Genomic DNA, 57,671 nt, shown 5'->3' with positions numbered 1-57,671 from the left:
TTTAGTTAGTATTATAATTGACTCTTAAGTTCGTTTTGGTTTAGCGTATCATTTGGTAAAAGCATTAACCCAAAACTTTGGGCAAAGTTAACAAACTCTGTATTCTGTTTAGAATTTATAAGTCTAAAAATCTGAAATTTATGTAGGTTTGCCAAAACATAATAGCTTATGAATGTTTTCGATATTGTTTTAATTGCTTTTATCGGTCTTGGTTTGGTGCGCGGCCTGATGAAAGGCTTTTTTGTGGAAATTGCTTCGGTCATCGCTCTGATTGCGGGCGTGTATGGTGCTATACATTTCAGCAATTTTGCCGAAACCTTTATCGATGAAAATTCGCAATGGGATGAGAAGACGGTCAATATAGTAGCCTTTGCCGTAACCTTCCTTATTATTGTCTTAGCTATAGCGTTGGCTGGCAAAGCCTTGACAAAGCTTGCAGACTTTGCCGCCTTGGGGATTGTCAATAAACTCCTTGGAGGCCTTTTTGGGGCTTTAAAGATAGCACTCATATTGAGCGTAGTACTCAACATTTTTGATAGTATGAATCGTGCTATTCCTATGACAGATGAAAAGACTGTTGAAGACTCTGCACTGTATTCTCCTGTAAAATCCTTGGTGCCAATGATTTTTCCATTGATCTTGGAAAAGAAAAAGGAATTGGAGGAGAATTTAGAGACGGAGGCTATTGAAACCGAACAAACGGACCAATAATAAGTCCTTGTCATTTCGTATTTGATACAGGCATTGCGTATATATTGAGTACAGCTCTTAAACCTCTTGATTATTCTAAGTGATAAATCTCCATAATTTTACTGAGATATTTATCAAAATCAATTTTTAAGTCGATCAGTTTCCCCGTTTTTACATCAAATACCCAACCGTGTACTTTTAAACCTCTATCTCTATTGGCTTTTTGAACAGCGGCGGTTTTTATCAGATTGACACATTGTTCCTGAACGTTGAGTTCTACCAATCGGTCGTATCTTTTTTCTTCATCTGAAATTGCATTCAATTCAGAGCGATGGATGCGATAGACATCCCGTATATTACGTAGCCACGGATTTAAAATCCCCAAATCAGCCGACTGCATGGCTGCCTTGACGCCACCACAAGCATAATGCCCACAGACAATTACATCCTTAACCTGTAACTGATTGACTGCATAGTTAACCACAGACATCACATTAAGATCTATACTAATAACCATGTTGGCAATGTTGCGGTGTACAAAAACCTCGCCTGGCCCCAGACCCATGAGTTCTTCTGCAGCAACACGACTGTCAGAACATCCAATAAAAAGTAATTCGGGTTTTTGTCCTTTGCCTAAGCTTTCAAAGAAATTTGGATCTGTAGCCAACCTTTCTTTGATCCAATTTTTATTGTTTGCAAATACCTTATTTAAATCCATAGTCTACCAATTTAATTTATAATGTCGTGTTTATGTCTATTAAGTATAATGCCGATTTCGATTTTAAGGAATGTTTATGTGCTATTGTAATTCCTAATCAGTATTATTTAAATCTATTTTATACGTCCTTTTTATGTCCTAATTAAAGGTTTAAAAGTAATAATAAAATGACTTTTTTACTCGAATCTGAAACAATAAATAGATATTAGTGAGCTATGGTAATCACCAATAAGCTTTCTGCCTTCTGGATCCGCTGTGAAATAAAGGCGTAAATCTGTGATTAATCAGGCTTTAAGGTGAATAAAAATTTGCTTTAAAAATTTATTGAAACTAAAGTATTTGGGAAATGCTCAGTCGCGAGATCAAGCCCATAGCGACTAAAAGGCCATTTTTGAAAGTGTTTTGTGAGCTTTTGAAGTCTATAGCGCTTTTATGGCCTCTGTAGCGATCCAACCAGTTTTACCATCGGCAAGTTTAATTTTTTTCCAATTGTTGACCGTATCTAAAATCTGAACTTTGGTGCCTTCATGAAGCTTAAAAGATTCAGGACTTCTAAGGTTGGGTTCACTTTTTACCTGGCTTTCTTTCGCAAAAACAATGGCAGGCTGATCGTTTTCTACAAGATGGTAATTATTAAAAGCTAAGGCCACCGAGCCACAGGCAAGAATTAAAAAAGTCATGGCAGCAATGAATGCCAAACGTTTTTTAGTAGCACCATAATTAAAATAATAAACGAGATAAAATACCACGAAAAGCACCATGAGTAGAACAGATAATTTTGCCCAATTATCAAAGGTGAGCCAATTGGTGACACGCTTTGAAAATTTTGCAAATCCAAATTCCGGTGTTTGGTCAATGGCGTCAATGGTCATATTGCGGGCAAAGGCAATATTATTTTGGATCTCTTTATCATTTGGTGCTAATTTCAAAGCCTTCTCATAATAATAAATACTTGGCGCAATATGATTGAGCTTATAATGCGCATTGGCCAAATTAAAATACAAGGACGCCGAATGCTCGCCGGACTCAATAATATTTTGGTATTTAGAAATAGCTTCTTCAAAATCGCCTTTGTTGTACAAGTCATTGGCTTGTTGAAAAAGCTGTTCGTTTTGACTAAATCCTAAGCTGCTAATTAAAATGGCCAGTATGTAAATAAAATGCTTCATTTTATCGAATCTGTTTATCAATTATGGAAATAGTTTTGGCGGCCTTATCATAATCATGTTGCATGGTAACTTCAGAGAAAGGTGTATATCGTGCCAGTTCACAACTGTCTAAAATAGTGACAAAATCGTTTATTACGGACTCTTCCACTTGACGTTTTAAGAGTAATTCTTTAATACGATCCTTGCTGAAATCGCTGGTCTCAATATGTAATTTAGCTTTGAGATAATTGTGAAGGGCCTTTTCAAGAGCAATATAAAACGCTTCTTTTTGACCCAATGATTTTCGAGCTTCACTCAAGTATCTTCTTGCAAGTTTATCTGCCTTGCGTATTCTATTTCCTTGGACGTCAGCGCGACGTTCTGCTTTTTTCTTACGGAAAACCATAGCCAATGGAATGGCCAAAAGAGGTAGTAATAATGAGCTCCAATACCATGAGGAATTGAAGAAGGGTTTGGATGTAATTGGTTTCAGATTGGCGTCACTTTTTACAAATGCAAACTGATCATTATTCATAATCACACGCTGTTTTCCTTCTCCAACGGTAGCGATATTGCTATCGGTAGGCGTGCTGTTGGTGGGACCTTCAAGAACATCAATTACCAAATCGCCTGAAGAAATGGTTTTATACGACTCTGTTTTTAAATCGAAATACGAAAACTCCACGTTCGGAATAGGGTATTTACCCTTAAACTGAGGGACAATTGTATAGCTGTCTGCAATACCACCTTGCATGCCGTCGATAGTGGTTCTTATATTTTGAGTATGTTCGGGTTCATAAACCTCTAAAGCACTTGGTAAGGTTAATTTTGGCAATTGAAATAATTTGAGATTACCATTACCTTTAACTTCCAATCGAGCTTGTAATGATTCGGTGGCATTTAATTCGGTTTTGGAAGTGGTCATCTTAAAATCGAAATTACCCACTGCTCCGGCAAAGTTTTCTGGTTTTCCATGTTCTGGAAGCGGTTTTACTTGAAGTGATTTACTTCCTGCAGATACCGTTTTATGCACTTGAGACATCATCCGTCCACCAAAAAAGTCACGTCTATTAGAGGGAACTTCAACGGTAACATCCAAGCTTAATGGTTCAATTTCCAGTTTCCCTGTTTTTTGAGGGTATAAAACCACTTGTTTTATCACTAAATAGCGGTAGGGACGGCCATTAAATTGAGTGTTTTGAATTTTATTGCCCTTCAGATTAATGTTCTGGCTCCAAAAATCATTATACTTAGGGCTGTCAATCTCTCTAAAGGTACTCACCCCAATATCTTCAGAAACATATAATTTGTATACTACAGTAACAGCTTCGTTAAGATATGGATTTCCTTTTGATATTTCTGCAATGAGATGGAGGTTGTCATCTGCAACACTTTCAGCATTATCAGGGTCATTTGGTCTGCTGACTGCAGAGGTAATTTGAACGGTTACTGGCGAGGTTTTATAAATTTCATCTTCAATTTCAATGGTTGCTTGATTAATTGTAATTGACCCTGTCTTTTTTGGTGCTAAGAAATAACTGTAGGTTTTTGTGAACGAGCGAACACCATTCACCCATGAATGACTAACAGATTGGTTTGGTCCACCAACCACTGTAAAGTCGCTAAACGATGGCGGACTAAAATTGTCACCATCCGTGTTCATTTCAAAATCTATGCGTAAACGCTCATTGATGCCAAGTTTGGTTTTACTGACTTTAGCCTCAAACTTTACTTGGGCGGCAACAAAACTCGTACTTACTACAATTAAAAATAATGATATGTATGCTTTTAATTTCATTTAATTACCTAAAAATTAACAAACAACGATTTGCGATTCTTGAATTGTTGTTTTTAGAGGTTTTAATACTTGCGACAAAAATTGAAATAAGTTAATTATTCTCATCTAAAACATTTAAGATATTTTGCTTATTAACACTACAAAATCAATAACGCGTGTTTCTAAATCATTTGTCGTCTTATCAATCTTACATCATAATTCGTTACTCGTAATTCAAAAATCAGAAATTTATTTACCAGTCTTTGTCCGTTTTGACTTTAACGCCCTTTTGTTTATCGGCATTTACTTTTTCTTGAACTTTTTGTTCCTGCATATTCATAGCTTCCAATAAGTTCTTTATTTGTTGAGGAGATAGTTGACCGGGTTGTGGCTTCTTTTCCTGATTCTTTTGATCGTTTTCATCTTTTGGCTTGTCCTCATCTTTTTTATCGTCGCCATCCTTCTTGTCCTGATCACCTGGATCATCTTTATTTTCTTTATTATCCTGATTATCCTGATCTTGGTCCTGATTGTCCTTGTCTTGATCGTCTTGATCTTGGTTTTCGTCTTGTTTGTCCTTATCCTTATCTTGATTTTCGTCAGGTTGATCGTCTTTCTGCTGTTCAGCACATTCTTTGGCTAAACCAAGATTATACCGTGTTTCGTCGTCCGTAGGATCATTTCTTAAGGCACTCTTATAAGCTTCCACCGCTTCTTTACATTGTTTATTCTGCATTAGGATATTACCAATATTATGGAAGGCCTTATGCTTCTGAGATTTTTCAGTAGCGTTTTTAGCGGCTTGTTGCTGTCTGTAAAGTGCTTCTTCGTAGTTGCCTTTTTTATAATAAGAATTACCTAAATTATAAGTTCCTGCTACTGAAGATGGTTGTTTGGAAATGGCTTTTCGATATTCCTTCTCGGCAGAAATGAAATTATTATCATCCATAAGGGCATTGGCTTCGTAAACTAAATCGTTCGATTTCCTTTCCGCCAATAATTGTTCCTTCTCATTCTCTTTGTTTTGAGAAAAAGCGAAACATGTAAAAAATACTATTAGAAGTGTAAGGTTTTTCATTTTTCTAATTCATTATGAACTCTTTTAAAAACTGACGTGATGTGCATCAGGAGTCCAATTCAAACAAAATCACAATTTATCTTCCTCATTTTTAAACAGTTCATAAATCTAAATAAACTATTAGTAGCACAATGATAATTTTTTCTTAAAGTTATGTAGCGTTTTCGTTAAATAAATTTAAACGTTTTAACCATGAGGTCCGTCTTTCAAGCAACAAAACATCAATTATCAGAAAGAAAAGTGCCGCACCTAAAAACCATTGGAATTGCGATTCAAAATCGGCAAATTGCTTGGCTTCAAACTCCGTTTTGTCCATCTTGTTTAAAATATCCCGGATGTGATCAACCACTTCCGTTGTATTTCTTCCGTTGATATAAGAGCCATGAGCTTCTTGGGCAATACTCTTTAACGTACTTTCGTCCATTCGAGTAATGACGGTTTCACCCTGTCTATCTTTTTTATAGTTGACAATGATGCCATTCCGTTTCTCTGGGATGGGGCCACCCTTGGCATCTCCAACACCAATGGTGAAAATTCTGATACCCTCTTCATAAGCTTCCCGTGCTACTTGTGTTGCCAAATTACCATGGTCTTCGCCGTCAGAAATGATGATGAGAATACGGTTTGTGTCTTGGTCATCGTCATAATAATCTTTGGCCAGTTCAATGGCTTCATGGATTGCAGTGCCTTGAGATGAAAGCATGTCTGTGTTCATGCTTTGGAGGAACATTTTTGCTGATCCATAATCGGTTGTAATCGGCAATTGAGGGAATGCCTTTCCGGCATAAGCGATAATACCCACACGGTCACTCGCCAAATTATTGATGATTTGTGTGACCAATTGCTTTGATTTTTCCAATCGGTTTGGTGCGATATCCTCAGCCAACATACTTTTTGAAACGTCAATAGCAAATACAATATCAACACCTTCGCGCTTTACGGTCTCAAGCTTTGTGCCAATTTTAGGATTCACCAGAGCTAACACCAAGCAGGCAAAAGCAAGACATAGCACAACAATTTTCAAAATGGATTTAAAGATGGATGTGTTTGGACTTAGTCTCTTTAATAAAGGTTTTCTGGCAAATTTACGCTGCATACGGTGTTTCCACCACTGCAATAGCAAAAATATAAGCACAATTAATGGGATGACCATTAATCCCCAAAACCATATTTTCTCTTCTAATTGCATGTTTTTAATTCTGTATTCCTGCCTCCGCAAACACTGTGGAGGTCCTGATGGTATTTTGTTGGCACTGATGTGCCGCAAATACTTTAATGTGTTCTATTTAGTATCTTATATTAATTAAAACTTCTGAATAAGGTGGATCGCAATAAAAACTCAAATAACAATAATCCAAACGCGATTAAAATTAACGGGCGATATTTTTCTTCATATTTTGAATATTTAAATTCCTCCACTTCAGTTCGTTCCAATTTGTTGATTTCGTCATAAATAGCTTCTAACTTTTTGTTGTTATCCGCTCTAAAATACTTGCCACCGGTAGCTTTTGCAATGTCCTTCATTAATTCTTCGTCAATTTCAACCAATTGACGTTCATATTGAAAATTGCCATTGGGTAAAATACCAACCGGAGACAAGGCCATGCCGTTGGTTCCAATGCCTATAGTGTACACTTTAATATCGTATGCTACTGCAAGTTCACTGGCCGTTTTTGGGTCTATAAAGCCACTATTGTTGACCCCATCTGTCAATAAAATAATAACTTTACTTTTTGCCCTGCTATCCTTGATTCTATTAACAGCGGTTGCCAATCCTGAACCTATAGCTGTTCCGCCTTCAATAACGGTATTGTACCTAATATCATTAAGAGCGCGCAATACAATGGCCTTGTCACTGGTAATAGGTGTTTTGGTATAGGCTTCTCCTGCATATTCCACAATGCCGATACGGTCATTCGGCCTGCTTTTTATAAATTCTGAGGCCACAACTTTTAGCGCTTCCAATCGGTTGGGCGATAAATCCTTGGCCAACATACTGGCCGAAACATCAATAGCGATGACAATATCGATACCTCTTGTGGTTTTTGTCCTTGTGGAAACATCTACCGTTCTTGGTCGTGCCAAGGCGACTATCACCAAAGATAAGGCTAACAATCTCATGACAAATAGCGCATGTTTTGTTTTTGGCAACCATGACTTGGTTAGCTTAAACCCTTTAATTGTTGAAATATGGAGTTCTGCCGTTTGCTTTTTGTGTTTTACCACATACCATAAAATAAGCAGCGGTAGCAGTAGAAACAGCCAAAAAAACTCTTTGTTTACAAATTCAATTCCTCCCAGCATCATTCTACTTTTTTAAGTTCAACGGAGTTTAAAACGCGCTCCATAATCTCTTCAGCGTACTGATCGTCCGCATCCCAAACCAAAATAATCTGTTGTAATATATTTTGGGCAGTGAAGGCCAGAAAAACATACTTCCCTTTTCGATATTGGTCAGGTATGAGACCCGGAAACGAGGCCGTTCCAAAAACTTTCAAGCCTTCTGCAGCATTAGGAGTCACAAATTTTTCTCGCTTGGTAATGATGTCCTTCACATTGTTTTGTTCCAGCATTTGCAGACTTCCTTCAATGGCTTGGTTCAAATTGACTGTTGTTGTATCGGGAATATTCAGCCTTGAAGTGCTGACTGCTATATTTAATGAACTCAATAGGGTGCCATAACTAAACATGGTTGTTTTGGCACCGGAAATGGTGTCAATAGCTTTAGGCTCTACACGTTCTAAGACAGCAGGAGTGGAAATGTAAATTGGTGGCACACCGTAATCGCTTGTCACCCAGACCCCTTCCAATAAGGCTTTGCTCTCATGACCGATAATGGTGTCTTTAACATAATTAAACCCGTATTTTACGGAAAAACCAATAAAGGTTGCTAAAATCAAAAACAAGGAAGCAGCCACGGTGATAATCACTTTACGACGTTTCTTTTTACGTTCTTGCTGTTCTTTATATTGTTGATCGAGCAGTTTTTCTTCTTCTGTAGGTTCTGGCAGGGCCTGTTTGACATTGTCAATTTCGAGATCAATGGTATTTCTGTCAATTTTAGCCAATTCAATATCTGGGGTCACTTTAGCAAATTTCACCAAATCGGCACGTTTTAATATCGTTTCGATATTTCTGATATCGTTTTTGCTCAACTCAATCTGATTGCCATCCTTAAGCAAATTTAGGCGATTGACCAATTCGTCTGTGGTGCTTTCCAGGGCACGATCATAAACTTGTTCATCTAAGTAGCGCCGGATAATGAATGTCAATTCCGAATAATAACCCTTAAGCTCGGCTTGCTGTAAATAATCTGATTCGTCCAGCTTTTTTAAGGCTTTTTTAGCACGTTCATAAGGAGGTAGCAAGGCGATTTCTTCTGCCTCGGTCAGCGGTTTTTTACGCCAAATAAACCAGTACATTAAGAAGGCCACCAACGCAAGAATGGCAATGATAATGAGCGCTGTCTTCCACCAGTCGCTACGGCTTTTCTCAACTTTTATAAAAGGTTTAATATCGTATAGTCCCTGTTTTGTAGAATCTACAAGAACGTTATTCACCTCCACTTTTAAAGAATCAGTAAAATATTCTTTGGTGCCAATAAGAATCTTTTGCCGTGGAATGGTATAACTGCCTGAGTCAAATTGGGTCAGACCATATTTTTTGATCAGGTTGTATTTGGCGTTGTTTATGGTAGTATCCGCTTTGTAGGATTCAATCATTTCCAAAGGCATAAAGGTTTGACCTTCTGGAAATATAACTAAATCAGTAGTGTCCGCTTCAACTTCAATCTTATAGGTGATCTGTTCTCCAATCTTGATCTGTGTTGAATCGATGGACGATTTGACTTGGGCGAAGGAGAAAATAGAAAAAAGAAAAAAGAAAACAGACAGAACGCTCGAAGCACGGAGCTCAAAGCGTGAAGTTTTATTAGAAAAATGTCGTAAATCGTAATTCATAATTCGTAAATCCTAAAAACCGTTACCCTCTGCGTTTAAAATAACCCAATAATTTTGTGACATAGCTCTCGTCAACACGGCAGTCAATTGCACCAGCCCCTGATTTTGTAAATGTTTCCTTGAAATAGTTGACGCGCTCGTTATAATATTTACCATAATCGGTCCGCATTCTTTTGGAGCCCGTATGCACTAACATATTTTCACCAGTTTCTGCATCTTTCATTTGTACCATGCCTAAATTAGGTATGGTTTCTTCCCTTTTATCGTAAACCCTTATTCCGGTGACGTCATGTTTATTGGCCGCAATTTTTAACGTCTGCTTGTAGCCATCGGCAATAAAATCAGAAAGTATAAAAACAATAACCTTCTTCTTCATTACGCTCGATAAAAACTTTATGGCCTGGGTAATATCTGTTTTTGTGCTTTTAGGCTTAAACTCTATCAGCTCACGAATGATGCGCAACACGTGAAACCGTCCTTTTTTAGGGGGGATATATAATTCAATGGCATCCGTAAAAAGGATCAAACCAATTTTATCATTATTTTGGGTGGCAGAAAACGCTAAGGTAGCCGCAATTTCGGTAATCACTTCATTTTTAAACTGGGTGTCCGTTCCAAACCATTCCGAACCAGAGACATCTACCATCAACATCATGGTAAGCTCCCGTTCTTCTTCAAATATTTTTATATGAGGTTCATTGTAACGCGCGGTAACATTCCAATCTATATTCCGCACATCATCGCCATATTGGTATTGGCGCACTTCGCTAAAGGTCATACCACGCCCCTTGAAGGCAGAATGGTATTCTCCTCCAAAGATATGATTAGACAAGCGCCGTGTCTTAATCTCAATTTTTCGTACTTTTTTTAAAAGTTCTTTTGTATCCATTTATTTTTGAGTCTGCAGTTGGCAGTCTTCAGTTTTCAGTCGTTAAAATTCAGAAATGAGCTGTCATATTACTGCCGACTGCATACTGAATACTGCGGACTAATTTATGGTACTTCAATTTGATTTACGATTTTATTGATAATGTCCACAGACGTGACATTTTCTGCCTCGGCTTCGTAAGTGATGCCTATTCTATGTCTGAGCACATCATGTACAACGGCGCGGACATCTTCAGGAATAACATAGCCACGTCGTTTGATAAAGGCATAGCATTTGGCAGCTACCGCCAAATTGATACTACCACGTGGTGAAGCTCCGAATGAAATCAACGGTTTAAGATCGGCAAGTTTATATTTTTCAGGATATCGTGTGGCGAAGATGATATCGAGAATGTATTTTTCAATTTTTTCATCCATATATACCTCACGAACAGACTCTTGGGCCCTTAAAATTTGATCGGTAGAAACAACGGCATTCACTTTGTCAAAAGCACCTTTAAGATTGGCGCGAACAATAAGTTGTTCTTCGTCAATTTTTGGATAGTCGATAACTGTTTTTAGCATAAAACGGTCAACTTGTGCCTCAGGCAATGGATAGGTTCCTTCTTGCTCAATCGGGTTTTGAGTGGCCATGACCAGAAACGGTCGGTCAAGTTTAAAGGTTTCTTCCCCAATGGTCACTTGCTTTTCCTGCATGGCTTCCAATAATGCCGATTGTACTTTGGCTGGAGCTCTGTTGATCTCATCAGCGAGTACGAAATTTGCAAAAATCGGCCCCTTTTTGATGGTAAAGTCATTGACTTTCATATTGTAGATCAGGGTTCCAATAACATCTGCCGGCAATAGATCTGGTGTAAATTGAATCCTGCTAAAACTTGATTCGATAGCTTGAGACAAGGTGTTAATGGCTAAGGTTTTTGCCAAACCAGGTACCCCTTCCAATAAAATATGACCTTGACCAAGCAAGCCAATCAGCAAGCGTTCTACCATGTATTTTTGGCCAACAATGACCTTGTTCATTTCAAAAGTAAGTAAGTCAACAAAGGCACTTTCTCTTTCAATTTTCTCGTTAATGCTTTTGATATCAACAGTATCTTCCATCATATTTAGAATTTAATTTAGGCTCAAAATAAGGTCTGAATTTTTAAGTAGTGCAAATTGTTAAAATTTTTATTGGATTGCTGTTAAGGATTGGTTAAAAAATGAGTCGTACTCGCATACCGCTGCAGTTTTAGTATTAATTTAAGACATGAAAAAGCCTTTTGCTTAGAATTTAATTTATACCATGGAAACTTCACCATTGTGGGTGCTGAGATAGTAATATCAATTTAAGACCTCTAATAGGCCTATTAAAGCTCTTTAATTTTAATTAAAATATAGAAATACGGGGCTGGCCGTGAGGTCTAAATCGGGAAAATGCATTTTGATAGAAGCAAGCTTCGGGGTATTAAAACCCACTGGTGGGAATAAAATGTGATCATTATTGGACGATGCCTTTAAAAATGCTCTGTTTTAAGTACTTTTAGGGGATAGTTTCTGCGGACAGTTAAGTTATAAATAATATGCAACGGCTTAACCGCAAGAAACCCCAGGTTAAAAAAACAAAACTTTAATATTAACCAAACAATAAGGTTCCTGTTTTCACGGGACTATAGGATATGAGAAAAACAGCTTTAATAACCGGTGCCACCAGCGGTATTGGACGAGCCATAGCGCACGAATTCGCAAAGCATGACATTAATTTAATCTTATGCGGCAGACGTCAGGAGCGTCTGGATACCATTAAAAAAGCGTTCGGAAGGACGACGGATGTCTATACCTTGAACTTTGATGTTCGAGATAAGTCGGCCACATTTGAAGCCTTGGCATCGCTTCCTGAGGAGTTCAGTAAAATAGATATTTTAATTAATAACGCCGGGAATGCACATGGATTGGACCCTATCCAAGATGGTAACCCTGACGATTGGGATGCCATGATGGATATTAATGTGAAAGGTTTGTTGTACGTCAGTAAAGCAATCATTCCGCAGATGACTGAGCGGCAATCAGGCCACATTATCAACATCGGGTCTTCCGCAGGCAAGGAAGTCTATCCGAAAGGCAACGTATACTGCGCCAGTAAGCATGCCGTCTTGGCCATTACTGAAGGCATGCGGATTGATTTGAATCCATTTGGTATAAAAGTAAGTGCCATTAATCCAGGATTGGTAGAAACCGAATTTTCTCAAGTACGTTTTAAAGGTGATAACTCCGTTGCCGATAAGGTGTATGAAGGTTATAAGGCATTACAACCAGAAGATGTTGCCGAAATTATTTATTTTGCAGTTTCCAGACCTGCACACGTTAACATTGCGGATTTGCTGGTGTTTCCGACAGCCCAGGCGTCGTCTACAATTGTCAAAAAATAATATAAGAACTATCTCTTGTTCTGTCGATTTTGTATATTCTATTTAATTTTAAGAATCTTGCTTTCGCAGGAATAGGGCCATGATCAATAAACGCCTTCTCATAAAAAACCTTTTGGCTCACAACGATGAGAACAGCTTCTATGATAAAAAGCGTCAGGTGGATATTGGCGAAAAAGAAGGGAAGGCCAAGTTTTTAAAACATATTTGTGCCTTATCCAATAGCAATCCAAAGAACAATTCATATATCGTTATTGGTGTTGAAGATGAAGATAATAGCATCAGTGGAGTGGATTTTTTTGATGATAGTAAAATACAAAATCTTATTAATGCCTATTTGACGAACCCACCGATTGTGCAATATGAAAATATTCCGTTTCCACATTTGCCGGATGATAAGGTGGTGGGTTTGGTAACCATCAGGCCCATTGATGGCTTGACGTCATTAAGGAAGAATATTTGGAAATATTATGGGGGATCCGTTTTTTTTAGAGATGGGAGTATAAGTATGCCTAAGGTTTTTAATAGCGCGATCAAAGATGTCAATTCAAAAATTGTTGCGGCAATTGAAAATCACTCACAAAATAACATTCAGCATACGCTTGATGGTGTGTATGATTTTTTAAATAAACGAAAGGATTTTCATCCACAATACATCGTTTTTAAAGAGTATTTTGTGCTTTGCTGGGCGGGTCAGAAAAAAGTAATCAATGAAGAAATCTTCTATAGCAGGGTAGATATTGAACTTATCAATGAGCAGGTAAGATTGTTTTTTTCAACCTTGGATGATGTGACTGTCAGTTATGACGAAGACTCATTTAAGATTGTTGAGTATGTAACTCTTGGGCTGCAAAATGCCTATCAATATTATCCATTGGAGGAAACACGGATTACTTTTGGAAATAACGCCAACTATCAGATCGAAACCAAATTACTTTTCCATGCGCCACAGTACGATAAGAAAGTATTACATCATATTTACAATACAAACAATACCATTTTAGAAAAACTAAAAAAAGGATTGCGTTTGAACGCGAGCGAAGAAAAGGATCTAAAAAATCTTCCCGCGACCTATCTCATTTGCTACTTCAACTTATTTCACGATGCTGTTGATAAACTTACTGAGGCCAAACCCTACTTAAAAGCGTATAGCGATGAAGTCTATAAAAGTTATAAGGAAACCTTGCGTATTTTAAGAAAGGTGAAATATAATTAAGGAAAATGGTTTATTGGAACAGTGCATTTCATCGACTTTTTTTGAACCTACCTACCATTCATACAGATTTATTGACCAATTGTAGTTTTTTGTCAGAGCTTTCAGAAAAAATTAGCATCTTTACAGTGCTATTAATCATTGACATATAATCCTGCCTCTCCCGATATTAGTTCGGCATTGAGGCAGGATTTTTTTATGGTACCGTTTATCGATGTTTTTCAAAAGACTCGAATTTTACAAATAGTCTTAGAAATTTCGTAGGAATTTGGACAGCCCAAACAGGGATCAAGACTTTGGATTCTAACAAATAAGATATATTTGTCTTATGGGATTTGGTGCGTATGTTTTTTAAGATGCTTTTGGCAACTCCACAAATGTTATTTTATTATTGTTTGATAGCTTCATTGGAATTTGATACATCCATAATTGGAGTTTCTATTGGGCATTTCGCATAAACTCCTCACATTTCTCCACCATGTTTTTACTACCACAAATAAATGGTACCCGTTCATGAAGTTCAGTAGGATGAATATCTAAAATACGCTGAAAACCATTACTAGCTTTCCCATTGGCTTGTTCTGCTAGGAATGCCATAGGATTGCATTCATACAACAACCGTAATTTTCCATTAGAATTTAGTGAGCTTTTTGGGTAAATGTAAATACCGCCCTTGATCATATTTCTGTGAAAATCGGAGACTAAAGAACCAATATATCGAGAAGTATAAGGTCGGTCCCCTTCCTCCATTTGGCAGTATTTGATATAGTTTTTTACCCCTTGCGGGAAATGAATATAGTTGCCTTCGTTGACGGAATAGATGCGGCCGTCCTCGGGAAATTTCATATTGGGATGCGACAAATAAAACGTGCCAATGGCAGGGTTAAGTGTAAATCCGTTAACACCATCTCCAGTGGTATAGACCAACATGGTTGAGGTGCCATAAACTACATATCCAGCAGCAACTTGTAAATGCCCCGGTTGTAAGAAATCATCAAGTGTGACGGGTGTCCCAATTGGGGTGACACGTCTGTAAATTGAGAAAATAGTTCCTACAGATACGTTAACATCAATGTTTGACGAGCCGTCCAATGGATCAATCAGTACCACGTATTTATTTTGATTATTCTCATCCTGACTGTTAATGGCAATAAAATGATCCTCCTCTTCACTGGCAATCCCACAAACAATATTCCGGTTGGTCATGGTTTGGATGAATTTTTCATTGGCGTAGACATCTAATTTTTGTTGGTCCTCACCCTGTACGTTGGTATCGCCTGCCGCACCAAGAATATCAACCAAGCCAGCTTTGTTGACCTCATAGTTAACTACTTTTGCCGCAAGCCGTATAGAATTGATAAGACTGGACAGTTCGCCTGAAGAGTATTTAAATGAAGCTTGATTTTCAATAATAAATTCACCTAAAGTTTGATGTTTTCGAAGCATGGAATTTTTTTGGATTTGTTTTTGCAAATATCGCATATTTTACCAAACTACAACGTTTTCGTTGAGACTTAATGATTTTAATTTTCTTGGTTTGGGTTATATTTGAACCCAATTATTAAATAATGGATTTCAAAATAAGAAAGGCAGTCCCTCAGGATATGCCACGAGTACTCGAATTAATTACAGAATTAGCCATTTTTGAAGAAGAACCGGATGCCGTTGAAATTACAGTTTCAGATCTGCAAACGGATGGCTTTGGACAATATTCGGCGTTTGACTGTTTTGTTGCAGAAGTTAAAGGTCGTATTGAAGGCATTGCCTTGTTTTATGGCCGCTATTCTACATGGAAAGGCAAGGTTTTACATTTAGAAGATTTGATTGTGAGCCAAAAAATGCGTGGCAGTGGACTCGGGACGGCGTTGTTGGATGAGGTCGTGGTTTATGGACATCAATTGGGAGTGAAGCGTATTTGTTGGGAAGTCATTGACTGGAATGAGCCGGCAATAAAATTTTATGAAAAGAAAGGTGCTGACGTCAAGCGCGATTGGGATGTGGTACATCTCAATGAAGCAGGAATTAAAAATTATATAGCAAAACTAGAAGATGCACGTATTTAAATTTGGAGGTGCCTCTGTCAAAGATGCCCAAGGTGTAAAGAACCTGGAGGCCGTACTGCGAAAAGTTGGTTTTGAAAATACCTTAATCGTGGTTTCTGCCATGGGAAAAACGACCAACGCCTTGGAAATGGTTCTTGATCATTACTTTCATAATAAAAATGAATTGCAAAGTTCACTTCAGGAGGTCAAAAAATACCATAATGCTATTCTATTAGACCTTTTCGATTCCAATAATGAAGAGACCCATCCAATCTTCAATAAAGTGACGTCTTTATTTGATGAGTTGCGCAGCTTTTTGGATCGAAATAAATCACCTGATTATAATTTTGTTTACGATCAGGTAATTAGCTATGGAGAGTTGGTATCTACAATGATAATTAGTGCATATCTCAATCAGGTCAGTATCAAAAACAAGTGGCTGGACGTCAGAGAATATATCAAAACTGATAACTACTACCGCCGTGCAAACGTCAATTGGAATGCTACCCAAGCCATTATTACCAATAAATTTGATTCTTCTGTTTTAAATATTACCCAAGGGTTCTTAGGAAGTGACGACAACAATTTTACCACCACTTTAGGAAGGGAGGGCAGTGACTACTCTGCCGCCATTTTTGCCTATTGTCTGAATGCTAAAGATGTGACAATATGGAAGGATGTTCCGGGTGTCTTAAATGCTGATCCGCGTTATTTTGAAAATCCGCAATTGCTCCGAAAGATTTCGTATCGTGAAGCTATAGAACTGGCGTTTTACGGTGCTTCCGTAATCCATCCTAAAACCTTGCAGCCCTTACAACAAAAGGAGATTCCGCTTTTTGTTAAATCGTTTATGGATCCCGAACAACCGGGAACCATGGTTGGCAAAGAGCCTGGTATTGACCCGATGATCCCATGTTTTATCGTTAAGAAAAAACAGGTGTTAATCAGCTTATCGTCCTTAGATTTTTCATACATTGTAGAAGAAAACATCAGTGAGATTTTCAAACTCTTGCATTTGTATAAAATGAAGGTGGATGTGATTCAGAATTCAGCCATTAGCTTTTCTGTATGTGTAGATAATCTTTACAACAATCTGCCTAACTTATTGCTTCATTTAAAGGCGAAATTTAAAATCACCTGCCATGAAAACGTATCTTTATATACGATACGGCATTATAATTACGATTCGATAGCGCAGTTGGAGCTAGATAAAACCATACTTTTAAAGCAGTTGACACAGGAAACAGTGCAATTGGTAGCGCAATAGTTTTAGGAGTATTATTGTTCTTTAAGTTGTGGCTTTGAGAGAAATCATCAAAGTGATTTATTAAAAAAAATGATTAGGTTTGTAACCATGACCAAACAGCAGGAAACAGGATTAGTAAATGCAAAAGAAGTCGCTAAGGCTATACACTTAGACAAGTATGGTGCCTTTGGTACATTTACTGGTTGGCTGCTCATGAAGTTGCTTAAGATATCTACGCTTAACAAAATTTATGATCGCAACAAGCATTTGAAAAATGTCGAGTTTTTGGATGCTATTTTAGAAGATTTCCAAATCCGATTTGAGATTCCTGAAGACGACCTGAAACGTTTGCCAAAAGATGGTGCCTATATAACCTTGTCCAACCATCCGCTGGGTGGTATTGATGGTATTTTATTGTTGAAATTGATGTTGGAGCAGCGTGAAGATTTCAAGATTATTGCCAATTTCCTTTTACACCGGATCGAGCCGATGAAACCTTTTATCATGCCCGTTAATCCGTTTGAGGATAGGAAGGATGTTAAATCGAGTATTGCTGGGTTTAAAAACGCTATTTCACATTTGCGTGATGGTCATCCGTTGGGCATTTTTCCTGCAGGTGAAGTATCGACCTATAAAGACGGTAAATTGGTCATTGACCGTCCTTGGGAAGAAGCTGCCATGAAACTTGTTCAGAAAGCTGAAGTTCCTGTAGTTCCGATTTATTTTCATGCCAAGAACAGCAAACTTTTTTATAAGTTATCCAAGATCAGTGATACGTTCAGGACCGCTAAGTTACCATCAGAATTGCTGACCCAAAAGCGGCGCGTTATAAAGGTGCGAATTGGGCGGCCAATTTCTGTTGCCGACCAAAAGGAACATACGACCTTGAAAGAGTTTTCAGAATTTCTGAGAAAGAAAACCTATATGTTATCCAATTCTTTTGATCAGAAAGGGAACATTCTCAGCAATATCTCATCGACCTTAAAAGTTCGAAAATCAATCAAGAATATTGTGACCCCAGTATGTTTGGAAAGTATGCAGAAGGAGGTCGATTTTTTACGTGATAATGACGGGCGACTATTGGAAAGCAAAAATTACGAAGTGTTTTTTGCTGATGCGCAAAGCATTCCCAATATTCTGCGTGAAATAGGCCGTCTGCGCGAAATTACCTTTAGAGAAGTAGGCGAGGGCACCAATGAGGCTATAGATTTAGACCAGTTTGATAACTATTACCACCACATGTTCTTATGGGACAATACTACCAATATGGTAGCAGGGGCCTATAGGATGGGTTTGGGTTCCAAGATTTTTGCCGAACATGGGATTGACGGCTTTTACCTTCAGGACTTATTCCGATTTGAACCCGAACTTTATAAAATGATGAGCGAGTCCATTGAAATGGGCCGTGCTTTTATCATTAAAGATTACCAACTCAAACCGATGCCGTTGTTTCTGTTGTGGAAAGGTATTGTCCACACCACTTTGCGCTATCCAGAACACAAGTATTTAATTGGCGGCGTGACCATAAGCGATAAATTCACCAGTTTTTCTAAATCGCTGATGATTGAGTTCATGAAATCCAATTATTACGATCCCTATATCGCGCAATATGTGCATCCTAAAAAAGAGTTTAAAGTCAAATTAAAAGATGCCGACAAAGATTTTGTATTTGACGAAACAGAAGCTGACTTGGTGAAATTTGATAGAATTATTGATGAACTTGAGCCAGGGACCTTGCGTCTACCGATTCTTATAAAAAAGTATATTAAACAAAATGCAAAAGTAGTGGCCTTTAACGTCGATCCACTATTTAATAACGCAGTGGATGGCTTAATGTATATCCGGATAGCCGATTTGCCCGAAAGCACCGTCAAACCTGTGATGGAAGAATTCCAAGCCGAGATGGAGCGGAAATTTGCGGAGAATGGGGATGCGTCTGAGGATTAAAGATAATGCTGACTGACTGCTTAAAATCACCTTTCTTAATTGATAATAAAAAGTTAAAACTTTCTTGTGAAGCTTAATTTAGTTACGGATTTCCCGTACTATTCAAGTATAGCACAGCCTTCGGATTCTTTGGTTTAGACGGTGAATTTCGCTCTTTCTTATCTAGAAGTTTAGATATCTGTTTTTCTTTATTGTAAATTTATAGCGTTTAGCTGTGTCTTGATAACGTGTACATTGAAATATTCTTAATGATGTCACCACGTTTGATTATGTCAATTCCGGCTATAGCTTTTTTTTAATATTATTAATATGAAGAACAAATTTCTATCCATATTATTTGGTTTAATAATAGCTCCAATTTTCGGTCAATATTTATATGTTGAGTATGAGCATACCGTTAATGTAGTCAAGGAAACGGGTTCTTTTAAAATGAATGCCATTTTGGTTGCTGAAGACAATTTATCTCATTACACCGTTTTTTTCAACAATGATAAGTTCAAGAATATTTCTAAGGTTGTAAAAAATCAAAATGATGAATCTTCATTTCACGTATTTACTTCTGTGGATGTTGGGGATTCAAGCACACTTATTTATAATAAGATTGACAATCGTATTTCTCTAAATTTGTTGGACAATGGGAAGCCTATCGTTATTGAAGATAATGGTGTAAAATTTGATTGGAAACTTTCCGATGAAACTAAAACCATCCAAAATTTTAAATGTACAAAAGCCACAGTGGACTTCCGAGGTAGACAGTATATTGTTTGGTTTACTACGGATATTCCAGTTTCATTTGGACCGTGGAAATTTCATGACTTGCCAGGGTTAATTTTGCAAGTACATGATGTGGACAATTTATTTGAATGGAGCGCAACAAAAATTCAATACCCTATTCAAATTGACAAAACCTTAGATGCAGTACATTCGGGTGCTAATTTTAAAGTCATGTCTTTAAGAGACTATCTCAAAAGACAATCTGAGAAAAGAACTGAAGATGAAAAGATGAGACTCTCTAAGTTGCCAAAAGGAACACGTATTGTTGAGAGCAAAAATGAAAATAAAGGTATTGAATTGGTTTATGAATGGGAACTTGACGAGGATAAGAAAAATTAATGAAGATACTCTTGTTAAAATCACAAAAATTCTATTGCCTAATAGTTCTCTTGCTATTAGGCAATTTTATGTATGCCCAAACAATAAAAGGACAAGTCTCCGATACATTAAAAAACCCCATTGTCTATGTCAATGTCATTCTTAGAGATTCATTGAACAAACAAATCATTAACTACACTACTACCGATGAACAGGGAAGATATGAGATTACAGTAAAAGAAGCTGGGGAATATGTCATAAGTTTTAACGCGTTATCGTATCAACCGAAGTCTGAAAAAATCATATTCGAAAATTATAACCTAACATGGAATGTCACGCTACAAGAGCAAGCTACTGAACTCAATGAAGTTATAATTCAGACCGAAAAGGCTATAGTCGTCAAAAAGGACACTGTTATTTTAACTGTTGGTGCATTTCTTAAAGGAAACGAAACCACAGTTGAAGATTTACTCAAGAATCTTCCAGGCTTTAATGTCGCAGCTGATGGTACGGTAAAAATTGGCAATCAAGAAATTGAAAAGGTTATGGTTGATGGCGATGACTTTTTTAAAAAACGATATCAGCTATTGACCAAAAACCTAAATGCAGATCTGGTTGAGAAAGTTGAAATCTATCAAAAGTATTCCAATAACAGACTTTTAAAGGATATTGAAGAGAGTCATAAAGTTGCTGTCAACTTGAAACTTAAAAAAGATAGAAAGATTGATTGGTTTGGCAACGCGAGTCTCGCTTACGGGCTTACAACGGCAAACAGATACCAAGTAAGAGCAAACGCCATGCGCTTTGGAGAGGTAGGGAAACACTACTTCCTAACCAATTTGAACAATATTGGAGAGTCCTCCGGAGGAGAGTCTTCAATATACATTTCAGCGTCGGATCTCAATGAGGTTGGTGCCATTGGTAATAGGGAAATGGCGCGTAGTCTTATTTGTTTGGATGCTTATGAGTTGTCTTTAAAGAAAAGTCGATTCAATCTGAATAATCAAGAGCTGTTGTCTCTTAATTCCATCTTTAAAATTAATGAAAAGATAAAAATTATAACCAATGGTCTATTTAATTGGGACGAGAAGGCTTTTGTACAGCAAAGTATTCAAAATTATAGCACTTCATCCGTAAGTTTTACAAATAGAGAATCAAATCAGGTCAATAAAACTATGTTTTCTGGCTCTGGTGCCATTGATTTTGATTACGATATCTCACAAAAAGAATTGTTGGAAATAGATGCTACCTACAAACGTGGAGATGAAAACTCAAATAGTCAACTCGAATTTAATAGCGTTCCAATACATCAATTTTTGTCTGACCATAATGAGCGTTTTACGTACAAAACAATTTATACTAATAAGTTAGCTGCCAAAAAAGTTTTAGCTTTATCTGGAGTTTATATTTATGAAAAAAAACCTCAAAACTATACATTAGACACAGTTGTTTTTGGTGATTTATTTCCTGATGTCGATGTAACCTCAGCAAGTCAGTTTAGCAATAACCAAATGTACTTTACAGGATTTGAAGCGCATTTATTGGATCGAAAGAAAAAAGATGACTTGTTGGAACTGAAAATTGGTTTTACAAATAGAATCGATTTTTTGAAATCTCATTTAGATTTGATTGATTTCTATGGAGATGAGGTCACTTCAGATTTCAAAAATGACTTAAAATATACTGTTGGTAAATTGTATGCTAATGCCAAATACAAGATTAAATTTGGGAACTATGCCCTAAATGCTAAATTGGACTTTAATCAATTGTTCAATAACTTTGAAAGTTATGGAAATGAAGAATCACAATCTCCACTGTTTGTGAGCCCCTCTCTTTCTTTGAGTTATGAAATTAATGAGAACAACAAATTGAGTTTGAGTTATAATAATAATTTTACAAATGCTTCGCTGCTTCAGGTGTTTGATGATTATGTGCTGACAAATAACAAAGATTTTTTAAGAGGAGGCGCAGGGTTAAATCAAGTTAATTCGAGTGGATTAACTTTAGGCTATAGTTTGGGAAGGTGGACCAAAAGCTTTTTTGCAACTGCCAGAGTTTCCTATCTTAAGAGTCATGATTTTTTCTCAACTAATACTATAATTGATCCCGATTATACGTTGACTAATATCATTCGTATTAATGACTCTGAAACTTTAATAGGCGATGTAAATATTGATAGATATTTAAAGTTTATGACCAGCAACTTAAAATTGAAATTTAGTTTTTTCAAGTCTGATTTTAAAAACAGTGTGAATAATTCAGAGCTGAGGTTAGTACAAAACACAAGTTATGAATATGGATTTGAGCTGCGTTCAGCTTTTGATGGATTATTTAATTATAATCTAGGCACCAAATGGAATAGCAGCGTTGTAAAGACAACTTCCAAGTTTTCTAATACCAACAATACAAGTTTTCTTGATCTAAACTTTAATTTCAATCAGAACTTCAATGCGGAAATTCAATCTGAAAGGTATTATTTTGGGAATTTTAATACAGACAAATCCTATTATTTTTTAGACTTTGAGACGAAATATAAAATAAAGAAAAGGAATGTAACCTTTACATTGACCGGAAAGAACTTGTTAAACGTTAAAACATTCAGGGAGCGTTTTATATCAGATATTGGTACGTTTAGCACATCCTATAGATTAATGCCAAGAATCCTTCTTTTAGGAATTGACTTTAGTTTTTAGGTGTGGATAAAGTCTGTTTGACGTTGGAGTTTCTGAATATCAATAGGTTTGAATAATCAAGAAGATGTATTCTATGGTAACATAAAAAAAGAGCCAAATTATCTTCAATTTAGCTCTTTTAGATTATTTTAAATTAGAATCCTATAAGGACTTAAACCAGTCCTGAAAATACTCTCCCAAGACAGGCGTTAATTTCTTCTCACCATTAAGTGCGCCAATAAGGCTCATGATCCAAAGAACTAAAATCAATAAGCTAACAATCCATCCCAAAAGTGGTATGAAACTTAGTACAAGTCCGCAGAGACCCAATCCCAAAACCTGTCGGATATAAAATGAACCAAATTCACTTTTCGTGTTATTGTTCATCACGAAGGCAATGATCCAACCAATTAAAGTAAGATGCGCAATGAGGGCAATGTTCTTGCCATCTTTCGACACCGCGTTCACATCGCTTTCAATATCATGGGCGGATCGTTTTGCATCTTCAGAAAATGCATCAGTTTTTTGTTGAGTACTGTCGGTGAAATCTGTAGTGTTATTTTTGGTGTCGTCTATCATATTGTTTAGATCGTCGCCTAAGTTTTTATTATCAGCCATTTTGTTGTAATGTTTTTAAAGTTAGAAGTTTAAAGATAATAAAAAAACCTTTGATTCGACAATAAAGATAAGTTCATCGTTGTGACGTAAAAATCTCACGTTAATATGGTAAATTGATCACTACGCCTTGGCTCAACATTGAGGTAAATTTGTGTTAAATCATGGGGTGTTGTTGGGCCACCGACTTTGACAATGCTTCTATCTTATCAACAATTGTCTGCGCCAATTTCTCTTTGCTTTCAACCGTCCAGCCGGCAACATGTGGTGTGAGAAGCACATTCTCCGCATTGATGAGATATTGGAAGGCTTCTGGAATTTCAGAGGTAAATAAGGCTTCAAAAGATGATTTTTCATATTCTAAGACGTCCAAACCAGCGCCAAGAACTTTACCTGATTTTAAAGCTACTACCAAATCTTTAGTGACGACACTTTTCCCGCGAGCGGTATTGATCAACCAAAATGGTTTTGAAAAGGCATCGATAAAATCAGTGTTGACCATGCCTAAAGTCAGTGGGGTTTGTGGCGTGTGCAGACTTACGACATCCGTTGATTCCTGAAATTCTTTGAGTGATACTTGACGTGCATTCTCATCTCCCACATTGGTCTTAATGTCGTAGCATAAAACTTCCGTATCAAATCCGCGCAATTTTTTGGCAAAGGCTTTCCCCATATTCCCATAACCAATAAGGCCAACGGTTTTTCCATCCAGTTCAATCCCTCTGTTGGCCTCACGAAACCATTGTCCCGAGCGCACTTCCTGATCGGCTTTATTAAGTTTGTTAAATAAAGACAGCAACATGCCTAATGCGTGTTCTCCCACGGCATTCCTATTGCCTTCTGGTGCTGCAATGAGATGGACGCCTTTTTTTTGTGCATAATCACCATCAATATTTTCCAATCCTGCGCCCACACGCCCTATAAATATAAGTTTTTTGGCGGCGTCCAAGAATTGACGGTCAATACTAAACCGGCTTCTTATGATGATCCCATCATAGTGGTGGATTTTAGTTTCAATAGCTTCTTTTGAAGAGGTGTAATCTTCATCGTTGTCAAAACCCAAAACACTGAGTTGATTGATAAGGAGTGGGTGATTGGTATCGAGATGGAGGATTTTCATGTTTACTTCCTGCGAAAGCAGGAATCTCAATTTTAAAGGTTCATAATCTCAAAATTAAGGAAATAGAGTTAAACATATAAATAGAGAGAAACATTTCTAATATAAAACCCTTCCGCCTGCCTGTCGACAGTGCTTTAAACCCTTTTCTGAGTTTAAATCCAGCTTCCCTTGGTAAAAGGGACGGGATTTTGAAACTTGAATTTTTAAGACTAAAGGCGGATATGCAAATTATGAAATATTGGGATGTGTTAGAAATTCACAGTTTTAAGAAATTGGAATAGAAAACGTAATTTAAAACGGAAGCCTCGATGCTATAAAATCCTAAAACCCTAAAATCAATTTCGCAACGATAAAATAGGTCAGAATTCCAAAAATATCATTGCTTGTAGTTATAAATGGTCCGGTAGCTACGGCGGCATCTATGCCGCGTCTGTCTAAGAATATTGGAATAAAAGTGCCAATTAGTGCAGCCATGATAATAACCGTGACCAAGGCAACACATATGGTAAGCGATTCCATATAGGTTGTATTGAATCCAAAATGGCTAATGATAAGCACCACAAATGCGATAGCAAGTCCGTTGACCAAACCCAACAGCATTTCTTTAAATAGCCTTCCTACAATATTGCCATCAATAGTGTTGTTTGCTAATCCTTTTACCACAATAGCTGAGGACTGTACTCCAACATTTCCTGCAGTTGCCTGAACCAATGGAATAAACAGCAATAGGGCCGGAAATTGTAGCATGGCATCACTAAAACCATTAATAATACTTGCTGCCCCAATGCCACCAAACATACCAATAAAAAGCCAAGGCAAACGTGCCACTGTGAGTTGCCAGATGCTATCATCGGCTTCAACATCGGTAGTAATACCAGCAGCCAACTGATAATCTTTGTCGGCTTCCTCAATCAAAACATCCACAATATCGTCAATCGTAATTCGACCTAACAAGACCATGTCATCATCAACCACCGGAATAGCTTCCAAATCATACTTAGCCATGATTTTGGCCACCTCTTCAGGGTCTTCGTCTACTTTAACATAATCGACATTCTTAATATAGATGTCCGCAATTTTCTCTTCACTTTTGGCAACAATCAGGTCTTTTAAAGACAGCCGACCAATGAGTTTATTTTGTTTGTTGACTACATAAATAGAGTGGACTCTCGTTACATCTTTAGCCTGTCCTCTGATTCGGCGCAAACACCCTGCAACAGTCCACGTTTCATAGACTTTGACCAACTCTTTGGCCATAAGACCTCCTGCAGTATCTTCGTCGTATGCTAATAATTCGGTAATTTCAGCGCGGTGCCCTTTATCCTCAATATGATGGATGACCTCACGTTGCCGTTCTATAGAGAGTTCTGCAATAATATCGGCTGCATCATCAGTATCGAGCTCTTCAACTTCATCTGCAATTTCCTTAGACGAAAGATTTTGTAAGACTTTTTGACGATTGTCTTCATCCAACTCCATCAACACTTCTGATGTGGTCTCAGAATCCAAAAGTTTGATCACATACATGGCCTCTTCCAGATTGACTTCATCTAGAATTTCGGCAATATCAGCATAATGGAATTCATTTAGAAGTCGGTTGAGCTCTTTATCATTTTTAGCGCTGATAAGGTGCTGGACTTGTTCAATAAGTTCGTCAGTAAGCTCAAATTGTATGTTCTCTCTTTTGTCTTGCAAATGGGACGTTTTTAATAATTAATTGTCGTTTTCTATAAGTTGGGTCAGTGCTATAAACTCCTGCACGCTCAATTGTTCTGGACGTTGGTCAAAGATAAGATTTGATTTTAATTTATCGGACAAATCAAATGATTTTAAGCTGTTTCGCAGTGTTTTACGCCGCTGTTGGAACCCTGTCTTTACCACTCTAAAAAAAAGCTTTTCATCACATGGTAATTGGTAATTGTCCTTTCGTTTCAATAGTAAGACACCCGAATCTACTTTTGGTGGCGGATTGAATACCGATGGCGGTACCGTAAAAAGGTATTGTGCGTCGTAAAAAGCTTGCGTTAATACTGAAAGAATGCCATAAACCTTGCTACCCTCTTTAGAGCAAATTCGAAGTGCTACTTCCTTTTGAAACATTCCGGAAAATTCAGGTATCTGATCGCGCATTTCCAAAGTTTTAAAAAGGATCTGTGACGAGATATTATAAGGAAAGTTTCCGATGATGGCGAAAGGTTGATCTTCAAAAACTTCTTTTAAGTTGTACTTTAAAAAATCTTTTTCAATAATCCGATTGGCAAGATTGAGGTAGTTGTTTTTAAGATATGCTACAGATTCAGTATCAATTTCAATAACATGCGTGGTGATATCTTTTTTTAACAAATATTTCGTCAGAACACCCATGCCCGGACCAATTTCCAACACATGGTCATACCCATTATAAGAAAGGGTATTTGCAATCCTTTCAGCGATATTTTCATCGGTTAGAAAATGCTGACCAAGATGTTTTTTTGCTCTGACTTGATGATCTTTTGACACAGATTTATGGTGATTTTTTAAAAGGATGGAAGCTTTACACTTGAAGTGCGAAGTTAGTGAGAATAATTTTTGGAGATGTGAAGTTTAAATTATTTTTATCGGTTCTCGCAGTTCGGCTTTATGATTCCAAAGTTTGTGGCAGCATCAAGCAATGATGCAGTGCATCAGAAAAGCGGGGTTTTAACAGCATAAGAGTTCTAAAACTTCATCATGAACATCAATCCATCTTCACACTATATTCATCAATGACCTCCAATTCCGTACGGAATGCCATAACTTTATCACCAAATTGGGCCAATGCGTCTTGACGTAGTTTGGCAGCATCATTAGTGTAGTAATTGCTGAGTGCTTCACGTGATTTTGCTCTATATTGAACAGAGTAAGTGACGCTTTCCGTTTGATCTTCGACCAAAACCTTGGTCAATTTTGCTTCCGTAAAATGACCGGTGGCTAAAACGTGTGTAATGTGTTCTTTGATCCAAACAAGCCACTGATTGTGGATGCTGGCATCTATGTTGGAGGTGACGTTGTATATAATCATAAAATAAAAATTTTGTGCTCTAAGACTTTGCAAATAACGGAACTTTTTAGCATTCCGACGAAGGGTTTAAGTTGTTTCCTTAGTCAAACAAAGGAAATTCTGTAGCCTAAAAATAAATAGAGGCCAATTGAACGCTGTGCATGAACATTGTTTGGTAAGAGATTTATTCGTTTAAAAACTCTGACCTTTCAATTTTTAGTTTTGGCGAATGAGTTGTTGCAATACTCAATATTAAAATCGAAATAGTTGTCGGTATAATTGTATAGGTCAACATCTCAGTAATCAACTAATAAATCAATGCCACTTACGTTTTTAAAATGACCATGCAGTATAGATCCAAACAAATAATTTAAACACTTTATATACTTCACAAAGCGCGATTATTTTATCGATATTCATTATAGCTAAACTGCTATTCCAAAAATACAATTATTTATAAATATGATCCCTGCTGTAATAGTGGTAACTGTCAGCTAATTTATCGCATCCCCTCGCAACATCCTAAACTTTTTCCGTGCGTCCACAAAATAAATACTGTCTTGATGGTTAAATATTATTTTCTCGTATAAGGCTTTGGCTTTCTCAGGTTCCGAAAGAATGTTATTGTACAATTCAGCCAAATAATAGTAGGCATCATCGGCTAATATACCATCATTGTAATGGGTTATAATGGATTGGTAATTTAAGACAGCTTTTTCATATTGCTTTTTTTTCACAAAGAGCTCTGCTTGTTTAAACATTGCTTGGTCTTCAATGCTTTCGCCTTTATGCTCGGTCAATACTTTATCTAAAAGCGAAATGGCATCATCCGTTTTATTTTGAAAAGCCATCAAATCGGCCTTGGCGTATAGTTTTAAGGCCACATGGAGCGAGTCTTCGTATTTATTATCAGATATGAGCAGTTTTAAATCTAAGGCATCATTGGCAATCAATTGGGAGGTGGAGGCTTTTAATATTTTCAATTGGGACTCTGCCCATTCAAAATCGCCTTTGTAATAGCTTGTTTTTGCTACTTTAAATCGGGCTTCTTGTGCGAGGACACTATTTTTTACACTGGATTGGATTTGAGTATAATAAATCAGACCTTCATTAAATTTTTCCTGAAACACTAAAATGTCGGCTAATTTCATTTTGACTGTCGCTTGTTGGAACGCTGAAATATTGAGTTTTAAACTTTCCTTTAAAAAATCACTTGCCTCTTCTGGCCTGTCTAAATAAAATGCGAGAAAGTTGCCATACGCTATTTGAAGGCCCAAAGTTTGTTCGGAAATACCATAATCTGAGAAAAGTTTCTTGTATTTTTCTTCTATTCTGGGCAAATCTTTAGAAGTAGCATTAGTTGTTTCAATGTCTAAAAGATATTGGTTAGCGGTTAAAATGGTTCCAATGTTTTGGGTCTGTTTCAAAACATAGCTGAAAATCTCTGTAGCGATGTCACTTTCCTTTTCACTAAGAGCCGTTAAGGCCAGTTCAATAATACGGTTCAGGCTTTCACGCTGACGCAAATACAGCGCTTTTTCTTGAGTAAAGGCTTTATCATAGGCTTTCTCTTGAATAAACAACCAACTGAGCATTTCATACCAATAGGTGTCTGGTTGGATCTGAATTTTTTTGAGAAGCAACCTTCGTAAAATTGTATTGTTTTCGTTGTCTTTATTTTCCGAAATAAAGTCGCTAAATGCTCTTTTGGCACTGTTTAAATATTCTGGTCTGACCTCAATATAGGCCATATAATTGGTAAAGAGCATTTCAATATTACCTTGTTCGCCGTAAATATTGGCTAATTCTCGGTTATAATTTAACTGTGGATCGAGCGCCATCCCTTGCTCATAGGTTTTAATGGCATAATCTAACAGCGCATGTTGTTCAAATTGTCTACCAATAAGTGGGGCATAACTTGGACGCTCTTCAAGTGTTGAGATGGCTTCTTCATAACGGTCATTGGCCTGGTCCATGTCGCCCTGCAACTGATAATTATACCCTAACTCAATCACCAATGACGGATTACGGTACATGGTCATTTTTGATTTGATGAGCGCTTCTGCAGCACCAAATTGCTCCAACTCCTGATAGGTTTTAATCAAATGGAAAATATAGTTGTAGTTATTAGGTTGCTCTTCATACAACTTTTGATAAGAAATTAGTGCTTTCTCAAATTCGCCACGTTTATAATAATCTGCAGCCAACTGTTCTTGGTCGCTTTGCGAAAAGGAAAAACATCCAAAAAGTAGAAAAAGTAAACAAACAAACTGCTTCATGAAACTAATTTATGTAAATATAACCACTTATGGGCGGAGGTATTGTGAATGTTTTTATAAAAAAAATGCCTAAACGTGAGTTTAGGCATTACCATCAAAATAAATGTGCTATTAACCATTACTTATAAAATGATTCAAATATCCTGTTTTGGTATTGTAAATATTTTTTGAGCAAATTGCTATTTTTTAAAACATAACTTTAATCAATAATATCACTAAGGATATTATAATAAAAATGCGTACAAAATTTTTCATTACGAGGTCATTTTAATTTGGGACTACTAACTTGGAAATTTTTTAGACAATAACAAAAAAAAATGCCAAATATTCGTTGAACAACGTAAATATTTAGCATTTCATCGAATTTTGTATGTTTTTTCTCTCAAATTAAATGTTCTCAAATCCTGTATATGGAATCAAAACTTCGGGGATATCAATCCCATTTTCAGTTTGATAATTTTCCAAAATTCCAGCCAAAACCCTAGGTAAAGCCAATGCACTTCCGTTAAGTGTATGTGCAAGTTCATTTTGGCCTTCAGAATTTCTAAATCGCAACTTTAAACGATTGGCCTGAAAGGTCTCAAAATTTGAAACTGAAGAGATTTCGAGCCAACGATCCTGTGCCGTAGAAAACACTTCAAAATCGTAGGTCAATGCTGAAGTAAATCCAAGATCGCCGCCACACAAGCGCAAAATACGATAGGGTAACTTGAGTTCATCCAAGATTTCCTTGACATGCTCAACCATGCCATCCAACGCCTTATAGGAATTGTCAGGGTGTTCTACCCGTAAAATTTCTACCTTATCAAATTGATGCAAACGATTTAGACCTCTTACATGAGCGCCGTAACTTCCTGCCTCGCGTCTAAAACAAGGTGTGTACCCCGTAATTCCGATTGGCAGATCAGACTCATTGAGAAGCTCGTCTCTAAAGATATTAGTGCCTGGAACTTCAGAAGTGGGAATTAAATAAAGATTGTCTTCTGTAACATGATACATTTGGCCTTCTTTGTCCGGTAATTGCCCAGTACCAAAACCTGACGCTTCATTGACCAAAAGTGGTAATTGATACTCCGTATATCCTGCAGCAGTATTTTTATCTAAAAAGTAAGAAATGAGGGCACGTTGTAACTTGGCTCCTTTACCTTTATAAACAGGAAATCCTGCACCGGTGATTTTATTTCCCAGTTCAAAATTAATGATATCATGTTTCTTTGCCAGTTCCCAATGCGGCAATGCTTTGTTATGTAAGGTTGGAATATCTCCTTTTCTAAATACCTCTTCATTATCATCTTCAGTACTCCCCGCCGGTACACTTTGATGAGGAACGTTAGGAAGTTTATATAGCAATTGATTCAATGCTTCTATCGTGGCATTTAGGTCGTCTCCTAAGGTTTTTGAAGACTCCTTTAATGCCCCTGTTTTTTCTTTCAGCGCATTGGCTTTATCGGCTTGTCCAGATTTGTACAAGTTCCCGATTTCTTTAGATAAGCTGTTGGACTCGGCAAGGGTATTATCCAATTCCGTTTGTTGACGGCGTCGGTCTTCGTCAAGAGCAATGACTTTATCAATCATTTGCGCAGCATCAAGGTTTCTTTTTTTCAAACCCTCAATCACTTTATCACGGTGATCTCTAATAAATGGTACTTGTAACATAATTTTTAATTTGATGTCAAAAATAAGGAAATTTTAAGCGTCTGTTCGAAGTCTTTGAACTTCAATCGTAATAATTGTTTTCTTCTGATTTATTTGAAGTGTTTTCTTGTTTGGAAGGTCTAAGCCAATCGCTGTGTTTTAGTGGATGCCATTTTACGCTGCCCAAATCTACATCAGGATCAATGAGCTGTCTGAGTTCGCCGCCATTCACACGAATATACGAATTGACATAGATTTTTACGTCTTGATCTTTCTCTGCAAACATCTTTTTTAACCGTTGGGCAAATTGCCAAATCACATCGGGTTTGGTGCTCACGGTGCGTTGTTGTTTTCTGCTGAGATAATCTTCAATCTGTATCGGAATTTCCACATTGGTTTTAGCATCAATAACCTTAAATGTGGTCCGCCCGCTCTTGGCACGAAGCATCATTCGCCAAGATAAACGATGGCCTTCTTCTGTCCAGAGTACATCATCCTTAAAAAACCAATGGCGCAAAGGCAATCCAATTTGAACCATAAAGTAGATGACGAATACCACAACAAAGGGTTTATGGTAATTTGGAACAATCACTTCTTCCTGATCATAAAAAGGTTTCTTTTTTAGGAAAATCCGATGAATTGTTTTAGTGGGAAAAAAGAAGAGCACCAAGGCTAAGGAGAGGTAAGGAAAAATACCAATCTGGAATACGAACGAATTAAACAAATGAAAGAAAATAGAGGCGAAAAAAGCGATTTTTCGGGTGGGTTTCCATAACAATAATGGAATTATCAGAGCGTCAAATATAATGCCCACATAGGCAATGGCGTAATGCGTCCATTTTTGTTGCAGAATCTCTCCCACTAAAAAGAGGTCCTTTTTGCCTCTCATCAAGACTTCGGCCACTGTTGCATCCAGCCAATCGGGATAAATTTTAGCTACTGCCCCGTAAGTGTATACAATAAACATCTGAAAGATAAATGCCAAGGCACACCAACGTGGCATTGAAATCATTTTAATTTTCGGGTTCAACCGCGCGTCAATGGATAGGTATTTATGAGCAGGTTGAAACACCATGATGCTGCTCAATAAAATCAAAAGATAATAGTGATTATTGTACGATGACTTCTGCATCAAATAAGTGCACGTCCAAAGTAGGGTAAAAGCAACAATGCTCCATCTGTACTTGTAGCCCACCATGACCATGAGCCCACAAAGCCCCATCACGCCATAATACACATACATCCAATTTCCTGGTAAGGGTTGGAGCCATTCAAATCCAATAAACGAAAAGGTTTGTTGTGGCTCCATGAGCGTGCGCCGGATCCAACCTGTATAGATTGAACCAACACTTTCCATAAAAATGAGAAACCCAAAAATAATCCGGAATACAATTAGGGCGCTATTGTCTATATGTTTAAAGAGTAGCTTATGCATTGAGCGCTGCAATAACCTGTTGGGCGTTTTTTTGATCTTGTCTCAATTGGGCGATAAGTGCTTCAACTGATTCAAATTTATACTCATCTCTTAATCGGTCCAAGAAAACTATTCTTAAATCTTGATTGTAGAGGTTTTGGTCAAAATTAAAAAAATGGGCCTCAATGGTTTTTTTGTCGGCATTAAAAGTAGGGTTGACCCCAATGTTCATCATGCCATAAATGGTTTTATCATTATGGATTGAGGATATCACGTAAACACCATTCTTAGGAATCAGCTTGTAGGCGTCCGGTACGTTTATGTTGGCGGTAGGAAACTCCATTTTTTTACCAAATCCTTTTCCTCTCACAACGGTACCATTTAAGTAGTAATTATAGCCTAAAAAGGCATTGGCGGTTTTGATATCGCCAGACCTGAGGGCGGTTCTTATTTTTGTTGAACTCACGGCAACATCTTCTACATCTTGGGCGGAGATTTCTTCAACTTCAAACCCGAATTCTTTACCAAACCGTTTCAAATCGTCAATATTGGCACTTCGGTTTTTTCCAAATTGATGATCATAGCCAATTATCACATGTTTAACATGCAGGGTGTCCACCAGAATCGTTTTGACGAAATCACGCGCGGAGAGTTCGGCAAAAACCTTAGTGAACTCTTTTACGTAAATAAAGTCCAAACCCAAGGCCGATAAAATTTCTTTACGTTCAGCAATGGTATTTAGCAGTTCAATGTTTGGGTTTTGCTGCAAAACCATCCTTGGATGGGGAAAAAAAGTAAGAACGACAGAAATTAAATTTTTTTCGGAAGCTCTTTTTGTCAGTTTTTTGATGATTTGTTGATGTCCAATATGGACGCCATCAAAGGTGCCAATGGTAACAACCGATGGTGTTTGCGGGATGGAACTGTGCGATGCGGTGAGTACTTTCAATTGATTTTTTTGTAAAAATAGCTATTTAAGGGTTTAAAAAAAATTACTATTTACGAATTGAATCTGGGGTCTTATTAATCAGAAGGGGCTTAGACTTAAAATAGGTTTAAATTTAAGTTGCAACCCATAGCCTTTTCGGCTTAAAAAAAAAGTGTGCACAGTTTAATTGTACATACATACCTGAAAAAGATTGCATTCATTTTTAGGTCATTATATAGTAATTAATTATTTATACTTATGGTTTTATGATAACGAATTAAGATTATGGTTATTTGAAATGATAGCTAAAGCCATGGATTCTTGAAAACAATATCGGTTTGTTTTGTGATTTCTTTAATTTGAATGTAACTTTCAGACGACTATATATGATATCAATAAATTTCTATAAACTATATGAAAAATAACTACTTAAAGTTTAGTTTGTTTTTAATTGTGATTCTTACTTTCTCCATGACCTATGGACAAAAAAGTGAATCGCTTTGGACAAAAACAACAAAGACTAGTGTTTCTCAGCAACGATTACTGCCTCAGAATTCCACTCCCACAAAAGCCCAGTACTATCAGTTAAATATGGAGGGTTTGAAGTCCAGATTGAAAAATGCTCCAGAAAGGGATTCAGCTTCATCATCACGTACATTAATTGATTTTCCAAATTCTGAAGGCGATATGGAAACTTTTAGGGTTATGAAATATACAGTAATGCATCCTGAGCTCCAAGCAAAATTCCCTGACATTCGCTCTTATGTTGGATATGGTTTAAAAAATTCATCTACAGTAATCTATTTTAGTGTTTCTCCAGATAATGTGCACACCATGACCATGTCTGTTGATCGGGGAACAGAGTTTATTAACCCTTATGCTACAGATGGAACCTATGAGGTGTTTTCAAAGAACAGCCTTACAATGGCACAAAGTCTTTTTGAATGTGGTGTTGTGGATGATGGTCTTCCAAATAACTTAACATTAAACTTGGGCGGTGTAGCGGCAAGAAACGCCAATGATGGTACGAGACGAACATTCAGGTTGGCCGTTGGCACAAGTATAGAATACACTAATTTTCACGGTGGTTCAGTAGCGTCTGCTATGGCAGCAATTAATACAACAATGACCCGAGTAAATGGTATTTATGACCGAGAACTGTCCATCAGGATGACTTTAATTGCCAATAATGACCTTTTGATTTCCACCACAGGCAATAGTATTTTTCCCAATGCTGAAAGTGTTTCATCACTTACCACTACTTTTAATGGACTTATTGGCGCTGACAATTATGATATTGGACATACATTCACGACAGGGTCAGGAGGAGCGGCTTATTTAGGTAGTGTTTGTAGCGCTAACAAAGGTGGCGGAACCACAGGTTTAACAAGTCCAACAGGAGACCCATTTGCCATTGATTATGTGTCGCATGAAATTGCACATCAGTTTGGTGCTAGCCATACTTTTAATGGGTCTGCAGGTAATTGTGGTGCAGGGAATAGAACAACTGCGACGGCTTATGAACCAGGAAGTGGCTCTACAATTTTGAGTTACGCCGGTATTTGTGGGTCTCAAAATGTTCAAAACAATAGTAGTGATTATTTCCATCAGGCCAGTTTGAGACAAATTTGGACTTACATTACTACAGGAGCCGGTTCGTGTGGAGTCTTATCAGCTACTGGAAATACAGCGCCTACCGCTGATGCTGGTGCATCGTATCAGATACCAGTTTCTACCCCATTTAGGTTGACGGGGTCATCAGCAGATATAGATGGGACTGCAACCCATACTTTTACCTGGGAGCAGTTTGATTTAGGCTCTGCTGGGATGCCAACAGAAACAACCGAATTTGCTCCTGTGGTACGTTCTTTTTTAGGAACGCCAAATCCGGTGAGATATATACCGAGACTCCAAGATGTTCTTGCCAATGGCGGCAGTTCAACAACATGGGAAAAATTACCTTCAGTATCACGCATTCTTAATTTTGTTTTAACGGTAAGAGACAATGATGTTCGGGGAGGACAAACGGCTGTTGATAATATGGCAGTGACGACTGTTGCTACTGGAGGCCCGTTTAAGGTCACATCTCAAGCTTCAAATGTTACTTGGGAAATTGGAGCCACCAAAACAGTGACCTGGGATGTGGCCAATACCAATATTGCACCTATTAATACAACCAATGTCAACATCAAATTATCTGTAGATGGAGGAGCAACTTTTCCTCATACGTTGGCTTCAAATGTTCCTAACAATGGAGCATATGAGGTTCTGGTTCCTCAAGTGGCCAATACCACTGAGGCAAGAGTTATGGTGGAAAGTGTAGGCAATATATTCTACAATGTAAATGTTTCTAATTTTGAAATTGTTACCGTTGATTACCTTTTAAACTTTTCTACAACTTCAGTTACTGTGTGTCAACCTGATGATATTGCGGTCTATGATTTTGTCTATAATACCTATGGGGGTTATGCTCAGAATACCACCTTTTCGGCAGTGAATTTACCAGCAGGGACCACCGCAACATTCAGTCCAAGCTCTGCAAGTGCGAATAACACTCCGGTAACGATGACCCTGACTGGTGTTAGCGGTGCTTTGCTTGGAGATTATGACATCTCAGCAGTAGGAACTTCGGGGAGCGTTACAAACAGCTCTACGGTGACACTTAGTGTTTTCAGCAATACCATTGATCCGCCAACATTAAGTACACCTGCTAATGGAACGGCTGGGCTTTACAGTGATGTAGAGCTGAGCTGGGAAATAGATGCTAATGTGGAAAATTATTTAATTGAGATCGCAACGGACAGTAATTTTAGCGATATCGTGGACTCGCAGACAATCACATCCAATTCTTACGCCGCAAATTTGGCATTAGAAACGGTTTATTATTGGAGAGTTACAGGGTCTAATCGATGCTCAATAGGAACGACATCTTCAATAAGTAGCTTTGGTACTGGAGTATCGACATGTGAGGGTGTGCTGACAGCATCTGATACACCAATTGTAATCTCGGCAACAGGTTCAAATGTCTATAACTCTGTCATTACAGTCACAGAAGATTTGCCTGTGACCGATGTGAATGTGAAAGTTAACATCACCCATGCTTGGGTTAGAGATATAAAAATGGTTTTGATCAGCCCAACAGGTACACGGGTTGTCTTATCTAACAATAATGGAGCGGATGCAACACAAAATTATACCAACACCGTGTTTGATCAAGAAGCTACAAATTCTATTGTTGGTGAAGAGGCACCTTTTACGGGTTCTTTTATTCCCGAGGAAGATTTGTCAGTAATTTATGGCGAAATGTCTGCGGGAAATTGGACGCTTGAAGTCACGGATCTTTTTGATGGTGATGGTGGAAGCTTAGATGAATTTACTTTAGAGCTTTGCCTATCACAGCCCTTATCTGTTGAGGAAAACAATTTCGACGCCTTTGCGATTTTCCCGAATCCGAATAACGGGGATTTCACTATCAAGCTGCAATCTCATTCTGGATTAGACATAAACGTAGTCCTTTACGATATCAGAGGGAGAAAGGTGTTAGAAAATCGATTTAAAAACACTTCTAACTTTAGAGAAATCATCCAATTGGATCATGCAGAATCCGGAATGTATTTAATCAATATCTCGGACGGATTAAAATCGGTTACAAAAAAGATTATAGTTCATTAAAGAACACATAGTGAAATACTAAAACCGTCTCAATTACTTAATTGAGACGGTTTTTTTATAACTTTTAGAAACTGTAGTTAGTACAATTCAGTAATTATTTAAAATCATAGAGCTGCATTGTTTCTCATATTTTAATATTAAACAAAAAAAGACCCTTTCATAAGATTGAAAAGGTCTGTTGCAACTTAAAGACTAACTCAACTTTTAACTTGCATTCATGTATCTTCTAATTAACACCTTGAGGTTCGCCGAGCGATGCCAGTCGGACGGTTCCTGAAGTTCTTGATTTTATAAACCTATGGTCCATCCAATTGCCCAATCAGGTTTTGCACTGCCGTTACCTGCGCCCGTAGCATTTTCATTAATGCTATACACTCCCGATACATCAACAGCTTCGCCTGCGGTATTTTTACCAACTGACAGTGTGGTGACATTGTCAAACTTGACGTTGGTTGCTGCTAAACTGCCTGCAGTGACATAGCCCACACTCTCATCATGCTGAATGTCGAAGCCAGTTTTCCAATTGCTCAGAACCACATTGTCAAATTGTGCTTGAGTACCCACTCTCAACTTGATGGCTTGTGTTTCAGAACTTGTATCAGCAGCTCCCAAACCAACTAAGGTGAGGTTTTTAATGGTTGGGTTAGAGATTGGTGTAGCCAAATGGTTGTTGGAGTTGTTATCGGCTTCAATGCCTCTATTGCCCGCATTGGTTCTGATGCCATACCAGTTCTCACCAGTTCCTGACCAACCTTCAGTCCAATCAAACAAATCATCACCTACATCTTCAGAAAAGTTACTTACTACTAAATATTTAGCTTGGGCTGTTCCTCCAAAAAACTCAAAACCGTCATCTGAGCCTTCATGAACTTGAACATATTCTATGGTGGTGCCACTGCCCACGCCAAAAAGTGAGAGACCATTGAATTCTTTATCTGAATTGTAGGCAAATCCAGAATATTCAATCCTCAGATATTTAAGTGACCCTGAGCTGTCATTAACATCTCCACCGCCGTAAGTTAAATCGGATACTTCGGCAGAGGCGGTCGTGCCTTTATTTATTGGAGCATTTCCGCATAATACCAATCCTCCCCAAGCGCCAGGGGCAAGAGTGGTAGAGGTCATGACCACCGGGTTGGAAGATGTGCCTTGGACATCAATTTTACCATTTTGTGCAACAGCAATATAGCGTACTGCGGCAAAATCACCACTGTTAGCAGCGGTAGCTTCTATTTTAACGCCGCTTTTAATCGTCAGTTTGGCTCCAGCGTTTACAATTAATTTTCCGGTTAATTTATAAGTTCCTGACTCCAAAATGACTTCACCTTCATTGATCTCTCCTTTAAGATTTTCACGATCTAAGACAAATGTAGTGCCACCATCATTATCCGACGGGCTGTCATCATCACTTGAACAGGCCGTGGTAAATAGTAAAGCAAATAAAAATGCTGTTCCTAAAAGTTTTGAAATTGTTTTTTTCATAATGTTACTTGTTAATTGATTTTGGTTATTTAATTTATAATTATTGAGATGTTATATTTTGTAACGCAATCCTAATTTGAAAAAAGCACCACGCTTGTAAGACAGTACCGTGATATTTTCTGATGCATTTTTTTGAACTCTTTTTATGGTTGGATCAAGCAGATTCTTGATGGAGAAATCAAAACTCAGATGCTTATTTATTTTTGTTTTTAATATAAAATCCAAAGTGCCCACACCTTTATCGACCAGATTTCCTTTGGTTTCTACGCCAAGGGCATAAAGTCTATCTGAAGTATGGGCATAGGCCAAGGTGGTCATCAGGTTCGCGTCATCACTAAAATTGGTGAGATATGATAAATCTGCGTTCAACAAAAAATCAGAAGCACCAGTAAAGCCTGAGGTATCATGTGTTAGATTGGTATTGTAATTTGTTTCTTGCCTTACCTTTTCAGAATCCAAATCTTGAGTAGTTTGCATAAAAGTGGCATTCATGCCTGCAGATAGTTTGTTGGAATATGCCCCATCAAAGTTGAAAACGTCTTTTCTGAGTTCGATTTCAGCACCGTAAACATACCCCGCATCGCCTGTGTTTATAAATGAGATATCATTGGTAGAAGAGGCTAAAGTGATTTCGTTGATCGGGTCCAAAATGTATTTTCCAAAGGCTGTGACGGAAAAAAGCCCTGAACTTTTAGGGAAAACTTCCCATTTTAAATCGAGATTATAGTTTTGTGAAGGATAGAGGTCAGGGTTTCCAACTTTGACCTCTGTGACATCCTCATAAATAAATAGTGCTCTCTCCTTAAATTGTGGGAGTGTATAGGTTTTACTCGCGCCTAAACGTAAGTTTTGTTGGTCATTTAATTCATACTTTAAAATAACACTTGGCAAGAACTCATGTCTATTGAAGGTGTTGCTTTTTCCTGAGGCGTCGAGTTGTGTTCTCCAGGATACGGTCTGTTCTACTTTTTCAAAGCGCAAACCTACGAGTGCGCTCAGTCTCTTTGAAAGTTGATATTCCAAACTTGCATAACCAGCGTGAATAGTTTGGTCACCATCATAAGTTTGAGGAGTTAAACCAGCAAAGGATTCAATACTAAATAGACCATCGTCAAAATTCTGTTGGTTTAAGAACAGGTCTAACTTATTAGGGTCAATCGGCGTATTCAATTGAGATCCTGAAATTCTGAAGTTAAATTGGATGGCTTCAAAATCACGTTTTTTAAATCTCCCGTTATAGCCTAAGGTCACTTGGCCTTTGGAATTGCCGTCTACATCTTCATTTAATTTATAACTTACTGAGAGGTTGGCGGCCAATTCATCTTCAATTAAATTTTGATAATACCGGTGATTGTCGGTAATGGTGTTTTGCGCAAAAACATAACCATTGACCTCGTCCGAATACTTTAAGGTGTTTTGACTTCTATCTGGCATGTCGCCTTCTACCTTATTGTAAGAAGTTGCCCAATCTAAATTGAATTTATCAGACAGCTTATGATTTCCCAACAGTTGATGCATCAATAAGGTATTTTGAATGTAAGTGCTACGTTGTATGAGTCCATTATCATCTTCAGCACTATCACGAATAAACCCTTGGTAAGTATCTCTGTTTTGATTTGAAGAGTTTACCATTAAAAAGTTATAGGATAGCTTATGCATGGAATTAATTCGATAATTGGCATTAAACATGCCTGTAGTATTGGTATTGTAAGAAAATCGTTCTTGTTGAAAAGACTTAAGTTTTGCACCTTGCGCATTGACGCTTTGGTTAATGCCTTCTCGAGTTTCAAAGGTGTTGTTAAAACTGACGGTGGCAAATAAGTTAAGCCTGCTTTCTTTTCCAATCTCGAACGATTTGCCCGCTTTTAATCCGATATTGCTTCCCAATGGCTTTTCCTTTATCGGTGCTAAGCTATTTTCAAAATGATAACCGCTTAGCGGATTATTGGGAACGCCATATGAAGAAAAGCCGGATCTATTTGGACCATCCTGTAATTTGAAATCGTTGAATTTTGTCAGTGAATTTGTCCCAATGGTAGAGCCTAACGAAAGCTCAAACATGCCTTTGCCTTTATAGTTTACGGAAGTAATGTCTACGTTTCCACCAACAAAATCTCCTGATGTTCTCGGACTATAAACCTTATCGATGGCTATATATTCTACAATATCTGTCGAAAAGAGATCAAGATCGATGTTTTTCTTTTCAGGATCATTTGAGGTTACGGGAAGACCATTAATAGAGGTTGAATTATACCGATCTCCCAATCCTCGTACATAGATTGTATTTGATCCATCTTGTTTTGAAACTCCAGTCGTCTTTGATACTGCAGTAGCAACATCACTCACGCCTTTTCTTGACAATTCTTCTATGCCAATACTTTGCTTGATCTCCACGGCGTTTTTTTGGTCCAACAATAAAGCAGTTTCACTTATTTTTCGGGTGGTTGCAGTAATGAGTACTTCATCTAAACTTGCGGCGCTAGCGACCATATCAACATCAATACTCACTATCTTTCCTGCTTCCAATGCCACATCCAACTCTTTAGTTTCATAGCCAATATAGCTGTAGATGAGCGTGTAATGTCCTTCATTTAAATTGTTAAAAACGTACACGCCGTCCATATCCGATGTGGTTCCAATCGTGGTGCCTTTTATCAGCACGTTTCCGAAGGCCAAAGGCTCATTGTTAAATTCTTTGTCAATCAATTTTCCGGCGATGGATGCTGTAGATTGTGCAGTAAGAATTGTGGAAAAAAGAAATGATAATGCAATTAAAATACTCTTCATTTGTTGGTTATAAATATTCACTGCAAAGAAAGCCATGATGTGCAAGTGAGAGGTTAAGTCAAGATGAAACCTAAGTCATAAAAAAGTTAGGTGAATGTTAGCTTTAGGTAAATTATTACAAAATGGACATTTTAATTTAACATTGAAAAATGTATCTTGCAGACGCATAAAATCTTACTATGAACTGGGAACAATTATTGTCATTAAAACGATTTGGAGATTCGAATAAACGGATTAGAAAAGAACAGGATGAAACTCGTTTGGGCTTTGAAGTGGATTATGATCGCATCATTTTTTCGTCTGAGTTTAGAAGCCTTCAGGATAAAACCCAAGTCATTCCGTTGTCGCAAACTGATTTTGTCCATACCCGATTGACCCATAGTTTGGAGGTAAGTGTTGTAGGAAGAAGTCTTGGTAGGCGCGTAGGTCAAGAAATATTGGCAAAATATCCGCATCTTCAAAATATCCATGGCTATCAGACCAACGATTTTGGGGCCATTGTTGCCGCGGCAGCCTTAGCTCATGATATTGGAAATCCGCCGTTTGGTCACTCTGGCGAAAAAGCTATTGGCGAATTTTTTAAAAATGGTAATGGTAAACGTTTTAAAGAGTTTTTAACGGATAAGGAATATCAAGATTTATGCGATTTTGAGGGCAATGCTAATGGTTTTAAAATATTGACTGAAAGCCGTATGGGAAGGATGGGCGGTTTGCGATTGAGTTACGCAACACTCGGGGCTTTTATGAAATATCCAAAAGAGTCCTTGCCTAAAAAACCGACGACTAATATCGCCGATAAGAAATACGGATTTTTTCAAAGTGAAAAGGAGGCCTTTACAGACGTAGCGCAAGAACTCGGACTCATCAATCGAGGAAACCCTGAAGATTTGAGCTACTCCAGACACCCCTTGGCTTTTCTTGTAGAAGCTGCTGATGATATCTGTTACACTATAATTGATTTTGAAGATGGCATCAATTTAGGTTTGATTGAGGAGGAATTTGCCTTGGAATATCTCATCAAACTGGTCAAAAACAACATTAACTCAAAAAATTACCATGCCTTATCCAACACCGAGGATCGTGTCAGTTATTTACGCGCCTTGGCAATTAGTACCTTAATCAATGAAGCTGTTGAGCTATTTATGACCCATGAGGAAGCTATTCTCAACGGCAGTTTCGATAAGGCTTTATTGGATCTTTCTAAATATCAAGCACAGATAGATGATATTATCAAGTTAAGTGTTGAAAAAGTATATCAGTCGGAAGAAGTTGTGGACAAGGAAATAGCAGGTTTTAAAATCATTGACGGCATTTTAGATGTATTTACAGATGCTATCAGTAATCATCATCAAGGTACCTTGAGCAACTATCATAAATTGATACTTAAAATCTTCCCGAAATCTTTAGATCTCGATCAAGAAAACTTATACGACAGCTTATTGGGTATTTGCAATTATGTGGCCAAATTTTCTGATAGTAAAGCTATTTTAACTCATAAAAAACTAAAAGGAACCCACTTTTAATTGCTTTTTATCGGATAAATTTGCATTTAAACGATATTTATGTATATTTGATGGATTCCTAACTTAATTATTATGAAAAAGAATGCGTTTACCGCCATTGTTATCTTATTAATAACTGTCGCTTTTTTATTTGTAGTCAATGATCTTTCACATACGAAAGAACAGTCATCGCAAGCCAACACTCCTAAAACACATAAGCAATTAGATTTAGTGGGTTTTGAGGAACACTAAACCAGCTTCAATGGTTTTAAGAATGTGGTAGGCATCTACATTTGCCAGTTTTTGTAATTGTGTAACACTACCGTGTTCCATAAAAGTATCTGGTACACCTAATGTTTTAACGGGAATGAAATAGTTGTGCTCTGCGGCAAACTCTAAGACTGCTGATCCAAATCCGCCTTTGATCGTACCATCTTCAATGGTAATGATATATGCATATTTTTTGAAAATCTCATGTAAAAGAGTTTCGTCCAACGGCTTTACAAAACGCATATCGTAGTGGGCAACTTTGTTTTTAGTGCTTAAATTTGAAATGGCCTCCTTGGCGTTTTCCGCAATAAATCCGATGGTTAATATGGCGATATCACGTCCTTCTGTAAGTAATTCACCTTTTCCAATCTCCAATTTTTTAAAAGGTTGTTTCCAATCCGGAATGGCCCCATAACCACGAGGATATCTTATGGCGATAGGATGCTGAAGTCCCAATTGTGCTGTGTACATGATGTTGCGCAATTCAATTTCGTTCCGTGGTGCGAAAATGATGAGGTTGGGAATACATCTCAGATAGGCCAAATCAAAAACACCGTGGTGTGTGGCACCATCTTCACCCACCAAACCCGCACGATCCAAACAAAATACGACCGGTAAATTTTGTAAGGCAACATCATGAATGACTTGGTCATAGGCACGCTGTAAAAACGTAGAATAAATATTACAAAAAACCAACATATCTTGGGTCGCCATTCCTGCGGAAAGTGTGACGGCATGTTGTTCTGCAATGCCCACATCAAAAGCTCGATCCGGCATTAGGTCCATCATATATTTTAAAGAACTTCCGGTTGGCATGGCAGGAGTTATGCCTACAATCTTCGGGTTTTGCTCAGCCAATTCAACAATGGTCAGGCCGAAAACATCTTGGAACTTAGTGAGTGTAGACGCTGATTTTATAGCTAACTCTCCAGTAATGGAATCAAATTTCCCTGGCGCATGATAGGTAACTTGATTTTCTTCAGCCTGTCTCAAGCCTTTACCTTTGGTAGTTATGACGTGCAAAAATTTCGGACCTGTTACGGTTTTGAGACGGTTAAGTTCCTTGATGATCGCATCTAAATCATGCCCATCAATAGGACCGGTATAATCAAAATTTAGAGCTTCAAAAATATTGTCTTGTTTTTCAGTACCTTTTTTGACGTTGGTCAGATATTGTTTTAAAGCACCCACACTCGGATCAATCCCAATAGCATTATCATTAAGGATGACCAATACATCAGCATCCGTAACACCTGCATGATTGAGACCTTCAAAGGCCATTCCGCTGGCAATGGATGCGTCGCCAATAATGGCAACATGATGCTTGTGTTCGCCTTTTAACTGAGAGGCAATAGCCATTCCCAACGCTGCAGAAATAGAGGTAGAGGAGTGTCCAACACCAAACGTATCATAATTGCTTTCATCCCGTTTAGGAAAACCACTGATACCATGGAGCTGTCTATTGGTATGAAAAATAGATTTTCTTCCCGTCAAAATTTTATGTCCGTAAGCCTGATGGCCAACATCCCAAACCAACAAATCTTCAGGTGTATTATAGACATAATGGAGTGCAAGCGTCAGTTCTACTACTCCAAGACTCGCGCCTAAATGCCCTTCTTTAGTGGCGACAATATCAATAATAAACTCGCGCAATTCTTTGGCAAGTTGCGGTAAATCCGTTTGATTTAAGGCTCTTAAATCGGAAGGTGAATTGATATGTTCCAATAATTTTTTCATCAGAGTACAAATGTAGCATTTGAAATTGTATTTTTGATTTTTAACCCTTGAAGATTGCCTTGTGGAGAATCCTTTTGATGATGTTTATTTTATGAAAAAAGCTTTGCAGGAAGCTGAGACTGCTTTTGAAAAAGGTGAAATACCTGTGGGAGCACTAATTGTGATTGATAACAGAGTTATCGCAAGAGCGCATAACCTGACCGAACTCCTTGTTGATGTAACAGCTCATGCTGAAATGCAGGCCATTACGGCGGCATCTCATTTTTTAGGCGGTAAATACTTGCACAACTGTACCTTGTATGTCACCTTAGAACCCTGCCAAATGTGTGCCGGTGCACTGTATTGGAGTCAAATTAGCAAGATTGTTTATGGCGCAAGAGATGAGGAAAGAGGCTGTACTACCCTGAACACGAGACTACATCCAAAAACTGTCGTTATTGGTGGTGTTTTGGCGGAAGAATCTTCCCAACTCTTAAAACGATTTTTTATTGAAAAACGGAATCTGAATTAAAAGTTGTGTTTTTCCTTATCCCGCATCTTATCAAGATTTTCTTTGGTCAACATATAATCCCTAAAGTCTTTATCTTTCCATCGGTAATAGGCAAATAGTGGAAACACCAAGACAAATAGACCCATGGTTCCGAAACCAATAAATTTTTGGGAATATTCAGTCTCGAAAATAAGTCCTGCGGCAATACTGCCCACCGCCGCAATAGTAAGAATGATTATTAGATATTTCATTATTTGTTAAAGTTAATCAATTGACGTCTATACGCTGTCAATAGTTTAGATTTTGATACAAAGCCATCGTATTTTCCGTTTTTTAGGACGGGAAGGTTCCAAGCTCCTGAACTTTGGAATTTGTCCATAACGGTTTGCATGCTATCTTCATCAAAATTAATGACATTTGGAGGATTATGTAAATAATCTTCAACAAAAGTAGTATCATATAACTTCTGATCAAATAGCAACTCCCTGATATCATCCAACAAAATTATTCCTAAAAATTGATTGTCGGAGTCTGTTACTGGGAACAAATTTCGGGTTGATTTTGAAACCCCTTCGTGAAGCATTTCACCAAAAGTCATTTTTGGGTGCAACGGAATAAAGTTTCTTTCAATCACACTTTCAAGTCGCATGAGGGTGAGCACATTTTTATCTCGGTCATGTGTTAACAAATCGCCGCGCTCCGCCAATTCGCGTGTATAAATTGTGTGTTCCATATAGTTTTTGGTGATCATATATGAAATGGCAACAGTAATCATTAAAGGCACAAATAGCGCATACCCACCGGTAATTTCGGCAATTAAAAATATAGCGGTCAACGGTGCATGAATGACTCCTGCAATCAATCCTGCCATGCCTACCAAAGTGAAATTGGCTTCAGACACTGTAAGCCCTAAGCCCAAGCTATTTAAGGTTTTTGCAATTACATTCCCCAAAGCGCTTCCCATTACCATAGTTGGTACGATAACACCGCCCACGCCACCAGCAGCAAAGGTGGTGGTCATAGCAATGACCTTAAAAAGTGAAAAGCCGAGCAGAAGGACAATGACCACCCAAACATTATTAAGATATTGATCAAACGGATTGGCGCCCAAGGCACTCAAATAATCCCCACTGAACAAATCACGGGTAAAACTTAAGCCTTCCCCATAAAGCGGTGGAATGAAATAGAGCATAATCCCAATGGCTAAACCGCCAACCAGCAACTTTACAAATCGGGTTTTAAATCGGTCAAAAAAAGCGTAAATCGCAAAGTAGATCTTCGTAAAATACAATGAAGCAATCCCCGTTCCGATGCCTAAAATGATATAAAATGGTGTGTCAGAAATCGAGAAATTATCTGAAACCGAAAAATTGAACAGGACTTCATCACCTAAAAAAAAGTATGAAGTTAAGATTGAACAAATTGAAGCGATTAATAGGGGCAATAATGATACGAAGGTAAGATCGAGACTAAACACTTCAATGGCAAAAACAATTCCTGCTATGGGCGATTTAAACATGGATGCCATGGCTCCTGCCGTTGCGCAGGCAATAAGTAAGGTTCGCGTTTTTTTATCCACATGTAGCAATCTGCTTAAATTGGAGCTTAAAGCAGAACCTGACGTAATGGCTGGACCTAATAACCCGACAGAACCACCAAAGCCTACGGTTAGTGGCGCCAAAATTAGTGGGTGATAAATAAGTTTATAAGACAATAGCCCTTTTTGTCTTAATAGAGAATACAGTAATGATGGGATGGCCCGTTTTAAAAATGATGGTACCGAAGGAACAAGCTCTGATCTAATGAGATATTTTCTAAAGAGATATACGAGGAACAGTCCTATAAAAGGTAAAATAAAATATAATTGGTTTTCTGAAACAACAATGCCCTGTTCCAATACTTTCTCTATGGCAAATGTGATGTTTTTTAATGCCACAGATGCGAGACCAACCATTAAGCCTACCACAATACATAATAAGTAAACATAGTTTTTCTGTGAGATATACTTATATCTCAGAATTAAAAAACGTTTTAGCGATTTATGTTTTGGCATTGTTGTATTCAAAACGTCCTGCATTGAGCAGGACGTATATTATTATGGCTTTATGTTAAGTTTTAAACTTAATTCTTCAAGTTGTTTGTCGTCTATTGGTGCTGGAGCATCAATCATGACATCGCGACCAGAATTGTTTTTTGGAAATGCAATGAAATCACGAATGGTTTCCTGTCCACCTAAAATGGCCACCAATCTATCCAATCCAAAGGCCAACCCACCATGTGGAGGTGCTCCATATTGGAAAGCAACCATTAAAAACCCGAATTGTGCATTGGCTTCTTCTGGCGTAAATCCTAAGTAGTCAAACATTAAAGCTTGGGTTTTCTTATCGTGGATTCGGATGGATCCGCCACCAATTTCATTTCCATTCAACACCAAATCGTAGGCATTGGCTTTTACTGCGCCCGGATCAGTATCCAATAACTCCAATTGGCCAGGTTTTGGAGCTGTGAACGGATGGTGCATGGCGTGGTAACGTTGGGTGTCTTCATCCCATTCCAATAATGGAAAATCGACCACCCATAATGGTGCAAAAACTTTAGGATCTCGCAATCCTAAGCGTGTTGCCAATTCCATGCGTAGGGCGCTTAATTGCGGTCTTACTTTATGGATGTCTCCTGAAAGTACACAGATTAAATCTCCAGGTTTGGCATCAGTCAATTCTGCCCATTTTGCCAGATCTTCTTGATCATAAAATTTGTCAACAGACGATTTAAAGGTGCCATCGTCATTATAACGCGCATAAATCATGCCCGAAGCCCCAATTTGAGGACGTTTAACCCATTTAATCAATTGATCAATTTCTTTACGAGTGTACGTATTGCCACCCGGAACGGCAATACCAATCACCAATTCTGCGCTGTTGAATACACCAAAATCTTTATGTTGAGTGACTTCATTCAATTCACCAAATTCCATCCCAAAACGGATGTCAGGCTTATCATTTCCGTATTTCTGCATGGCTTCGTCATAGGTCATCCGTGGAAATTTGTCAATCTCAACTCCATTGACTTCCTTTAATAAATGACGAGTCAAGCCTTCAAAAGCATTTAAAATATCTTCTTGCTCCACAAAAGCCATTTCACAATCTATTTGTGTGAATTCCGGTTGTCTGTCCGCACGTAAATCCTCATCCCTGAAACATTTCACAATCTGAAAATATTTGTCCATGCCACCAACCATTAACAATTGCTTAAAGGTTTGTGGACTTTGTGGAAGCGCATAAAATTGCCCTTCATTCATACGGCTTGGTACCACAAAATCGCGTGCGCCTTCTGGTGTGGACTTTATTAAATACGGTGTTTCAACCTCTACAAAACCTTCGCTCGATAAGTAGTTGCGGACCTCCTGTGTTACTTTGGCTCTGAAAATCAAACTGTTTTTTACAGGATTTCTACGGATGTCCAAATAGCGGTATTTCATGCGTAATTCTTCGCCACCATCAGTATGGTCTTCAATGGTAAAAGGTGGAAGAATTGCGGTATTTAAGACGGTCAACTCAGAAACTAATATTTCAATGTCCCCCGTTGGAATATTAGTATTTTTGGAAGCACGTTCAATGACTTTACCTTTGACCTGAATAACGTATTCACGGCCTAAACTCTGGGCTTGATCCATTAAGGTTTTTGAGCTGCGCTCATCATCAAAAACAAGTTGTGTAATGCCGTAACGATCACGCAAATCTACCCAAAGCATGAATCCTTTATCGCGCACCTTCTGAACCCAACCTGAAAGTGTTACTTCTTTATCGATATGTGATGCTCTTAACTCACCACAGTTGTGACTTCTGTACATAGTATGAAAAATTGAAGTGCAAATTTAATGAAGTTATGTGAGTAATAAATAAAAAGAGAAAACAATTGTTGGCGTTTTGTCAATATCTGATAATTAGGGTGTTTGCCTCCTCATTTGGTCTATTATTTCCAGCTCATTTACAATTGTAGGCTCCTTTCCTTAATCTGCGCCATTGATTTATAAAGAATGGCTTTGAGAGAATGCGTTTAAAATAGAGCATTGCTCAGTGTTAAGTCTATTATAGCGTTGGTTAGATTGGTAATTCCTACTATATTCGCCTAAGTAGAAAATATAATGGTTGAATCACTATTTGAAAGAACAATAAGGCTGTAACTTGATTAGGAATGAAGATGGTTTAAAAGCGTATTCTTGCCTTAACAAGAAAAGCATCGCTTTCAAAATGGAGAAAAAGATGCTTTTCCTAAAAATTAACTAAACTAACTAAGATAATTGTTTAAATCTGGGGTTTTATTGAAAAAGCCAGGGACGAACCCTGACTTTTTATTTGATTAATAGCATTTAATCTAAAAGTGAATCCCCACGATCACTTTTTGTAATTGGGTAATAAATAAATCCCTTGTTCAAATATCATAAAATTAAAGGATATACCTAGTGACATTTGTATAGTTGGTATGAAATAATGTATAGTTGGTAATTCTTACATGAATTATGATAAAATAATGCTATTGGATTTTTAAAAACGTCAAAAACAGACTCGCTATACATTAAATACTACTAAGCATACAATTTTATAAAAGTTCCAACTTTAATATTATTATATTTAAATTATGATAAAAGCTGTAATAATTGATGATGAGCCAAAGGCCATACAAAGCCTCACTTGGGAGCTTTCGAGCTTTAGTGATGAGATAGAGGTTGTCAAAACATTCACAAGCCCTGAAGATGCCATTGTGTATATAGATAATAATGTTCTTGACTGTCTGTTTTTGGATATTCAAATGCCAACAATGGATGGATTTCAGTTACTTGGGAAACTTACCAACAAGGATTTTGCAGTGGTCATTACCACCGCATATAATGAATTTGCCATAAAAGCGTTAAAGAATGAAGCTATAGATTATTTATTAAAACCTATTGATTCTGATGATTTGGAAGAGACTATAAAGAAGGTTAAAAAACACACCTCTAAATTAATGAATTCAAATAAAATTGAGGAGGTATTGCTTAATTTTAATGCGAGATTTGATAAAAAAAGAATCACCATCAATACGGATGGGAAACTTATTTTTTTGGATGTAGAAGAAATTGAATACGTGGAATCAGATGGGAATTATAGCACGATCGTCATGGAAAATGCTCAAAAAATTGTGATTACAAAGAAGTTAAAGGAGGTGAACGATATTTTACCGGAAAATCAATTTTTTAGAATTCATAATTCCTACGTTATCAACCTTAAAAAAATCAAGGAATTTATTAAAAGTGAAGGCTATGTGGTCATGATATCAAATTTTAAGATTCCTGTAGCAAGACAACGAAAATCTGACTTTTTAGAAAAGTTATAGACCTATGCAATATCTCCTAAACCTAATAGCCATTTTGAAAGTAAACATATATCCCTATGTAATAGCGTTGGTCTGTTTTCTTGCCATGCCAATTGTGCATGCTCAAGATGATAAGGCCACTGATTTAGAATCGGTATTGCAAAAAATAGAGTCCACTTGGCCAAAAAACTATACCGAAATACACTCTTTATTTTCGGATTTTCAAAAGGACAGTTTGGTCTTGAAGCGATTGGTAACCAAGGCCTCAGATGCGCAGTCGCTGGAAGTGGAGAGTTATGCCCTGAATAAATTGGGGGAAATCTATAGGAATAAATCACTTTATGATGCTGCATTAAAAGCCCATCATGAGGCTGAAGAATTGGCAAAAGCCGCCAATAATATACAACTGGAAGTTGTTAGTTTGAATATGATAGGTGTTGTTTACCGCCGGATGGATTTTATAAAACCTGCACTCGATTATCATAAAAAAGCCTTGGACCTTGCAAGATCTGTCCAAGACCCAACAGATGAACTGATGCTCAGTATCGCGGTTTCCCAAAATAGCATGGGAAACATCTATCTGACTTTAAAACAGTATGATCTGGCCATTGAACAATTTGAAAAATCATTGGTCATCGAAAATCAATTGGGAAATAGATTAGGATTGGCCATTAATTACCACAATATAGGTTATGCTGATGAGGCCAAAGGACTCCTGGATCTTGCGCTTAAAAACTATAAACGGTCTTTAAACTACAATGAGCAGATTGATTCAGAAGTTGGCCGGGTAATTTGCTATAATAGCATCGGACAGGTATATATCAAACAAAAAAAGTATAACGAGGCTAAAGTTATTATTGAAAAAGGTTTGAAGAAAGCAATCAAACTGGGCGATCAATATTATATTTCTTATGCCTACATAAATCTGGGTTGGGTGCAACAAGAATTACAGATGGATGATTTGGCCGAAATCAATCTCAAAAAAGGACTGGAGGTTTCAGGAACCTACGGATTAAAAACCTCTACCGTTGATGCGCATAAACATTTGTCAGAGTTATATAAGAAAAAGAATGATTACGAAGCGTCGTTGAAACATTATGAGAAAGCTGTTGAACTTGAAAAAACGATTTTCACAGAGCGTAATATGCAATATGTAAGCGATATTATCATTCAATATGAAAATGAAGCCAAGACCAATCAGATTATACAACTCGCCAATGAGAATGAATTGGTAAGATCAAAACTGCAACGTAATCAAACCATATTTTGGGCGGCACTTCTAACTTTGACCATTGTTGCTGGCATTATGATTGCCATTAACCGTAATAGGCAGTTGAGCCATGAAAAGCAAATATTGACTTTAGAGCAAGATATGTTGAGGAGTCAAATGAATCCGCATTTTATCTTCAACTCATTGAATTCCATCAAGCTTTATATTATCAATAACGAAAAGGAAAATGCAGTTTACTATCTGAATAAATTCTCAAAATTCATCAGAAAAATATTGATTGCTTCTACTGAAAAGGAGATTTCATTAGAAGATGAACTTGAGACCATGCAACTCTACATGAATATTGAAAACATCCGGTTTTCTAATGAAATTAACTTCGTGGTGGACGTTGAGCCTGGGATTAATACTTCAGTTATAAAAGTGCCTTCGCTTATTTTGCAGCCATTTCTTGAAAATGCCTTATGGCACGGTCTATCTTCTAAAAAGGCCAACAAGCAAATAGAATTAAAGGTGTACAAGGACAATGATGATTTTATAACCATTTCAATTACTGACAATGGCATTGGAAGAAAGGCTTCAAAAAAGATAAACGATGGTCGCGTGCTTAAAAGTAGATCAGTTGGCATAGCCATAACCAGAGCACGATTGGCCAATTTCTCTAAACGGTTTACTACGGATTATAAAATGGATATTGAAGATTTGTATGATGCAGAAGAACGACCGTTGGGCACTAAGGTTATTGTGCATGTGCCTATGCGAGCCAATAGATTAAAGTCGTCCGCTTAAGTATGCGCTCAGTTTTAAGTAGAACATTAAAAACCACGTTATCGTAAAATCTGATTCGCTAAGAGTTTTTGATTACCCTTAAAATTTTAATGGAAGAGCGTTCTGTTGTTCTCAATAAGTGGGATGTCATAGCCCAAAAGGTGGTGCGGGCAATTTGTTTTGCCAATCCTCTCCAAATTTGTAATTCAGGTAGGCTTCAATTCTCTTATTGGTGTTGATTGCGGTTCTGTATGACATTGGGTCTATAACACAGTTCTCGCTTATAAATCCAATGCCATAGACGTCTTTAAATAGTTTTATAGCATCAGGACTAAGAGCGGTCAACCCGTGAACAATAAAGTTGATTGTGCCATTATTTATGCCATCTTCAATTTGCTCATTAGAAAAATTGGAAATATCTTTTATCGGAACTGAGATAGCTTCAGAGTTATTTGTTCTATTTTCCAATCTTATGGTCACCGTATTTTTCCGTTTTGTAATTTTAGTCGGATAATAGATAAATGCCTTGACATCTTCAGAATAAAATTCAAATTGGTATCTTCCTTTCTTTGGAAGTGTAATGGTGAATGGCTCTAACGAATTGATTTCAAGTCTTTGGTTGGTTTCTGAAATGTAGAACACCCCAGAAATGGCAGTTTTGTCGCTGAAATTTTCAAAAATAATGGTGACTGCAATTCGTTCTGAAAATATAGAAGTAATAGAGTATAAGGCAATAATGATGGAGGTAAAAGTATTCATGTCGTAGGGTTCTGTCGTTCTCAAAAATAGAAATAAGGACTGAAACTCTCAATGCTGATTGTGCCTAACGAGCGTTTGACTGCGTCAAATGCCATTGATGATGAGGGAGTGGACCATTATTACATTTAAACCTGACGCAGTAAAAAACCATTCGGTCTATAGAAAAAAAATTGTGAGCGACTCAAAACTGGGTGTTGGTCCTGAAAGATTTTGAAGGTTTAATAGATATTTATGTTATTTATCGCTGGTTAACTTGCTAGGGTATTAATGAGATTTTTGATTTTCAGCCACTTTTTCCAGTTCCATATACCAATCTTCGCCAAATTTTCTAATCAGGGCGTGCTTAACAAATTTGTAGATGGGTACCTGAAGTTCTTTTCCTAAGGTACAGGCGTCATCACAAATTTCCCACTGATGATAATTAATGGCAGAAAATTCAGAATACTCCTTAACACGCACAGGATATAAATGGCAAGATACGGGTTTTTTCCAATCAGTTTCACCTTGGTTGTTGGCCTCCTCAAAAGCGCAAAGTGCGGTTCCTTTCTTATCAAAAATCACGTAGGCACAGTCTGCACCATCAATTAACGGCGTTTCAAATTCGCCGTCTTCTGTCGTAATAAATGTGCCTTGAGCCTCAATGGCATCAATGCCCTCTTGACGCAAAAACGGCTTAATTTTAGGATAAATGGCCTGCATTATTTTGGTCTCCTCCAGTTCTAAAGGAGCGCCGGCATCGCCGTCAATACAACAAGCACCCTTGCAAGCGGCTAAATTGCATACAAAATCCTTTTCAAGGATGTCTTCTGAAACAATGGTTTTTCCTAATTGAAACATAGTCTATGGACTTAAAAATGAGCTGAATTATATAAAAAATGTAGGCTGCAAAAGTAGCTAAAATATATAGTTATAAATATTATAAATTAGTATTAATAATCTACTTTTGCAAAAAGTTTAAAGCTTAATAATATGCAACTTGATTGGAAAGAAATTTTCACCGCATTCATGATTCTTTTTGCGGTTATTGATATCATTGGGAACATCCCAATTATTATTGATTTACGCAAAAAATTTGGCCATATCGAAAGTGGTAAAGCTTCTATTATAGCAGGTTTGATACTGATTCTTTTTCTATTTTTAGGTCAAAATATTTTATCTTTAATTGGTATTGACATCAATTCCTTTGCTGTGGCTGGAGCGTTTATCCTGTTTTTTATTGCTATAGAGATGACCCTTGGCATTACCTTGTACAAAACCGAAGATAGCGGCAGTATGACCGCAACAGTCTTCCCGTTGGCATTCCCGTTGATTGCAGGTCCTGGTAGTTTGACCACTTTATTGTCATTAAGAGCAGAATATTCTGTTGAAAATATTATTGTGGCGGTTTTGTTAAATGTTGTTGTTATCTTTATCGTCTTAAAAACGTCGGCAAGAATAGAACGTTTTCTCGGGCCGAGCGGGATTAATGTCATCCGAAAGATATTTGGTGTGATTTTATTGGCCATTGCTGTAAAATTATTTGCCCATAATATCAAGACATTGTTCATATTGTCTTAATCGAATCAATACTTAATATATGAAAATCGCTACTATAATTTTAACCGTTGTCGCCTTGGGATTAATTGCTTTCAATGTTGGAAAGCTAAATTTCAACAGCTTATTGCAGGGAGAAAGTTTTGTGGCAGTAGTTACCATTATCCTTTCCCTTTGTGCGATTGTTTTATTACAGATTTTAAGAATTTCAAAACGCATCGAGAACCTTTCAAAACAGAATCGAAATGTATGATGTTATGATTGTTGGAGCAGGAGCGGCTGGAATGTCGTGTGCTTTGGTATTAGGATCGGCAAAATCGAAGTCATATGCCGAGAATAAGCGCATCGGTTTGATTGCGCACCAAAGAACATCCCATTTGCAAACCGCAAAATTCAATAATGTTTTGGGCCTTGATTCAGGAACTTTAGGTTCAGATATTCTATTGCAGGGTAAAGCACAACTCTCCGAATTATATCCACACGTTGATCAGATTGATCGTGAAAAAGTCCAGGCCATCTTGAGGACTGGTGAAGGTTTTGAGGTAACAACAAATAAACAGACTTATAATTCCAAGACAGTCGTTGTTGCTGTGGGCTATACCAAACTGATTACTATTAAGGGCTTGGAAGCATATATTGAAGCTCATCCAAGAGCTGCTGCGGCTAAAGAACGTATTTGGTTGAAAAACGCTGATCATCTAGTAGACGAAGGTTTGTATGTTGCAGGCACCCTGGCAGGCTGGAGAAGTCAATTTGCCATTGCATCGGGGAGTGGTGCTCAAGTGGCCACTGATATTCTAACCCTTTGGAACGATGGGAAAGATGCCCATGTACACGATAAAATCCAACTATAGAGCACTTAAAATGCGTATTTGGCTTATCAGCAGTGATTTTAAATGTCAATATTATTAGTACGCATAGTTAAGTGAACTACAACGACAAAATATTTCGAACGGTTCAAAATTCCGAAAAATGGTGAACTTCGAAAAAAAACGATTTTTGAGTGGAAGTAAACCGCTAATATTTTCTCCTCTTGGTATAAAGATGGGCGCATCATAAAAGACCATTTGATGGGTTTATTACATACTGGTGGTCATATTGAAATGCGTTATCATCAAGTTAATAACCAAGGAGAATTAATGATTGGAATCTACTATTCAAAACCTGAATTGCTCAAAAATGGAAAACTAAGACTTCATGAGAACAGGTAATGAGCTTCGGGCGACTAATTGAGTGGGAAATCCATATTGGAGGAGTTATAATTTAAAAGAGGAGCGGTACTATTTGTTTGCGATAAGTTTTGTGCCCAACCGCGGTTTCTATATCAATTGCTACCCGTGAAAATATCCACAAAAAATTGTTCCGTTATTTGTTTTCGATTATTCTTAATACTTCTTCAATCATATCATCAGTAGCATTGAGGATCTCTTCAGAAGCATTAGAGCCATACAACTGATCTGCTAATGCAGCTTTGATAAATTGTTTCATTTCATTGTTGTAAGCCACAAAAGTTACCCTTGCTCTTTGTTTTCCATTCAAATAATCTTGGAATTTGATAACAATATCATCGCTAACCTCAAAGTTGCAAATAAAATCTTGTTGTGAAACACCGCGGTAGCTCTCACGATCTTTATCCAGCTCTTCAAAAACAAAATAACTGATTAAACCACTTTGTTTGATATAATTTAAGGTCTCATTCTGGATGCTCACATCTAAAGGCACAAAGACATCAGGTATAATGCCACCGCCGCCATAAACCACCTTTCCTTTCGGGGTTGTAAATTTTAAGGAATCGGCTACTTGAATGTTCACTTCATCATTAAGCTCTCCGCTGCTTCTACGTTTGTAATAATCATTGTAGTACTCTTGATTATGGCCATGGTCATAAGGCCGTTGAATGGAGCGCCCCGTTGGGGTGTAATAGCGAGATACTGTCAAGCGTATTGCACTGCCATCACCTAGTGCCATTTCACGTTGTACAAGTCCTTTTCCATAGCTTCTACGCCCTATAATGGTGCCTTTGTCATTATCCTGTAATGCGCCCGCAATAATTTCGCTGGCAGAAGCAGAATTTTCATTGATCAGAACAAATATTTCGCCTTCTTCAAAATCGCCTTTTCGGGTGGCATAGCTTTTTTCAATCCGTCCGGATTTGTTTTTTGTGAAAAGGATCAATTTACCACGTTCTAAAAACTCGTCCACAATT

Annotated in this window: 45 protein-coding genes (1 of these 45 running past the window's edge); 17 read left to right on the top strand and 28 right to left on the bottom strand. The window is 37.5% G+C overall.

Annotated elements, in window-relative coordinates:
- Positions 1 to 168: 168 nt before the first annotated feature.
- Positions 169 to 711 carry a CvpA family protein gene (locus H3Z82_RS03260; protein WP_182202455.1) on the top strand — a complete coding sequence of 181 codons (543 nt, stop codon included), beginning with the start codon at positions 169 to 171 and terminating at the stop codon, positions 709 to 711.
- 70 nt (positions 712 to 781) lie between these two features.
- Here the strand turns inward: H3Z82_RS03260 and H3Z82_RS03255 are convergent, their stop codons facing one another.
- From H3Z82_RS03255 to H3Z82_RS03215, 9 genes are all read right to left on the bottom strand, one after another.
- A complete protein-coding gene (locus H3Z82_RS03255) occupies positions 782 to 1,408 on the bottom strand; it encodes a carbonic anhydrase (protein WP_182202454.1) in 627 nt (208 codons plus the stop codon).
- Between the two features lie 419 nt (positions 1,409 to 1,827).
- The gene (locus tag H3Z82_RS03250) at positions 1,828 to 2,577 is read right to left on the bottom strand and encodes an SH3 domain-containing protein (protein WP_182202453.1); all 750 of its coding nucleotides are present in this window, start codon (positions 2,575 to 2,577) and stop codon (positions 1,828 to 1,830) included.
- A gap of 1 nt (position 2,578) precedes the next feature.
- Positions 2,579 to 4,354, bottom strand: coding sequence for a BatD family protein (locus tag H3Z82_RS03245; protein WP_182202452.1), 1,776 nt, complete (start codon positions 4,352 to 4,354; stop codon positions 2,579 to 2,581).
- 232 nt (positions 4,355 to 4,586) lie between these two features.
- Positions 4,587 to 5,411 carry a tetratricopeptide repeat protein gene (locus H3Z82_RS03240; protein WP_182202451.1) on the bottom strand — a complete coding sequence of 275 codons (825 nt, stop codon included), beginning with the start codon at positions 5,409 to 5,411 and terminating at the stop codon, positions 4,587 to 4,589.
- A 151-nt stretch (positions 5,412 to 5,562) separates the two neighbouring features.
- On the bottom strand, positions 5,563 to 6,600 hold the full coding sequence (locus H3Z82_RS03235) for a vWA domain-containing protein (protein WP_182202450.1): 1,038 nt from the start codon (positions 6,598 to 6,600) through the stop codon (positions 5,563 to 5,565).
- Between the two features lie 110 nt (positions 6,601 to 6,710).
- Positions 6,711 to 7,715: a vWA domain-containing protein gene (locus H3Z82_RS03230; protein WP_182203007.1), complete on the bottom strand. Its 1,005-nt coding sequence runs from the start codon at positions 7,713 to 7,715 to the stop codon at positions 6,711 to 6,713.
- Positions 7,715 to 9,370 (bottom strand): BatD family protein, encoded by a 1,656-nt coding sequence (locus H3Z82_RS03225; protein WP_182202449.1) that lies wholly within the window; start codon positions 9,368 to 9,370, stop codon positions 7,715 to 7,717. The genes H3Z82_RS03230 and H3Z82_RS03225 overlap by 1 nt, the downstream gene beginning before the upstream one ends.
- 22 nt (positions 9,371 to 9,392) lie before the next feature.
- A complete protein-coding gene (locus H3Z82_RS03220; protein ID WP_182202448.1) occupies positions 9,393 to 10,259 on the bottom strand; it encodes a DUF58 domain-containing protein in 867 nt (288 codons plus the stop codon).
- Between the two features lie 104 nt (positions 10,260 to 10,363).
- Positions 10,364 to 11,359: an AAA family ATPase gene (locus H3Z82_RS03215; protein WP_182203005.1), complete on the bottom strand. Its 996-nt coding sequence runs from the start codon at positions 11,357 to 11,359 to the stop codon at positions 10,364 to 10,366.
- Positions 11,360 to 11,916: 557 nt separating this feature from the next.
- Between H3Z82_RS03215 and H3Z82_RS03210 the strand changes: the two genes are divergently transcribed.
- The gene (locus tag H3Z82_RS03210) at positions 11,917 to 12,666 is read left to right on the top strand and encodes an SDR family NAD(P)-dependent oxidoreductase (RefSeq protein WP_182202447.1); all 750 of its coding nucleotides are present in this window, start codon (positions 11,917 to 11,919) and stop codon (positions 12,664 to 12,666) included.
- 79 nt (positions 12,667 to 12,745) lie between these two features.
- Positions 12,746 to 13,879 carry an ATP-binding protein gene (locus H3Z82_RS03205; protein WP_182202446.1) on the top strand — a complete coding sequence of 378 codons (1,134 nt, stop codon included), beginning with the start codon at positions 12,746 to 12,748 and terminating at the stop codon, positions 13,877 to 13,879.
- A 435-nt stretch (positions 13,880 to 14,314) separates the two neighbouring features.
- Here H3Z82_RS03205 and fbp read toward each other — a convergent pair whose 3' ends face one another.
- Positions 14,315 to 15,322 carry a class 1 fructose-bisphosphatase gene (fbp, locus tag H3Z82_RS03200; RefSeq protein WP_182202445.1) on the bottom strand — a complete coding sequence of 336 codons (1,008 nt, stop codon included), beginning with the start codon at positions 15,320 to 15,322 and terminating at the stop codon, positions 14,315 to 14,317.
- A 122-nt stretch (positions 15,323 to 15,444) separates the two neighbouring features.
- Between fbp and H3Z82_RS03195 the strand changes: the two genes are divergently transcribed.
- The 5 genes from H3Z82_RS03195 (at position 15,445) to H3Z82_RS03175 (ending at position 22,896) form a co-directional block, all read left to right on the top strand.
- A complete protein-coding gene (locus tag H3Z82_RS03195; protein WP_182202444.1) occupies positions 15,445 to 15,939 on the top strand; it encodes a GNAT family N-acetyltransferase in 495 nt (164 codons plus the stop codon).
- Positions 15,926 to 17,185 carry an aspartate kinase gene (locus H3Z82_RS03190; protein WP_182202443.1) on the top strand — a complete coding sequence of 420 codons (1,260 nt, stop codon included), beginning with the start codon at positions 15,926 to 15,928 and terminating at the stop codon, positions 17,183 to 17,185. Before H3Z82_RS03195 ends, H3Z82_RS03190 begins: the two co-directional genes overlap by 14 nt.
- A gap of 87 nt (positions 17,186 to 17,272) precedes the next feature.
- Positions 17,273 to 19,111: a GNAT family N-acyltransferase gene (locus H3Z82_RS03185; RefSeq protein WP_182203003.1), complete on the top strand. Its 1,839-nt coding sequence runs from the start codon at positions 17,273 to 17,275 to the stop codon at positions 19,109 to 19,111.
- Between the two features lie 309 nt (positions 19,112 to 19,420).
- A complete protein-coding gene (locus H3Z82_RS03180) occupies positions 19,421 to 20,224 on the top strand; it encodes a GLPGLI family protein (RefSeq protein ID WP_182202442.1) in 804 nt (267 codons plus the stop codon).
- Positions 20,224 to 22,896 (top strand): TonB-dependent receptor, encoded by a 2,673-nt coding sequence (locus H3Z82_RS03175; RefSeq protein WP_182202441.1) that lies wholly within the window; start codon positions 20,224 to 20,226, stop codon positions 22,894 to 22,896. The genes H3Z82_RS03180 and H3Z82_RS03175 overlap by 1 nt, the downstream gene beginning before the upstream one ends.
- A 141-nt stretch (positions 22,897 to 23,037) precedes the next feature.
- On the opposite strand, the gene H3Z82_RS03170 is transcribed toward H3Z82_RS03175, so the two are convergent.
- The 9 genes from H3Z82_RS03170 to H3Z82_RS03130 form a co-directional block, all read right to left on the bottom strand.
- Positions 23,038 to 23,493, bottom strand: a complete 456-nt coding sequence (locus tag H3Z82_RS03170; RefSeq protein ID WP_235982326.1) for a DUF4870 domain-containing protein — start codon at positions 23,491 to 23,493, stop codon at positions 23,038 to 23,040.
- A gap of 154 nt (positions 23,494 to 23,647) precedes the next feature.
- Positions 23,648 to 24,610, bottom strand: coding sequence for a 2-hydroxyacid dehydrogenase (locus tag H3Z82_RS03165; protein ID WP_182202440.1), 963 nt, complete (start codon positions 24,608 to 24,610; stop codon positions 23,648 to 23,650).
- 321 nt (positions 24,611 to 24,931) lie between these two features.
- Complete coding sequence (gene mgtE / locus H3Z82_RS03160) at positions 24,932 to 26,305, bottom strand: magnesium transporter (RefSeq protein WP_182202439.1); 1,374 nt, start codon at positions 26,303 to 26,305, stop codon at positions 24,932 to 24,934.
- An 18-nt stretch (positions 26,306 to 26,323) separates the two neighbouring features.
- Positions 26,324 to 27,109 carry a 16S rRNA (adenine(1518)-N(6)/adenine(1519)-N(6))-dimethyltransferase RsmA gene (gene rsmA / locus H3Z82_RS03155; RefSeq protein ID WP_182202438.1) on the bottom strand — a complete coding sequence of 262 codons (786 nt, stop codon included), beginning with the start codon at positions 27,107 to 27,109 and terminating at the stop codon, positions 26,324 to 26,326.
- A gap of 217 nt (positions 27,110 to 27,326) precedes the next feature.
- Positions 27,327 to 27,650, bottom strand: a complete 324-nt coding sequence (locus tag H3Z82_RS03150; protein WP_182202437.1) for a DUF4286 family protein — start codon at positions 27,648 to 27,650, stop codon at positions 27,327 to 27,329.
- Between the two features lie 473 nt (positions 27,651 to 28,123).
- Entirely contained in the window at positions 28,124 to 29,908 is a 1,785-nt protein-coding gene (locus tag H3Z82_RS03145) for a tetratricopeptide repeat protein (protein WP_182202436.1), read from the bottom strand.
- A 387-nt stretch (positions 29,909 to 30,295) separates the two neighbouring features.
- The gene (serS, locus tag H3Z82_RS03140) at positions 30,296 to 31,564 is read right to left on the bottom strand and encodes a serine--tRNA ligase (protein WP_182202435.1); all 1,269 of its coding nucleotides are present in this window, start codon (positions 31,562 to 31,564) and stop codon (positions 30,296 to 30,298) included.
- Between the two features lie 61 nt (positions 31,565 to 31,625).
- Positions 31,626 to 32,978 carry an HTTM domain-containing protein gene (locus H3Z82_RS03135; RefSeq protein WP_182202434.1) on the bottom strand — a complete coding sequence of 451 codons (1,353 nt, stop codon included), beginning with the start codon at positions 32,976 to 32,978 and terminating at the stop codon, positions 31,626 to 31,628.
- Positions 32,971 to 33,906 carry a bifunctional riboflavin kinase/FAD synthetase gene (locus H3Z82_RS03130; protein ID WP_182202433.1) on the bottom strand — a complete coding sequence of 312 codons (936 nt, stop codon included), beginning with the start codon at positions 33,904 to 33,906 and terminating at the stop codon, positions 32,971 to 32,973. The genes H3Z82_RS03135 and H3Z82_RS03130 overlap by 8 nt, the downstream gene beginning before the upstream one ends.
- 393 nt (positions 33,907 to 34,299) lie before the next feature.
- Between H3Z82_RS03130 and H3Z82_RS03125 the strand changes: the two genes are divergently transcribed.
- Positions 34,300 to 37,557 carry a zinc-dependent metalloprotease gene (locus H3Z82_RS03125; protein WP_182202432.1) on the top strand — a complete coding sequence of 1,086 codons (3,258 nt, stop codon included), beginning with the start codon at positions 34,300 to 34,302 and terminating at the stop codon, positions 37,555 to 37,557.
- A 288-nt stretch (positions 37,558 to 37,845) separates the two neighbouring features.
- On the opposite strand, the gene H3Z82_RS03120 is transcribed toward H3Z82_RS03125, so the two are convergent.
- Both H3Z82_RS03120 and H3Z82_RS03115 read right to left on the bottom strand, forming a co-directional pair.
- Positions 37,846 to 39,039, bottom strand: a complete 1,194-nt coding sequence (locus tag H3Z82_RS03120; RefSeq protein WP_182202431.1) for a hypothetical protein — start codon at positions 39,037 to 39,039, stop codon at positions 37,846 to 37,848.
- Between the two features lie 51 nt (positions 39,040 to 39,090).
- Positions 39,091 to 41,826: a TonB-dependent receptor gene (locus tag H3Z82_RS03115; protein ID WP_182202430.1), complete on the bottom strand. Its 2,736-nt coding sequence runs from the start codon at positions 41,824 to 41,826 to the stop codon at positions 39,091 to 39,093.
- Between the two features lie 179 nt (positions 41,827 to 42,005).
- On the opposite strand from H3Z82_RS03115, the gene H3Z82_RS03110 reads away from it, so the two are divergent.
- Entirely contained in the window at positions 42,006 to 43,349 is a 1,344-nt protein-coding gene (locus tag H3Z82_RS03110) for a deoxyguanosinetriphosphate triphosphohydrolase (RefSeq protein ID WP_182202429.1), read from the top strand.
- 207 nt (positions 43,350 to 43,556) lie between these two features.
- Here the strand turns inward: H3Z82_RS03110 and H3Z82_RS03105 are convergent, their stop codons facing one another.
- Positions 43,557 to 45,335, bottom strand: a complete 1,779-nt coding sequence (locus H3Z82_RS03105; RefSeq protein WP_182202428.1) for a 1-deoxy-D-xylulose-5-phosphate synthase — start codon at positions 45,333 to 45,335, stop codon at positions 43,557 to 43,559.
- 61 nt (positions 45,336 to 45,396) lie between these two features.
- Here H3Z82_RS03105 and H3Z82_RS03100 point away from each other — a divergent pair, with 61 nt between their 5' ends.
- Complete coding sequence (locus H3Z82_RS03100; RefSeq protein ID WP_182202427.1) at positions 45,397 to 45,846, top strand: nucleoside deaminase; 450 nt, start codon at positions 45,397 to 45,399, stop codon at positions 45,844 to 45,846.
- Here H3Z82_RS03100 and H3Z82_RS03095 read toward each other — a convergent pair.
- Genes H3Z82_RS03095 through aspS form a run of 3 tightly spaced genes read right to left on the bottom strand, consistent with a single transcriptional unit; the run spans position 45,843 to position 49,675 of the window.
- On the bottom strand, positions 45,843 to 46,076 hold the full coding sequence (locus H3Z82_RS03095; protein WP_182202426.1) for a hypothetical protein: 234 nt from the start codon (positions 46,074 to 46,076) through the stop codon (positions 45,843 to 45,845). The two genes, H3Z82_RS03100 and H3Z82_RS03095, sit on opposite strands and share 4 nt — an antisense overlap.
- Complete coding sequence (locus H3Z82_RS03090) at positions 46,076 to 47,878, bottom strand: chloride channel protein (protein ID WP_182202425.1); 1,803 nt, start codon at positions 47,876 to 47,878, stop codon at positions 46,076 to 46,078. The genes H3Z82_RS03095 and H3Z82_RS03090 overlap by 1 nt, the downstream gene beginning before the upstream one ends.
- Positions 47,879 to 47,920: 42 nt before the next feature.
- A complete protein-coding gene (gene aspS / locus H3Z82_RS03085; RefSeq protein ID WP_182202424.1) occupies positions 47,921 to 49,675 on the bottom strand; it encodes an aspartate--tRNA ligase in 1,755 nt (584 codons plus the stop codon).
- A gap of 788 nt (positions 49,676 to 50,463) precedes the next feature.
- Between aspS and H3Z82_RS03080 the strand changes: the two genes are divergently transcribed.
- Entirely contained in the window at positions 50,464 to 51,198 is a 735-nt protein-coding gene (locus H3Z82_RS03080) for a LytR/AlgR family response regulator transcription factor (protein WP_182202423.1), read from the top strand.
- Between the two features lie 34 nt (positions 51,199 to 51,232).
- Positions 51,233 to 53,194, top strand: coding sequence for a tetratricopeptide repeat-containing sensor histidine kinase (locus tag H3Z82_RS03075; RefSeq protein WP_235982324.1), 1,962 nt, complete (start codon positions 51,233 to 51,235; stop codon positions 53,192 to 53,194).
- Between the two features lie 126 nt (positions 53,195 to 53,320).
- On the opposite strand, the gene H3Z82_RS03070 is transcribed toward H3Z82_RS03075, so the two are convergent.
- Complete coding sequence (locus tag H3Z82_RS03070; RefSeq protein WP_182202421.1) at positions 53,321 to 53,932, bottom strand: FEKKY domain-containing protein; 612 nt, start codon at positions 53,930 to 53,932, stop codon at positions 53,321 to 53,323.
- 264 nt (positions 53,933 to 54,196) lie between these two features.
- A complete protein-coding gene (locus H3Z82_RS03065; protein WP_182202420.1) occupies positions 54,197 to 54,769 on the bottom strand; it encodes a DUF3109 family protein in 573 nt (190 codons plus the stop codon).
- Positions 54,770 to 54,901: 132 nt separating this feature from the next.
- On the opposite strand from H3Z82_RS03065, the gene H3Z82_RS03060 reads away from it, so the two are divergent.
- The 4 genes from H3Z82_RS03060 to H3Z82_RS19505 all read left to right on the top strand — a co-directional run bounded on the left by H3Z82_RS03060 (position 54,902) and on the right by H3Z82_RS19505 (position 56,676).
- Positions 54,902 to 55,489 (top strand): MarC family protein, encoded by a 588-nt coding sequence (locus H3Z82_RS03060; RefSeq protein WP_182202419.1) that lies wholly within the window; start codon positions 54,902 to 54,904, stop codon positions 55,487 to 55,489.
- Between the two features lie 19 nt (positions 55,490 to 55,508).
- Positions 55,509 to 55,718 (top strand): hypothetical protein, encoded by a 210-nt coding sequence (locus tag H3Z82_RS03055; protein ID WP_182202418.1) that lies wholly within the window; start codon positions 55,509 to 55,511, stop codon positions 55,716 to 55,718.
- On the top strand, positions 55,711 to 56,319 hold the full coding sequence (locus tag H3Z82_RS03050; protein WP_182202417.1) for an NAD(P)/FAD-dependent oxidoreductase: 609 nt from the start codon (positions 55,711 to 55,713) through the stop codon (positions 56,317 to 56,319). The genes H3Z82_RS03055 and H3Z82_RS03050 overlap by 8 nt, the downstream gene beginning before the upstream one ends.
- A 216-nt stretch (positions 56,320 to 56,535) precedes the next feature.
- Positions 56,536 to 56,676 carry a hypothetical protein gene (locus tag H3Z82_RS19505; protein WP_220459120.1) on the top strand — a complete coding sequence of 47 codons (141 nt, stop codon included), beginning with the start codon at positions 56,536 to 56,538 and terminating at the stop codon, positions 56,674 to 56,676.
- Positions 56,677 to 56,830: 154 nt separating this feature from the next.
- On the opposite strand, the gene H3Z82_RS03040 is transcribed toward H3Z82_RS19505, so the two are convergent.
- Positions 56,831 to 57,671, bottom strand: partial view of a S41 family peptidase gene (locus tag H3Z82_RS03040; RefSeq protein ID WP_182202416.1) — the 3' portion only. Its footprint extends 752 nt past the window's final position; the window shows 841 of its 1,593 coding nt (coding positions 753-1,593); the start codon falls outside the window, past its right edge — the gene reads right to left on this strand; its stop codon occupies positions 56,831 to 56,833.

This window comes from Gelidibacter maritimus (assembly GCF_014062315.1).
GTDB classification, from domain to species: Bacteria; Bacteroidota; Bacteroidia; order Flavobacteriales; family Flavobacteriaceae; genus Gelidibacter; species Gelidibacter maritimus.
This window is presented reverse-complemented; position numbering and strand designations above follow the sequence as displayed.

Coding starts and splice junctions, on each gene's coding strand:
- H3Z82_RS03260 (WP_182202455.1), top strand. CDS start 169: ATGAATGTTTTCGATATTGTTTTAATTGCTTTTATCGGTCTTGGTTTG.
- H3Z82_RS03255 (WP_182202454.1), bottom strand. CDS start 1,408: ATGGATTTAAATAAGGTATTTGCAAACAATAAAAATTGGATCAAAGAA.
- H3Z82_RS03250 (WP_182202453.1), bottom strand. CDS start 2,577: ATGAAGCATTTTATTTACATACTGGCCATTTTAATTAGCAGCTTAGGA.
- H3Z82_RS03245 (WP_182202452.1), bottom strand. CDS start 4,354: ATGAAATTAAAAGCATACATATCATTATTTTTAATTGTAGTAAGTACG.
- H3Z82_RS03240 (WP_182202451.1), bottom strand. CDS start 5,411: ATGAAAAACCTTACACTTCTAATAGTATTTTTTACATGTTTCGCTTTT.
- H3Z82_RS03235 (WP_182202450.1), bottom strand. CDS start 6,600: ATGCAATTAGAAGAGAAAATATGGTTTTGGGGATTAATGGTCATCCCA.
- H3Z82_RS03230 (WP_182203007.1), bottom strand. CDS start 7,715: ATGCTGGGAGGAATTGAATTTGTAAACAAAGAGTTTTTTTGGCTGTTT.
- H3Z82_RS03225 (WP_182202449.1), bottom strand. CDS start 9,370: ATGAATTACGATTTACGACATTTTTCTAATAAAACTTCACGCTTTGAG.
- H3Z82_RS03220 (WP_182202448.1), bottom strand. CDS start 10,259: ATGGATACAAAAGAACTTTTAAAAAAAGTACGAAAAATTGAGATTAAG.
- H3Z82_RS03215 (WP_182203005.1), bottom strand. CDS start 11,359: ATGGAAGATACTGTTGATATCAAAAGCATTAACGAGAAAATTGAAAGA.
- H3Z82_RS03210 (WP_182202447.1), top strand. CDS start 11,917: ATGAGAAAAACAGCTTTAATAACCGGTGCCACCAGCGGTATTGGACGA.
- H3Z82_RS03205 (WP_182202446.1), top strand. CDS start 12,746: ATGATCAATAAACGCCTTCTCATAAAAAACCTTTTGGCTCACAACGAT.
- fbp (WP_182202445.1), bottom strand. CDS start 15,322: ATGCTTCGAAAACATCAAACTTTAGGTGAATTTATTATTGAAAATCAA.
- H3Z82_RS03195 (WP_182202444.1), top strand. CDS start 15,445: ATGGATTTCAAAATAAGAAAGGCAGTCCCTCAGGATATGCCACGAGTA.
- H3Z82_RS03190 (WP_182202443.1), top strand. CDS start 15,926: ATGCACGTATTTAAATTTGGAGGTGCCTCTGTCAAAGATGCCCAAGGT.
- H3Z82_RS03185 (WP_182203003.1), top strand. CDS start 17,273: ATGACCAAACAGCAGGAAACAGGATTAGTAAATGCAAAAGAAGTCGCT.
- H3Z82_RS03180 (WP_182202442.1), top strand. CDS start 19,421: ATGAAGAACAAATTTCTATCCATATTATTTGGTTTAATAATAGCTCCA.
- H3Z82_RS03175 (WP_182202441.1), top strand. CDS start 20,224: ATGAAGATACTCTTGTTAAAATCACAAAAATTCTATTGCCTAATAGTT.
- H3Z82_RS03170 (WP_235982326.1), bottom strand. CDS start 23,493: ATGGCTGATAATAAAAACTTAGGCGACGATCTAAACAATATGATAGAC.
- H3Z82_RS03165 (WP_182202440.1), bottom strand. CDS start 24,610: ATGAAAATCCTCCATCTCGATACCAATCACCCACTCCTTATCAATCAA.
- H3Z82_RS03150 (WP_182202437.1), bottom strand. CDS start 27,650: ATGATTATATACAACGTCACCTCCAACATAGATGCCAGCATCCACAAT.
- H3Z82_RS03145 (WP_182202436.1), bottom strand. CDS start 29,908: ATGAAGCAGTTTGTTTGTTTACTTTTTCTACTTTTTGGATGTTTTTCC.
- serS (WP_182202435.1), bottom strand. CDS start 31,564: ATGTTACAAGTACCATTTATTAGAGATCACCGTGATAAAGTGATTGAG.
- H3Z82_RS03135 (WP_182202434.1), bottom strand. CDS start 32,978: ATGCATAAGCTACTCTTTAAACATATAGACAATAGCGCCCTAATTGTA.
- H3Z82_RS03125 (WP_182202432.1), top strand. CDS start 34,300: ATGAAAAATAACTACTTAAAGTTTAGTTTGTTTTTAATTGTGATTCTT.
- H3Z82_RS03120 (WP_182202431.1), bottom strand. CDS start 39,039: ATGAAAAAAACAATTTCAAAACTTTTAGGAACAGCATTTTTATTTGCT.
- H3Z82_RS03115 (WP_182202430.1), bottom strand. CDS start 41,826: ATGAAGAGTATTTTAATTGCATTATCATTTCTTTTTTCCACAATTCTT.
- H3Z82_RS03110 (WP_182202429.1), top strand. CDS start 42,006: ATGAACTGGGAACAATTATTGTCATTAAAACGATTTGGAGATTCGAAT.
- H3Z82_RS03105 (WP_182202428.1), bottom strand. CDS start 45,335: ATGAAAAAATTATTGGAACATATCAATTCACCTTCCGATTTAAGAGCC.
- H3Z82_RS03095 (WP_182202426.1), bottom strand. CDS start 46,076: ATGAAATATCTAATAATCATTCTTACTATTGCGGCGGTGGGCAGTATT.
- H3Z82_RS03090 (WP_182202425.1), bottom strand. CDS start 47,878: ATGCCAAAACATAAATCGCTAAAACGTTTTTTAATTCTGAGATATAAG.
- aspS (WP_182202424.1), bottom strand. CDS start 49,675: ATGTACAGAAGTCACAACTGTGGTGAGTTAAGAGCATCACATATCGAT.
- H3Z82_RS03080 (WP_182202423.1), top strand. CDS start 50,464: ATGATAAAAGCTGTAATAATTGATGATGAGCCAAAGGCCATACAAAGC.
- H3Z82_RS03070 (WP_182202421.1), bottom strand. CDS start 53,932: ATGAATACTTTTACCTCCATCATTATTGCCTTATACTCTATTACTTCT.
- H3Z82_RS03065 (WP_182202420.1), bottom strand. CDS start 54,769: ATGTTTCAATTAGGAAAAACCATTGTTTCAGAAGACATCCTTGAAAAG.
- H3Z82_RS03060 (WP_182202419.1), top strand. CDS start 54,902: ATGCAACTTGATTGGAAAGAAATTTTCACCGCATTCATGATTCTTTTT.
- H3Z82_RS03055 (WP_182202418.1), top strand. CDS start 55,509: ATGAAAATCGCTACTATAATTTTAACCGTTGTCGCCTTGGGATTAATT.
- H3Z82_RS03050 (WP_182202417.1), top strand. CDS start 55,711: ATGTATGATGTTATGATTGTTGGAGCAGGAGCGGCTGGAATGTCGTGT.
- H3Z82_RS19505 (WP_220459120.1), top strand. CDS start 56,536: ATGGGTTTATTACATACTGGTGGTCATATTGAAATGCGTTATCATCAA.